Here is a 57671-nt window from a genome sequence, read left to right on the forward strand (position 1 = left end):
TGAAAAAAAGTGGTTTTGAAGGAATTTGATTAAAATTTTCAATGAGATGGATTTGTTTTTGATAAGGAGCAAGAGATTTTTTTTGTTCTTTGGCGAGCTTTTCACTTATTTCAATAAGAAAAATTTCGGCAGAATTAAACGCGGTTGAAGATAATTTTTGCATGGTTCGCAAAATATCACTCATTAAAGTTCCACGTCCTGGACCTATTTCTGCAATAATAAAAGGGTGAGGGTGACCATGAGCTTTCCAGCTTGCGAGAAGCCAAATACCAATCATTTCTCCAAATAATTGGCTTATTTCAGGAGCTGTTATGAAATCACCGGCGCTTCCAAAGGGTGTTTGTGTTCGATAATAGCCAAATTGAGGGTCTGTGAGTGCTAGCGTCATATATTGACTGACAGAGATTGGGCCATGAAGCGCAATGATTTTCTTAATTTTTTCTTTCAGGGTCGCCATTTTTGCTAGATTTTTCTTTGAAAGCTTGAAGGAGGAGATATCCTCCTAAAAGGAACATAGGAAGGGATAGAGCCATACCGTAGGTAAAACCAGTAGAATGAAAAAGGGTAGAAAACCATTCTGGATCTTCTTGGGGAGCACGGTAAACTTCTGAGATGCTGCGTGCTATTGCATAACCTATAATAAATATTCCTGATACAACGCCAGAGCGTTTGAGTGCTTTGAAAGCAAAAATAACAATGAAGAGAATGAGGAAAAGAAGGAATCCTTCCATAAATGCTTCGTAAAGTTGGCTTGGATGGCGCGGTAAATAGTCAGGATCTAAGGGAAAACAGACGGCCCAAGATTGTATTGTAACATTACCCCATAATTCTTGGTTAATGAAATTGCATATCCTTACAATACCGATACCGATAGGTGCACCAGCAGCAATGATATCAAACATTGCTCGTATCTTGATGTTATTTTTACGGGCGAACAAAATCATTGCAATGATAATGCCAATGAGACCACCATGAAAAGACATTCCTCCATCCCACACTGCGATGATAGCACTTGGATGGCTAAAATAATAAATGGGATCCCATACAAGAACTTGTCCTAAGCGTCCACCAACAACAACACTGATAGCAGACCAAACAACAAAATCTCCTATCTTTTCCTTATTCATGGGAGGATGGTTTTTATGCCATAGAGACGGTTCTTTTAATAATTTTTGTGCATACCACCAAGCAAAAAGAATACCCACAACATAACCAAGCCCATACCAATGAAGTGTTATGGGGCCTAGCTGGATAATGACAGGATCAAGAAAAGATGGAAAAGCAATGGCTGGACAGACAAGATTGTTCATGAATTAAGCACTTTAACATTATATAAGATGGATATGAAGTGACTCTGATGGTCAGGAATGACAGATGAATGCACAATGGTCAAGTCAGGAAGACGATAAGTTAGAAAGAGGAATAAATTTCTAATTATTTATCGTGGTGAAAAATTATGGTGATAAAAAGGAATATAAAAATTTTCAAACAAACTCATCATGAAAAATCTGCACAATAGGGTAAAAATAGGATAAAAGGAACAAATTACAGTATCTAAATGTTATGAGAATACGCTATAATGCGTGTGTCAATATTAAAATTTAAGGAAAAATGTTATGCGTAATGGATCAAACCGTATTCTTGATGAATTAGCAAAATTAGCAACAGATGCTGCTGATGTTGCGCAAGGTATACGACGTGAAGCTGGAACAGCTTTTCGTGTGCAGGCTGAAAAGATAGCCAACAAACTTGATCTTGTTTCACGTGAAGAATTTGAGACTTTTAAGGAGATGGTGCTGAAAATCCATGCTGATAATGCTGATTTGAAAAAGCGTCTTGATGATTTAGAAAAAAAGCAGACACGAAAAAAAGAAAAATAATTTCTCTAAAAAAAGAATCTTCAAAAAAATATCCCCAATTTTTCAATGGGATGTTTGAAACTAAAAAATGCTTAATCTTGAGTCTGTTAGAGTAGAGCGCGTATTTATTTTTAATTTTTTTGGGGGTAAAATACATTTTTTTGAATCAGGGGGGCTGGCGCTATGAAATTGTATCAATACACTGAAAAGACTTGATGATTCGTTTTATGATTATCAGGTTGACCTAAAGAGCACGATTGTGTTCTGGGGGGAGTGTTGGTGTTTTTAATGTGTATTTGTTTGGTGTAAAAGTTCTGATTGTGACAAAATATTGTTACAATTCAAGCGGTTTATATTCTGTTGACAATGTTTTAAGATGATTGAGGATTGTGATGAGGCTTGCATTTTGCGCCACAAAAAGAAAAGAGCATCCTGTTGACTTTATCGAACAGATTGCCTGTGAATATGATTGGTCGTTTGAGCGGGATGCCCAAGATGAAATTAGCGTTTGTGTGGAAGGAAAACGGGCAAATTATCGTCTTGCTTTTTCATGGATTGAAGAGCAGGAAGCATTACATTTGGCTTGTTCATTTGAGCTTTCTATTGAAAATGCTCGAACAGCTGAAATACAACGTTTATTATTAGCGATTAATGAAAAGCTGTTGTTGGGACACTTTGATTACTGGCAGAGGAATAATTCGATTATTTATCGGCAAGGTCTCCTTTTGGCTGGTGGAGTGCATCCATCTCATATACAGGTTGAAACATTGTTGATACACGCTTTGAAAGCCTGTGAAAGCCATTATGTTGCTTTTCAGATGGTGGCTTTATCGGGAGAAAGCGCTTACAAGGCACTACAATACACTTTGTTTGAAACTGTAGGGAATGCTTAAAATATCAAGTTTGTTATTGTTTATAGACGGTTTTCTGAAAGATTGCTCATAGGGGGATATCAATGATAGCACGTAAGCCCCCTAGAGGACTGTCATCTAATTGAATATTGCCTCCGTGGCTGCGCGCTATGTCTTGGGCAATAGAAAGGCCAAGCCCTGTTCCGCTTTCATCTTGATTGCGTGCTTTATCAATTCTGAAGAATGGCTTAAAAACTTCTGTACGCATATCTTTATGAATTCCAGGCCCATCATCGTCAATGATCAATATAAAGGATTCTTTTTGAGAGTTGGCTGTTAGTTTAATGGTCCTTCCATAATAAAATGCATTTGAGACAAGATTGCTGACCAAGCGCGTGAAGGCACGGGGGCGTACTTGTATTTGTGTAGGACCCTCAATGGTGTAGGAAAATTGACGTTTGTGAAGATGCGCATCGGTGGAAAATTTTTGCATGAGAGTGCTTAAATCAAAAATTTTAACGCTTTCATTTCCTTCGCCACGGGCAAAAGCAAGATAATCTTCTAACATATTTTGCATATCGCTCACATCTTGCTCAAGGGGCTTAATATCAAAATCAGTATTTGCTAAGGCGAGCTGAAGTTTAAAACGTGTGAGAATTGTTCTTAAATCATGGCTTACACCTGAAAGCATCATGGTACGTTGTTCAATTTGCCGTTCAATGCGTTCGCGCATGCGTAAAAATGCAATGCCAGCACGGCGAACTTCATCAGCCCCTTGTGGTTGAAATCCTTCAGGTAAAGGGCGCCCACGTCCAAAACTTTCTGCTGCTTCAGCCAATTGTTGGATGGGTTTAATTTGGTTACGTAGAAAATAAATCGCTATCAGCAATAAAAAAAGAGCTGTTCCGACCATCCAGCTTAAAAAAATAGCAGTATTAGAAGCATAGGCTTGGCTACGTGGTGCGAAGACGCGTAAGATAGCGTGACCAAGGTGGATGCGGATTTCAACAAGATCAGAATCGCCTACTGTATCAATCCAGAAAGGACGATTAATTTGACGAGTGATTTCTTCACTGAGGAAGTAATCAAGAATTGCAAAAAACGGCTTTGGTCCTGGAGGAGGAAGAGGCGTAGGGGGCAGGATAGCCATGTTTAATCCCATCCGTTGTTGTGCAATACGTTTGATATCTTCATAGTTATCTTGCTGCGGGTATGTTTCAATAATATCAATAATGGCTGAGATATCATGCACGACAGCCATTGAAAGACGCTCCGTTACCATTTGCCAGTGGCGTTCCATAAAAACATAAGCAATAACCGTTTGCAGAAGCACCATGGGAGCGATAATAATGATCAAAGAGCGGGCATAAAGCCGTTTTGGCATCTTCTTCGTTAGCCAGCGGACAAATTTTCTTGAAGATTTGATCATGTTATGCTTGTTCAATTGAAAGTTTATACCCTATCCCTCGTACGGTTTGCAACCATATCGGGAGTGCTGGATTATCTTCAATTTTACGGCGAAGGCGGTTGATTTGTACATCAATGGCACGTTCGCCAATATTTTTATCATCCATTGCAAATTTATGGCGCGGAATGATATCCCCTGCATTTTCGGCAAAAATAACCATTATTTTTTGTTCTTTATCAGTTAATTTAATAATTTCTCCTCCTCTTTTGAGTTCGCGCCGTGCAATAGAAAAGATATATGGTCCAAAAACAATCTGTTCGATTTTGGGCTGGTTTAGTGGCAAACCACGCCGTAAAATAGCGTGAATACGAAGGAGAAGTTCACGAGGATCAAACGGTTTTGCTAGATAATCATCTGCACCTGCTTCTAATCCACGGATACGGCTATCTATTTCTGATAAAGCTGTGAGCATAAGAATAGGAACATCTTTTGTTTGGCGCAGTGAATGGGTAAGATTAATACCGTTTTCACCAGGCATCATGACATCAACGATAAGAAGGTCAAAGTCTAAACTTTTCAATAGCCGTCTTGCTTGCGTGGCATTGGCTGAAACTGAAACACGAAATCCATTTTTAATGAGAAACTGGAATAAAAGATTACGAATACGTGTATCGTCATCAATCACAAGAAGGTGAGGAGCATCGTCACACAAAACTTGAACGTGATTGGTCATTCTTCAAAACCTTTAAACGAAGTTTTTAAAAGATTTAACTTTACATAAGTTGCATAAAGCTGTCGAGCAGGTTATCTTATAGAAGGAAGGAAATATTCCTTGTAAGCTTGAAGAAAATAAGCTTTAAAGGATTTCTTTTTAAAAAGGATTACATGAGCAGTTTTAGTACACATATTATTCCGGTGACACCTTTTCAGCAAAATTGTACTCTACTTTTCGATAAAGAACAAAAAGTAGGGGTTCTCGTGGATCCTGGTGGGGACTGGCCTCAAATTCAAGAAGTCATTAAAAAAGAGGGTATTACCGTTGAAGCAATTTGGATAACACATGGTCATTTTGATCATGTGGGGGCAGCAATGCAAGTAAAAGAAGCACTTGGTGTTAAAATTATTGGTTCACATCATGATGATAAGCCTGTGATGGATGCTGTGGTTGAGAGTGCAAGAAGTTATGGTATAGTGAATGCTTCTGTGTGTATTCCGGATCAATGGTTAGAAGATGGTGATAGCGTTCATTTTGCTGGCCATGTGTTTAATGTCTTTCATACACCGGGGCATTCTCCTGGGCATGTCATTTATTTTAATGAAAAACAACGTTTTGCTCTCTTGGGTGATGTGCTTTTTCGTGGTTCCATCGGACGTACAGACTTTCCCTTTTGTTCTCATGACGCGTTGATGAAGTCACTTCGGGAAAAAGTTTTGCCTTTAGGTGATGATGTCCGTTTTATCTGTGGGCATGGACCAGGAAGCTACTTAGGTTATGAGCGCCTGCGGAATCCTTTCCTGCAAGAGTTTAACACATAACCCAAAAAAACACTTGAGAGTGTTTTTTTGGGTTACTTAAAATTTCTTTAGTAAAGTGTAAAAGAAGTTAATTTAATGGAGCATAACAAACGTGCTCTCGACCGTCATTCCCCCGAAAAGTACCTGTTCTGGGATTGAATGAACGGTATTTTTTCTTGCAATATTGAAGCCAATCGTGAACCTGTGATTGCTGGAGAGGCTGATATGTTGCGGTTGATGGAACTTCATAAATAACCTGATTTGTTGGAACTTCCTGATAGATGACTTGAGGATCTTCTTGATAAATCACTTGGGGGTGTTGTGGATTCTGGTAGATAATTTGTGGCTGTTTTGGTTTTTTGAAAATATTACTAAGAATTGCACCGGCAGCAAGACCAAGAATTCCTATCGCTAAAGCATCACCTGCGTCATTATGACTATGTGTTGTTTTATTGCGTTCAAAATAATGATATGTTTTTTTCTCAACATGATAATGGTTTTGTTCACGCCTTCTATGTTCCATATGATGGAAGGAATTATTATAAGAAGCATGAATAGGCTTAAACTCAGAAGAGAAGCTGTTATAAGTTTCTCTCTTCATACGTTTCATTTGCTCGTCTATTCTTTTTTCCGTATCCTCCATGGTCCACGAGCTTATCTTTTCTTTATACCATGTTGTACCCGCAAGTGTTGCGCTTAGTGGCGTAAAAATAATGACATTTGACATTGCTGATACTACCGCTAATTTGATGATTTTTTTCATAGCGATGCTCCTTATTATGTAAATTTAAATTCGCATTTTTTCTTATTCTATACGTATCAAACTGAACACAATCTGAACGATTTTTGATTTACTTTGGTAAAACGAATAAAAAGACTTCTGGATAGATATCAACATAAAATCATGACAAAATTTTGTTTTTAAAATATATTCTATTTATTTTCATTTATAAGACTGTATCGATTTTTATTAACGTTGATAGTGTTAATAAAATTTGATGTAAAATGACATTTTTTATTTTTATTTTATTGTAAGAAGACTTTTAAAATAAACGATAGCAGTATGAAAAACAGATATTACTCTTTCTGTTATAGTGTTATATTATCGTCATAAATTCTTATTTACTTGCATAAGTTATAAGAATTTTTATCTTGTTTGATAGCTTTGTAAGAGCCTGAATTATAAAAGTTTAGCTTATCCTCTGCGCTAAGCTATATGGAGGAATATGAAAAAGATATTTTTGATTTAGTTGTTACGGCTTTAAAATTTAGAAATATTTTTAGGGGGAGGGTCTTCTTTTCAGAAGATTATTATGAGAGGTGTTTCTTTGTTATGTTGCTTACTCAATTAGAAAAACCTTGAATTGAGGTATTCATTTGACGGGATGCTATTGTACATTGATGATATCTTATTAAGACTTTAGAGAGCAAAGATTTATTTTAACAGTTTGATATCTTTCATTTATTGATTTGGACGAACTTTTTTTGTGTTTCTTGTCGTTTTGTTTGGAATATTTTTGTGAGGCTTTTTTTTTGCTTTTCGCTGCTCTAAAATACCAGTGTCTATTGTTGGCCCCATGTGATCAAGATCTGGCTTTGTGAAAAGATTTGATGGCGTTCCAAGTTCATGGATGGGTTGTACACTATGATCTGGTAAATGATCGTCCGCCATTTCCAGTTCAATTTTCTGTAGTTGTTTGATTTCATCACGAAGTCGTGCTGCTTCTTCAAAGTTTAGATCAGCGGCAGCTTGGCGCATTGATTTTTCGAGATTTTGAATATGGCTTGTTAAATTATTGCCAACCATATTGTTTTGCGTGATAAAATTAGTAAGTTTTGTAGGAGTATGGTGGTTTTCTCCTCCTGAATTGAGAATATCGCCGATATTTTTTTTGATACTGGTGGGGGTGATATGGTGTTCTTCATTATAGGCTATCTGTTTTTCTCGACGTCTTTCTGTTTCTTTTAAGGCTCTCTCGATAGAGCCAGTAAGAGTATCCGCATACAGAATAACGCGTCCATCTACATTGCGTGCCGCGCGTCCGATGGTTTGGATGAGCGAGGTTTCAGAGCGTAAAAAACCTTCTTTGTCGGCATCTAAAATGGCAACAAAACTACATTCTGGAATATCTAGACCTTCTCGAAGCAGGTTAATGCCGATGAGAACATCAAAGGTACCAAGTCTGAGATCGCGAATAATTTCAATACGCTCTAATGTATCAATGTCAGAATGCATATAACGTACCCGAATGCCTTGTTCATGAAGATATTCCGTTAAATCTTCAGCCATACGTTTGGTTAGTACAGTGACTAAGGTACGGTAGCCTTTCTGAATTGTTTTGCGAATTTCATTTACAACATCATCGACTTGGGTTGAGGCTTTACGTACCTCTGTTGGTGGGTCAACAAGCCCTGTTGGACGAATAATTTGTTCAGCAAAAATACCGTGAGATTGTTCTATTTCCCAGCGTCCAGGTGTGGCAGAGACAGCGATGGTTTGTGGGCGCATAGCATCCCATTCTTCAAAGCGCAAAGGGCGATTGTCCATACAAGAGGGCAGGCGGAAGCCATATTCTGCTAGAGTGGCTTTTCTGCGAAAGTCGCCTCGATACATGCCACCAATTTGAGGAATTGTTACATGGCTTTCATCAATAAAAACAAGAGCGTTGTTCGGAATATATTCGAACAAGGTTGGTGGTGGTTCGCCAGGCTGTCGTCCTGTTAAATAGCGTGAATAATTTTCAATTCCAGCGCATGAGCCAGTCGTTTCTAGCATTTCTAAATCAAACATTGTGCGTTGTTCTAAACGTTGCGCTTCTAAAAGGCGTCCTGCTGCGTTTAATTCGTCAAGACGTTGAACCAGTTCCGTTTTAATGGCTTTCATTGCTTGATTGAGTGTTGGCCGCGGTATGACGTAGTGTGAATTGGCATAAATTTTAATGGATTGAAGAGCTGCTGTTTTTTGTCCTGTAAGAGGATCAAATTCAGTAATTGTTTCTACTTCATCGCCAAACAGCGAAAGTCGCCAAGCACGATCTTCAAGATGGGCAGGAAAAATTTCAATTGTATCTCCTCGAACACGAAAAGAACCACGAACAAAGTTTATATCTTGTCGGTAATATTGTTGAGAAACTAAATCAGCGAGAAGTTTTCGCTGATTGAGTTTGTCCCCTTTTTGTATTTGTAAAGTCATGGCGGTATAGGTTTCTACCGAACCAATTCCGTAGATACAGGATACAGATGCCACAATAATGACGTCATCACGCTCTAACACAGCACGTGTTGCAGCATGACGCATACGGTCTATTTGTTCATTCGTAGAGGATTCTTTTTCAATATAAGTATCAGAGCGTGCAACATAGGCTTCTGGCTGATAATAGTCATAATAAGAAACAAAATATTCAACAGCATTGTGAGGAAAAAAACTTTTAAATTCTCCATAAAGTTGTGCTGCGAGCGTTTTGTTTGGCGCTAAAATGAGAGCTGGACGCTGGGTCTTTTCAATGACTTTTGCCATCGTATAGGTCTTTCCTGAGCCAGTAACCCCTAAAAGCACCTGTGTCCGTTCATCTTTTTCAATGCCCTCAACCAGAGCTTTAATGGCTTGGGGTTGATCTCCCGCTGCTTTAAAGGATGTTTCGAGTTGAAATGGAATCCCTCCTTCAGATTTTTCAGGACGTACAGGGCGGTGTGGTGTCCATAATGCGCCATTCTTAAAAAGAGGATTACCTGAAGCAATGAGAGCAGAAAGAGCTTCTACTGTTGCTGTGACACCATTTTTCATTGTTGTATCCTTTAATAGAAAAGTTCTGGTGATTTTAAAGGGAATACTAATTTTTATAATTTCATTACGATAGCGGCAAAACTTTATTGCACAGGTTTGTTGTGGGTTACTGGCTCTTTCATGAGTATATTAATAAAGTTTTTTTGTGAGATGAATCCTTTAAAATGTTTCTTTGGAGGCGATATCTTTGTAGTCGCTCGTAGGACACTATTGCATTCTTGCCACGATGATCTTCAAGAGGGCATGAGTTATCATGGCTGTTATGGAGAATGATCATGTGTGGCCTGTTTTGGAACTAAAGACATTGTGTAGGTGTGATAAAGGTCATTGCCATCTTTAAATGAAAGATAACGAGATGATACCCACCCTATTTGAGCGTTGTGTCGGATATGGCACCAATTTCCTTCACAGTTTTTAACAAAAACCAATTCTCCAGCAGAGATTAAGCCACAAACTGCGTACTGAGTACTGGGTCCTGTTCTAAAATTAAGATTTGTTATTACAAAGGCATCTGCTGCTTTAGATATTGTTGTGGCTAAAAAGAAAGAGCCAAACACAAAAAAAATGACGAATTTTTTCATTTTTCTGCAAAGAATTTCTTTAGAAATTATCCTTCTCTCTTCGTATCTCATAAGATTTCTTTTTCTAGACTATGATAAAATAAAGAAAATTACAATTCTTTCTTTTTTATGAGACTTTAAAGAGGAGAGCGAAGTTTAATATTTTAAGCACCAAAATGAGATGTTTTAAACACTATTAGTGCATGTTTTGTTCTCTTTATTTATTTTTATATGGAAAACAGGCATACTGTGCTATATAATGGAGAAGATCGTAGTTTTCGGATTCCAAAAGTAATTTTGGAAGCCGTTTTTTGTATTTTTATTAAACCTTCCGTGTAATAGAAAGGGACGGATTATGGAAAAAGTTCCGATGACTACAGCTGGCTTTGAAAGTCTTAAGGAAGAATTGCGTTGGCGTCAACAACAGGAACGTCCACGAATTATTGAAGCAATTTCTGAAGCGCGTGCCCATGGTGATTTGTCAGAAAACGCCGAATATCATGCTGCTAAAGAAGCACAAAGCCATAATGAGGGGCGTATCAATGAGCTTGAAGATTATATCGCAAGGGCAGAAGTTATAGACGTCTCTCGTCTTTCAGGCGATAAGATCAAATTTGGAGCGACTATTAAACTTTTAGATGAGGATACTGAAGAAAAAAAAGTGTACCAAATTGTAGGGGATCAAGAAGCTGATGTAAAGATTGGTAAAATCTCTATTTCTTCACCGATTGCACGTGCCCTTATTGGCAAGCAAGAGGGGGATGTTATTGAAGTGAATGCCCCAGGTGGTGCGCATAATTACGAAATCATTAAGGTTCAATACATCTAGATATCTCATAGTTATGCGTGTATCTTTGCAAGAAACAGAGGTTATTGCTCCTCACTTTAAAAAACGTTTGTCCGGAGTGACATCTACGGTTATTCAACTCGTTCCATTGCTGCAAGAGCAAGGGGTACGTATATCTACTTTGGGGTTTGGGCTTCCAGAGAATTTGCCAGCTCTTGGCTTTCGGGACCTTTTCGGGCTTTGGAAAAGTCCGAAAGGCAAGCCGTTTCGTATTTGGCATGCAAGGCGCAATATTGAGATGCTTTGTGGGATCTTTTTGCGCGATATTTTGAAAATGAAGTTGAAACTCGTTTTTACATCCGCTTCTCAACGTCATCATAAGTCTTTTACCAAGTGGTTGCTTCGGCGTATGGATAGGGTGATTGCTACTAGTGTACAGACAGGATCTTATCTAGAAGTGCCTTATAGAGTTATTATGCATGGGATTGATGTTAGGCGTTTTTCACCACCTAAAACTCTTGATGATCGCTTTTCTTCTTCAGGACTTCCTGGAAAATATGCCGTTGGGTGTTTTGGACGTGTGCGCTCTTCAAAAGGGACTGATTTGTTTGTCGAGGCAATGATTGCTCTATTACCACGCTATCCTGAGTGGACAGCACTTATTGCTGGTCGGACAACAGAACAATATTATAACTTTGAAAAAAAAATGCACCAGAAGATTGCAGATGCCGGTCTAGAAGAGCGCATTGTTTTTCTTGGTGAGCTGCTCAATACACCTTTGTGGTACCGCCGTTTGTCATTGTATGTCGCACCTTCTCGTACAGAAGGTTTTGGCTTAACACCCTTGGAGGCTATGGCATCACAGACAGCTGTTGTAGCGAGTGATGCGGGAGCTTATCAAGAATTGGTTGTGGAAGGAACAGGAACAGTTGTTAAAGCAGGAGATGGGGCTGCTTTAACGGCAGCAATTGAGCCTTATTTGGCTGATTTAGAAAAAACAATGGCAGCAGGGGAAAAAGCTTTAGCACATGTTCGTACCCACTTTCCTTTGGAAAAAGAAGCAAGCGAGATTGAAAGTGTTTACGAAGAACTATTTGCGGAAAAAGCACTTTAATATTATATCGAAAATCTTCTTAAGGAATGATAACAAGTGCGTTCCTTACAGGTTATTTTGCAATTATCAAGAAAATAGCTTAAAGATATAAATGTTATTTTACAAAATTTATTTTGTCTTTAGTAGAATGCTATAAGAATTTTTCAAAATTTAAATAAAAAAGTTTAAAAATGTATACGCTTGAACGCGATATGAGGATTATGTATGATAAAGCATACGAGAAAGGAGGAAAGCTATTTTTATTCTAGTAATATTTTAGAATAAGAAAACGGTGCGTCACCTACAAATCTATAGATTTATGGACTATCTTAACAGTTTTGTACTTATATTGTTTGTTTTGTAAGACTTAAATAGAGAGCAAAAAAGTGCTTTCTTCTCTTAAAAAAGATAATGATGATCTCTCCATGGATAAAATAGTCATACATAATTTCAATAAATTCATAATAAGACAAATCTAAGATCAATATATTGATTCATATAGATAATTTACCTTTGCAATTCGCATAATACCTTAAGGTTTTTACGTATCAAATTTGTTTTTATTAAATTAATGAGAGCTGTCCTCTTACACATCACAATTGGAGGATAGCATTGGTGGATAAAAATTATTAAAGAAAAGCTATAAAGAGATTTTTATACTTTTTATGAAGATTGTTGTGAAATGGGGGTGATGAGTACCATTAGGTGTTTTTTTAATACGCTAGTGAATTGATAATAAATGGTATTTTTTTATAAGGCCATGACTTATTAGAGAAAAAGCATTTTTATTATCAAATATTCATATTTTTTATATGAGCGATTATTCGTAAAAAAGGATATTCTATGGCTCCATTTTATTTGATAAAGAAGCTCAAGAATGTAATGTAAAGTGCTATACGTTATGGCTTTCAAAGCTGTTGATACTTAATTGTTTTTTCCGAAATATTTGTACATTAATCATTTATATGATATTTAAAATTTTAGAAAATCTTCCGATTGAAAGTTGAATATTATTCTGCGTATTGTTCACGCCTTTTTATCTTGTCAATTTTTTATCATAGTAGAATGAAATGCTCTATGCATTAGAATTATTCACGCCAGAAAGCGGGAATAAAAAGGACGAATATTGTTATGATTTCAAGGCGTCCAGCTAACATTAGAAAACTTAAAATCCATAAAGCATTATCGTTGATTGTAGAGAAATTCCCAACAGGACCAATAATATCTCCAAAGCCTGGACCAACATTTGAAAGTGCTGTTAAGACTCCTGTAAAGGCAGAGGTAAAATCAAGACCGGTTGTAAGCAAAAGTGCAGAGCCAATAACAAGGCAGAACATATAAAGACAGACAAAAAATAAAACGGCTTGGGCAACATCGTTTGATATATTTGAGTGATCGTAGCGCGCTTTTACAACAACATTAGGAGAAAGAAGTTTTTCTATATTTGTTTGTGTAATACGCCAAAGAATAATGAGGCGATTGATTTTCATGCCACCAGAAGTAGAACCAGCACATCCGCCTGTAAAAGAAACAATTAAGAAAATTCCAAGCGCAAAGGGCCCCCAAAGTTGATAATCTTCAGCGCTGTAACCTGTGGTGCTAATAATGGATGAAAGATGAAAAATGACATCAAGAAAAATCAAGTGGAAAGCGCGATGATCATGAAATCGTAGCCACGCTGCTAAAGCAAAGCTGAAAAGAATAACGATATGAAGAAAAACAATCACTTGTGGGTCAAGGAAACGTTTTGAGTGCCCAGGAAGGATTAATTTAACATAAAGTACGAAGGGTAAAGCAGAAAGCAACATAAAGATTGTTGAAGTAATTAAGATGGCTGGTGTATCAGAAAAATAGCCAAAAGAAGCATCATGCGTTGAAAAACCAGCAGTTGCGACTGTACTCATTGCATGGTTAATGGCATCAAATAAATTCATGCCCGCAGCAAAATAAGAAAGCATACAAGCCAATGTGAGTCCAACATAAGCGATGATAATTCCGTTAGCAATTTGATTGATGCGAGGCAATATTTTTTCAGATTTATCAGATGATTCCATATGAAAAAGTCGCACGCCACCTACACGTAGTGAAGGCAAAAGTAAGAGAGCTAAACCGATAAAACCGATTCCTCCAATCCAGCATATGAGAGAGCGCCATAACAAAATACTTCGCGATAAATGATCAAGACCAGAAAGAACTGTAGAGCCTGTTGTTGTAATTCCCGAAACAGATTCAAAAATGGCTCCTGCTAGAGAAATGGGAAGAGGAGAAAGATAAAGAGGCAAAGCACCTACAATGCTTCCTGTAAGCCAAAGACAAACAGTGAGCATAAAACCAAGCCGTGCTGAAAAACGACAAGTAGCCCCCTTCGTTGCTAAAAGAATCAGCGTTGCTAACATGGTGGTTATGGCACAAGAATAGAGAAAGATTATCCAATTATGGTTATTGTCATGCAAATCCACCAAAATTGGCAAAAGCATCGCTCCTCCCATGATCAACGCAAAACGTGCACAGACATTGATAATAAACTGAAAAATGACCGTTCCCTATCTTTGTATCTCTTTTTATTATAGTTTTGTGCTCATAAGAATTTACGTTTTTTTCTTTATAGGATAAAGATTAACCCTTAAACATTAGTATGCCTTGATGAATGATAACTAGACCTTTTCATAAAACTTGAAAAGAGGTACATATAACATAATTGAGCCTATTGAAAAATATTTTTTTAAAAGGCTTACATTCCGTTAAAGTTTATAGAATTATTAAGTTGTAAAAAATAAAGGGAATTTAATGGTACAATCGCATACTCGTCTGCTGATTATTGGTTCAGGTCCGGCTGGTTATACAGCGGCGGTTTATGCGGCAAGAGCAATGCTCCAGCCGGTTTTAGTGACAGGTTTGCAGCAAGGGGGGCAATTAACAATCACAACGGATGTAGAAAATTATCCAGGTTTTGCTACCCCCATTCAAGGACCGTGGTTGATGGAACAAATGGCAAAACAAGCTGAGAATATGGGGACAAAAATTGTCTATGATACGATTACAAAGGCAGATTTATTGAAGTATCCTTTTGTCTTATATGGGGATTCAGGAACACAATATTCTTGTGATGCACTGATTATTGCAACAGGAGCCCAAGCGCGCTGGCTTGGTTTAGAAAGTGAACAGACCTTTATGGGCGGTGGTGTTTCTGCTTGTGCTACATGTGATGGCTTTTTTTATCGGGGTAAGGATGTTATTGTTGTAGGGGGAGGAAATACGGCCGTTGAAGAGGCCCTTTATTTATCGCATATAGCAAAAAGTGTAAGCGTGGTTCATCGGCGAGAACAGTTTCGGGCAGAGAAAATTTTGCAAGATAGGTTATTTGCTTGTAATAATGTACGTGTTCTTTGGGATCATGTGGTTGAAGAAATTGTGGGGCTCCCAGCTCAGGGGGAAAAGGGCGCTGTTGTAACAGGGGCACGTTTGAAAAATGTTAAAACAGGTCATGAGATGCAAGTGGAAGCAGAAGGAATATTTATTGCCATTGGGCATGATCCTGCTGTTTCTCTATTTGAAGGGCAACTGAAACAAAAACGAGGCGGCTATTTATGGACGGAACCAGATTCAACAGCAACAAGTATTGCTGGTGTTTTTGCAGCAGGGGATGTAACAGATGAAACATTCCGCCAAGCTGTAACAGCCGCAGGAAGGGGATGTATGGCAGCATTGGAAGCTGAACGGTTTTTAGATATGCTTAAGCGTTAATAATTCATTGATAGAAAATCTAGAGGTAGGATTAATTTAGGTAGGATTAATTGTGGCGCCACCGTTGGATTGGGATAAATTAAGGGTTTTTCACGCAGCAGCAGAAGCGGGATCTTTTACGCATGCTGCTCAAAAGCTTCATTTATCTCAATCAGCAGTTTCCCGACAGGTATCGGCTTTAGAACAAGAGGTTGGGGTATCTTTATTCCTGCGTCATGCGCGTGGTTTGATTCTTACGGAACAGGGGGAAACTCTTTATCGTACAGCTCATGATGTTTTGATGAAGCTTGAAAGTGTACGTTTGCAATTAAGTGAAAGCTATGCAAAACCAACAGGGCATTTACGTGTAACCTCGACCTTTGGAATGGGGGCAGGGTGGATTGCAGAGCGTATGCCAGAATTTCTTAGTCTTTATCCTGATATGCAGGTTCAGCTTTTACTTTCTGATGAAGAGCTTGATTTGACAATGTGTCATGCTGATTGTGCTGTCCGCCTCCATCAACCCCAACAACCCGATCTTATACAAAGAAAACTCTTTACAATTCATATGCATGTTTATGCTTCGGAAAAGTATATTGCAAATTATGGAAAACCGGAAAAATTGTCTGAGCTCGATGAACATCGTATTATTTCATTTGGTGAACCTGTTCCTCCTTATTTGTCTGGTTTAAATTGGTTGGAAAAGGCCGGTAGAAGTGATGGATCATTGCGTGTTTCAGTCTTACAAATCAACAATATTATTTCAATAAAGAATGCGCTTATGCGTGATCTTGGAATTGCTGTGCTACCTGATTATATCGTCAATAATGATGAGCGCTTGGTACGCCTTTTTCCTGATATGGTTGATATTCCTTCTTTTGATACTTTTTTTTGTTATCCTTATAATTTAAAGAATTTGGCAAGGTTGAATGCTTTTCGAGATTATATTTTTTTAAAAGCACGTCAGTGGTCTTTTTAATATTCATGCCTTAATTTATAAGCAACAATGAGTTGTTTTGCACCTTAAGCTTCTTTCATTTCAAATCTATTTATATCGAATCAATCAACTTATTTACGAACATGTCACAAGCGGGTGAGACATGGGAATAAAAATTGTACAAAAAAAGCATACTTCTTTTGAACTGTTTTAAGTACCAAGGGCTGTTGAAACATTTAGGGCAGGTAAAGTGCGTGTAATATAGTGCCGTTTTACTCCTTCACAAGTGTAAAGATAGAGGGATTTAATGGCTTTATCGTTATAATATTCACATGGCGCTATCGCGAGATGGGGGATGAGGGTTTTGAAAGATGTCTCTTTAAAACAAGTGCGCCTGTTATCCCATAATGTTTTTTTCTGTTAGAGGTTGCGGTTACTTTGCTGAGAGCTGTATGTCAAATTATATGAAAAAATAAACGTGGAGCTTGTTTGCATGGGTTTCACTCTAGTTTATGGGATTAGCTTGCTGAAACAATCGACACCCCTTATAAGGTTTCTCAAACTATTTTAGGCCATACAATAGAAGACGTTTGTGTGGATAAATATTTTTACAAAAAGGGATAAAACATCTTTTTGTAAATACGTTCAAATGTGAAGGCTGTTATAACATTAAAAATTGGATAATCGTATGAGGATGACCTCTTCCTATTTAATTATAAAGAGATACGAGATTAAAAAAATAAAGCTATGTGTTTATTGCATAGCAGATACGCTTAAGTCTTTATTGTGCTTCTGCTTATAAAATGACATAGAATGTTATCTCTTGATTATGTTGCCTCCCATTGCATTTTCTTGAGTGTTCCCTTACGAAGATCTGTCAGATTGATTTTATCTCTGAGGATTTTCTAAATTTGCCGGACATTTGTCCGGCTTTTTTTTATGCTTAAAAGACTGCCTAGAAATTGCGATGCATGGGAAGATTGATAAGAGAAAATTTCAAAACTTATGTATATCCAACAAATTTTTTAAGTATATTAAAGCTCAACGAGGAATTTAAGAGAGGTTTATTCTATTGTACTATAAAAACACTGTCTTTAGGGGTGTGATATAAAGCATGTAAAACTTTATACATGAGTGTTTTTTATGAGAGTATGAGAATGAATATTAAGGGCTTGTTCATAAAACCTATAAAGTTAATTAAGTGGTTAGCAGCAAAAATTTAAGAAAAATTGAACTATTTACATAACGGAGAGGATAGACTCTTCTTTATTTTCTGGCGAAAAGAAAGCTGAGAAATAGAAAAGGTTTCATTATACAGGACGATTATGTTTAAAAGTACGAGGTCTTTTTAGTGTTATAAATTGGATAGAGAAAGCTAACCAGGTTTTTCATCTCTCATGACAATAGACTGATTTATTTATTTGATCGCTGGATTTTTTTGATTTTTATCTGCAGCTTCTATTTTTTGTTATGCTTACTCATGAATATTTTTGCTGAATCGATAGACTTTGTCCTTAATATAGCTTTCAATATTTTATTGGATAGAGTTATATTCGGCAAAAACTCTCATAAGAGATGATGTTAAAAATTTTAAATTAAACTATTACAAAAACGTTGGATACGTGTGCAAGCTTCTTCAAGTAATTTTTCTGATATTGCATAGGAAATACGAAAAGCGGGTTCAAGTCCAAAAGCAGATCCTTGGACGACAGCAACAGCTTCTGTTTCTAGAAGCGCTATAGCAAAATCTTCATCATTCTGGATATATTGACCGTTTGGTGTTTTCTTGCCAATAAGTCCTGCGCAAGAAGGATAAACATAAAAAGCACCTTCAGGTGTTGGACAATGAATACCAGGAGTTTGATTTAGCATGGAAACAACAAGATCACGGCGTGCTTGAAAAATACTTTTATTTTTAGTGATAAAGTCTTGAGGTCCATTGAGTGCTTCAACAGCAGCCCATTGTGAAATAACACTCGTACCAGATGTTTGCTGACCTTGAATGATATCCATCGCTTTAATGAGTTCTTGTGGGCCCCCTGCATAACCGATTCTCCACCCCGTCATCGCATAGGCTTTGGAAACACCATTCATTGTGAGTGTACGCTCATAAAGCGCTGGTTCTACTTGAGCGGGAGTTACAAAGGTAAAACCTTCATACGTGAGATGTTCATAGATATCATCGGAAAGGATAGAGACATGAGGATATTTTACTAAAACATCTGTGAGTTTTTTCAATTCATTATATGTATAAGCGGCCCCTGATGGATTTGAAGGAGAATTAAAGATGAACCATTTCGTTTTGGGGGTAATGGCCGCTTCGAGCTCTTGTGGTTGAAGTTTATAAGAAAATTCAGCTTTTGTTTCTAAAAAGACAGGCGTACCATCATTAAGTGCAACCATTTCTGGATAACTCACCCAATAAGGGGATGGAATGATGACTTCATCTCCTTTATTCAACGTTGCCATCAATGCATTAAAGAGAATTTGTTTTCCACCGGTCCCAACAATAATTTGCTCTGGTTGATAAAGAAGGTTATTTTCTCTTTTAAACTTTGCAGAAATAGCTTGGCGCAATTCTGGAATTCCAGATATAGGAGGGTATTTTGTTTCTCCCCTTCGAATAGCTTCAATGGCCGCGTTTTTGATGTTGTCTGGAGTATCAAAGTCTGGTTCCCCAGCACTTAAAGCAATAACATCGCGCCCTAATGTTTTTAAGTGACGCGCTTTTTGGGAAGCAGCAATTGTTGCAGAAGGTTTGATACGAGACAGCTTGTCGGCAATAAAAGCCATAATTTAAAATCCTTATATTATATCAATAAATGATCATTGCTTTAAGAATATTCTATAAGAGATTATATTGTATGCAATAAAAAACTTTTAAAATACTCTGATATGGGTTTTTATATTATTATTTTTTGAGAATTTTGACAGAAGTTCTTCTTTTAAGGATTATAAAAGTATTAGAGGAAGGATAGAAATATCTTGATAACTTGTGCAAAATAGATAAGCAGAGTTTTCTTTTATCAAGATCAATTTTGCTTTACACAAAATAAAAAAAATCTTCGTCATTATAGACGAAGATTTTTAAACGAAATATTGCAGAATTTAAATTTTAAAGAGCTGTAAGGTTACCAGCGGCAAATTTTCCTGAACGACGATCTTGAAGAACATCATAAGAAATTTTTTGCCCTTCATTAAGATTTGTTAGACCAGAACGCTCAACGGCGGAAATGTGTACAAATACATCTGCACTGCCATCACTAGGTTGAATGAATCCGAAACCTTTTGTTGTATTAAACCACTTAACTGTTCCTGTAGACATAGGAAACTCCTTGAGATATATAATTATATTGTATACTGAAGCTATAATTCTTCAATACGGTTGTAGATCGAAATTAGGTGGGAGAGGTTTCGTCAAAAGTGCAGAACGCACAGGAAAGAAAGTCACGTAACCGAAAATTCGATAAAGTTCATATAAAAGCCTTTAGCATAAAAAGCAAGCTTTAATTGCTATTTTTTATACAAAGAAAAAATCAAGAAAGAGTATCAAAAAGCGTGAGCTTTTCCACATAGCAAGAAATTCAGCTGAAATAACTTTGCAGGGAACGCACTTCAAGGCTCTTTTTTTTGAGTGCTTTGATTGCTTCTACGACAGCTTCGGCTCCTGCTATTGTTGTATAATAGGGGACATTTTGCATGAGTGCTGCGTAGCGTAATGATTTGGAATCTGAGATGGCACTGGGCGTACTTGTTGTATTAAAAATCAATTGAATTTGGCGATTACGAATAGCATCTTCAATATGCGGGTGACCTTCTAGAACTTTATTGATTTTTTTTGACTCAATATGATGTTCAGTGAGAAATTTTTGTGTTCCACTTGTGGCAACAACAGAAAAGCCAAGCTCTGTTAAACGTTTTACAGGATTTAAGATACGCTTTTTGTCTTCATCTCTTACAGAAACGAATAAAGTTCCCTCCTTAGGGAGTTTTACACCAGCTCCAAGTTGTGCTTTAGCAAAAGCAAGCGCAAACTCATAGTCAAGCCCCATAACTTCACCAGTTGAGCGCATTTCTGGACCAAGAAGTGTATCAACACCTGAAAAACGGGCAAAAGGAAACACGGCTTCCTTGACGGCAATATGTTGTTTTTTCTGTGAAGAAGGTAATCCGCCATAAGCTTGGAGAGCATTGTGTAGTGTTTCTCCTGCCATAATACGTGCAGCCATTTTAGCGATAGGGCGACCAATTGTTTTTGCAACAAATGGAACTGTTCGTGAAGCACGGGGGTTGACTTCTAAGACATAAATAGTGTCATCTTTAATGGCATATTGTACATTCATTAAGCCACGAACATGAAGTGCTTGTGCTAATGCTTTTGTTTGGCGCTCTAATTCAGTGACGATGCTCTGTGAGAGCGTATGGACTGGTAAAGAACAGGCTGAATCACCGGAATGGATTCCTGCTTCTTCAATATGTTCCATAATTCCCACGATTAGTGTTTCTTTGCCATCACACAGACAATCAACGTCTACTTCAATGGCTTCTGTTAGATAAGTGTCAAAGAGAAGCGGATTTTTACCAAGCAATATATTGATTTGTCCTGTTTTATCGTTGGGATAACGAGCTTTAATATCTTCTGGAATTAATTCAGGTACACTTTCAAGTAAATAATTTTGCAAGCTTCGCTCGTCACGGATAATTTGCATAGCACGCCCTCCCAAAACATAAGAGGGACGTACAACCAATGGGAATCCTAGTTCATGGGCAATGAGGCGCGCTTGTTCGATAGAGTGGGCAATTCCATTTTTAGGTTGTGTTAAGTTAAGCTTAAATAACAGTTTTTGAAAGCGATCTCTATCTTCTGCTAAATCGATGGCGTCAGGTGAAGTCCCTAAGATAGGAATATTGTGTTTTTCGAGAGCGCTTGCCAATTTCAATGGTGTTTGTCCGCCAAATTGAACGATGACTCCAACGAGTTCGCCCTTTTCTTGTTCTGCTTCTAAAATAGCGATAACATCTTCTGCTGTTAAAGATTCGAAGTAAAGACGATCAGAGGTATCATAGTCAGTTGAAACGGTTTCAGGATTGCAGTTAATCATAATGGCTTCAAAGCCTGCATCACGTAGGGCAAAAGCCGCGTGGCAGCAACAATAATCAAATTCAATTCCTTGTCCAATGCGGTTTGGACCACCACCTAAGATAGCAATTTTTTTGCGTTCAGAAATCTGTGCTTCTGAGTGCTTTATACCGGCAAAGGGAACTTCGTATGTTGAATACATATAGGCTGTAGGAGAAGAAAATTCAGCAGCACAAGTGTCAATACGTTTAAAGACTTGTTTAACATTTAGTGATTTTCGTAAAGCGGCGATATCATCGGGTTCTTTTCCGGTAAGGGTTGCTAATCGCGCATCTGAAAACCCCATAGCTTTTAACATACGTAAATTATCTTGATCTTGAGGGAGACCATGGATGCGGATACGCTGCTCCATTTCAATGATGGAGGCGATTTGTTCTAAAAACCATGGGTCAATTTTGCTGATTTGGTGGATTTCACTTAAGGATAAGCCCGCGCGCATAGCTTCAGCAATATAGCGTAGACGGTCAGGACTTGGTATGGCAATGGCTGAGCGTATAGAATTTTTTTCATCACCTTCAGCATGTTCTGGGATGATAATTTCATCAAAACCAGTAAGTCCTGTTTCAAGTCCACGGAGTGCTTTTTGTAATGATTCTTGAAAAGTACGTCCAATGGCCATGACCTCTCCTACAGATTTCATCGCAGTTGTGAGGACAGGTGATGACCCAGGAAATTTTTCGAAAGCAAAACGAGGAATTTTTGTCACGATATAGTCAATAGAAGGCTCAAATGATGCTGGTATCGCACCACCTGTGATATCATTTTTCAATTCATCAAGGGTATAGCCAACGGCGAGTTTTGCGGCTATCTTGGCAATGGGAAAACCCGTTGCTTTTGAAGCAAGTGCTGAAGAGCGAGAAACGCGTGGATTCATTTCAATAACAATAAGACGCCCATTTTCAGGATTAACAGCAAACTGTACATTGGATCCCCCCGTTTCAACACCAATTTCACGCAAGACTGCAATCGAAGCATTGCGCATACATTGATATTCCTTATCGGTTAAGGTGAGAGCAGGGGCTACAGTGATCGAATCACCGGTATGAATACCCATCGGATCAATGTTTTCAATAGAACAAACAATGATACAGTTGTCATTCTTATCACGAACAACTTCCATCTCATATTCTTTCCACCCTAAAACACTTTCTTCAATTAAAACCTCTGTCGTGGGAGAAGCTTCAAGCCCGCGTTCAATAATTTCATAAAATTCAGAGCGATTATACGCAATTCCACCCCCGGTTCCACCAAGGGTAAACGAAGGACGAATAATAGCTGGAAGTCCAACAACATCAAGCGCTTGAACTGCTTTTGCTGTTGCATGGGCGATATAATGCTGTTTGCGATCAGCTTCGGTATGTCGCCAGTTGCGTTCAAGTTCTTCGAGGGCTTTTTCAAGGGCTACACCAGAAAGTTTTTCTTTAAGTTCAGCACGCGTTTTTGCATGTTTCTGGCGATTTTCTTCTTTCAGTTCTGTGGCATTGGCTAACATAGACCGTGGTGTTTCCAAACCAATTTTTGCCATCGCTTGGCGGAATAAAGCACGATCCTCCGCTTTATCAATCGCTTCTGCATTAGCCCCTATCATTTCAACATGATAGCGGTCTAAAATCCCCATACGCTTTAATGATAAAGCAGTATTAAGAGCCGTTTGTCCTCCCATGGTGGGCAAAAGGGCATCGGGACGCTCACGAGCAATAATTTTAGCAACAATCTCAGGTGTAATGGGCTCTATATAAGTTGCATCAGCAAGATCTGGATCTGTCATAATCGTGGCGGGATTAGAATTGACCAAAATAATTCGGTAGCCTTCTTCTTTTAATGCTTTACAGGCTTGTGTGCCTGAATAGTCAAATTCACATGCCTGACCAATAATAATAGGTCCTGCTCCGATGATAAGAATAGATTTTATATCTGTGCGTTTGGGCATGGTTTTTTCCTATGATAAATATCCGTACACGATTGTGGTAAGAAAAATATTTAAGTTTTGAGGCTACAGTCATTTTATAAGTTAAGTGACAAAGAAAGTAAGCACTAAAATGCCTTTTCCATGCTTTTTTTCATAAAATTGAAAATAAATTCCTTTTTTTTCGTTGAATTACCTGATCAGTATATCAAAAGGATAAACTTTAATAAGACAATAAGAGTGCTTCGAAAAATGAAAATATTCAAGCATTCGTGGGGAATAAAACATAAACCATTATGTCTTGATGAAGTTTCGTAAAATGAAAGGGGAAGTTTATCTTTTTGTTTTGTAAAACACTGCTGTTTAGAGGATGATATAGAGCATGAAAATGATACATGAGGTGTTTTTTTGTTAGAGTGTGTAGCAAAATTCAATCTAGGATTTAAGGAGAATTTATGAAGTGAACTATATTGAAGTGGTTACTAGGGGGAAACTGTAAGAAAAAAAGCTAGGTTTTGGCTCTGGTTGCAGTCTTGGTTTTTTAGGGGAAAAAGAAAGACAATCTCTGTCTGTTTTCAGACCATAAAATAGTGAGGATGTATTTTAATACTATAACGAAGAAGATAATTTCAGGATAATCATGTTTGGTTTTAAAAGATGTGAATATTCTCCCTTTATTGTAGGTTATGTTCAAAGTTTTTTTAAATGGAGAGAAAGTTAAAATGCTGAATATTTCCCAAAAGAAAATATTCTGTCTGGAAGATGTATCCATAGGAAAGCTTTTGGTGGCTAAATCTCAAAAGGGGATTTGTTATACTGCATTAGGAGATACTACAGAGCAATTATTACAGGAGTTTACGGTACGCTTTGGTGATGCACAACAAGTTGTGGGTGACAAGGCATTTAAGAGAGAGGTTGCACATATTATAGCCATGATAGAAATGCCTAAGTTGGTAAAAAAATATAATTTTCCCCTAGATATAAAGGGGACCGTTTTTCAACGACAAGTATGGACACGATTATGCGATATACCGTGTGGTGAAACAATTTCATATGAGGAATTAGCATGTCGTTTGGGGATGCCAAAAGCTTTTCGTGCCGTTGCTAATGCATGTGCGCGTAATGAATTGGCCATCATTATTCCTTGTCATCGTGTTGTCCGTAAAAACGGTTTTATTTCAGGGTATCGTTGGGGCGTTAAACGGAAACAGATTTTGTTACAACGAGAACAAACAGAAGAAATTAAAAACAAACTTAATTTTGTGTGATGGGCATTATAATCGTTACCGTTGTTCCTTTCATTTCTTTTGAAGTAATTTCAAGTTTTCCTTTGTGTAGCTCTAATAAGGAGCGTGAAATGGCTAATCCAAGACCTGAGCCCGTATGGGATTTAGTCAGCTGATTTTCAACTTGTTCAAAAGGTTGCCCAAGTTTTTTGATGGCTGATTGTGGAATACCGACACCTGTATCGGTAATTTTAAAAATAAGATTATCTTTTTTCTTGAAAGCGCAGACATCAATATTTCCACCAGAAGGCGTAAATTTAACCGCATTAGAGATGAGATTAAGGAAAATCTGTTTCATGGCACGCCCATCAACTTCAGCATGAAGTTCTGGGGTGATATTTGTTGTAACAGCAATATTTTTTTCTTGAGCCTGTGGTGTAAGTGTTCGTACTGCTTCACTAATGATGGGTTCAAGATCGGTATTTTTACAATCAAGCGTAAATCTTCCAGCTTCGATTTTTGACATATCAAGGATATCATTGATAAGAGTTAGAAGATGGGTTCCTGAATTGTAAATATCATGCATATATTCCTTATAGCGCTGTGAACCAAGGGGGCCAAAAGTCGATTGTAACATGATATCTGAAAAGCCAAGAATAGCGTTCAGAGGTGTGCGCAATTCATGAGACATATTAGCTAAAAATTCTGATTTAGCTTTATTCGCACTTTCTGCGCGCTCTTTTTCTGCTTTCAAACTTTTATTCAGCTTTTCTACTTCTGTCGCACGTTGTTGAGCACTCCCTCTAGTGCGTTTGAGTTCTTGAATAAAAGAAAAAAGACGCCTTTCACTGTCTTCAAATTTTTCCTGTTGTTGTTTAAGCTCAGAAATATCCGTACCAATACAAACCAATCCTCCGTCTTGGGTTCGCCGTTCATTAATTTTAAGCCAATAACCATCTGCCGTTTGGCGAATACTGGTTAAGTTACCGGTGCCATCATCTTTGAGGGGATATTCACTGAGTGCAGGGCGAGCCATGGCTTCAACGGTTGCACGTTGGATCCCTGATTGTAGAATTTGTTTAGGAATAGCGGCATATTCGCAAAATTTGCTATTGGACATGACTAAACGTCCCTCAGCATCCCACAAGACAAAAGATTCTGAAATGTTTTCAATCGCATCACGGATACGAAGGTCAGCTTGCGCTGTTTGTTCAGCCAATTGCTGCTGTTCACTAATATCGAAGGAAATACCAACCAAATGGGGTTCTTCTTCTTCAGTAACTTCGGCGCGAAGTCGCATCCATACATAATGACCATCAGCATGCCGCATGGGAATATTGATATCGATATGCTTTTTTTTGCCTCCCATTAATTCTTGAGCAAGATCAAAAAAATTGGCATCATTGGGATTGATAATGGCACTAATTTGAGAAATGGAGAGCAATGCATCTTGAGGAACATAGCCCAGCATTTCATACATAGCCCGTGACCAATAGACACGTCCACTTGCCATATTCCAATCCCATAATCCACAACGTCCACGCATCATTGCCATATCAATACGGTTTTGAGTTTTTTCGGAAATAAGATCTATCTTACGTGCTCGTAAAAGTTGATTATAATAAGCATAAAGAAGAGCAAGAATAATACCGCTTGTTCCAATGAAGAGAGTTATATTAAGCGAAAAAAATCTGCGCCATTCCATAGTGCTATCTTGCATCTTTTCGCTAATGAATACGCCATATTGCCCGTTTTTTGTTTGATGAAATGAAGCAAGAGCAGGGGTATTCTTGCCTATTGTAATTTTCATAATTCCAGCGTGTTGTCCAAGAGATTGTAAAGCAATGCTCTCAGAGATAAAATCTTGCAAAGGTTTTCCTAAGACGATCTCTGAACTGGAGGAAGCCAAGACATTGCCTTTTTGATCAACAATGGCGATGAGAGTGCTAGGATTAATAAGCTCTTGATTGCGCAAAATGGTGAGGATATTTTGCAAATGATCATGAGAAAGGACAGAGACTTTTCCTTTCTGAGAAACAACCAATAAGTCACGATCAATTGTATTGGTGATATGAGAAGCTAAGAGAGCGAGGGTAGAACGCGTGCTTTTATCAATTGTATTGCGCCAATCATAGATTGATACAAAACGAATGGCTGCAAGAACAATAAGAAATGTGACAATAACAAATGGAAGTGAGCGTCGTAACCAAGGTTCAATAAAGAGAAGCTTTTGATAAGCAGAGCCAGAAAGCAGATGAATACGCTTCGTCTGCGCTTTATGACCTTGAGCGCTCGATTTTGAATCAGCATATATTTCCGTTGGCGCATTATATGCGTCCAATTTAGTCATCTCTTCTTCCTTTAATTGCGGAATAATGTGATTTAAAAACTGCTTCGATCTTCATGAGTAACCCCATCAAAGCGCAGTGAATCAAAACAGGAGTCTTCTGTCCAGTCTTTTTTTAAAAAAAAGTATTTTACTTTTATGAATGTGGAATATGAAAAGAAAAAGGTATTTGAAACATGACCGATAAACAGGCTTGGATTGCCTATTTATCGGTTTAATGGTGCTAGAGGTTTTTTTTAGAATTTATTTAAATCAATATTCATATCATATTGATTTTAAATATTTTTTTGTTTCAAATAAGCAGACGATTGATGATATCAGCGACATCACTTGATAACTTTGGCGCAGCAGCGATTGTTTTTAATTCAGTTTCAAGTTTTTGTTGCCGAATGGGTTCTAATTGTCGCCAAGAACGCATCATGGTTAATAATCGTGAAGCAAGCTGTGGATTTTTTTTGTCAATTTCTAGAATGATTTGGCAAAGAAAATGATAAGATGCTCCATCCATTCTGTTGAAGCCTGTGGGGTTATGAGAGGCAAAGACACCGATCAAGGACCGTACACGATTAGGATTATCTTGTGAGAACAGCGGGTGTTGCATGAGCTTTTGAACATTCTCAAGTGTTGATGCGCCAGCAACCATTGCTTGAATAGAAAACCATTTATCCATAACCAAAGGGTCATGCCGATAGCGGTTTTCAAAATCATTTAAAGCATTTTGTGTCTGCTCACTTTTATTAAAACGCTTCACGAGAACAGCGATACTTGCCATTCGATCAGTCATATTATCAGCTGTTGCATATTGTAAAGCAGCGCGATTTGGATTGGCTTCGGCGGTGGAAAGATAATCCAGTATGATATTCTTGAATGCTCGCTTTCCAGCTTGTGCAGTATTTGGTGAATAGGGCTCTTGGGTTTGCATTTGCCCATAGAACTTTGTTAGGAGCTCTTGATGGGTTTTTGCAAGTGAAGCTAAAAACTGATTGCGGACATAATGAATACGATCTGGGTCAATATTTTTACCGATTGTATGAGCAAGTTCAACCTCACTAGGTAAATTTAAACAGAAAGCACGAAATTCAGGCTCTAAGCTTTCATCTGTTATGATCGTTTCAATCAGCTTTAGCAGAGCAGGGGGGAATGTTGCTTTTGCCTGTGTTTTATCTTGAATGCTTTGAATCAAAGCTTGTGTCATTAATTGATTAAGAGACTGCCAGCGATTAATCTGATTGTCATCATGTTGAGCAAGAAAAATAAGTTCGCTTTCATTGAATGGTGTGTGTAGAATGATTGGCGCAGAAAAATCACGCAGCAGTGATAAAACAGGTTTTTCACAAAGCCCCTTTAATGTAAAGGTTTGGCTTTCCTTGGACAACAGCATAACGTCTGATTGAATATCTGTTTCCGCTTCATAAGCAAGGCGTTCTCCATTAGAGCCTAATAAGCCAAATGCAATAGGAAGAAGCATAGGCTTTTTTGTATTTTGTTGTGGGGTTGAGGGAATATGTTGCTTTGCATGAATTGTTAAAACACCATCACCATAATGACTATCGATTTCTACGTTGGGGGTTCCAGCTTGTTCATACCACAGCATGAATTGGGAGAAATCTTGGCCAGATACTTCAGCAAAACAGGTAATAAAATCTTCAATGGTACAAGCTTGTCCATCATGCCGTTGAAAATAAAGATCTGTGCCTTTACGAAACAGAGAGGGACCTAAAATCGTTCGTATCATACGGACAACTTCAGCACCTTTTTCGTAAACCGTTGTGGTGTAAAAATTATTAATTTGGCTATATTGACGAGGACGGACAGGATGAGCAAGAGGTCCTGAATCTTCGACAAATTGCGTAGCTTTTAATGCTTTTACATCTTCAATTCGTTGCAGGCTGCGTACATTTTGATCTGATGAAAATTCCTGATCACGATAAACAGTGAAGCCTTCTTTTAAACAGAGTTGAAACCAATCGCGACAGGTAACACGATTACCGCTCCAATTATGGAAATATTCATGAGCAATAACGCGTTCAACATTTCTATAATCCTGATCGGTTGCTGTTTCAGGATCAACAAGAACATATTTATCATTAAAAATGTTAAGACCTTTGTTTTCCATTGCTCCCATGTTAAAATCTGAAACAGCAACAATATTGAAAACATCAAGATCATATTCGCGCCCGAAACATTGTTCATCCCAACGCATGGAACGTTTGAGTGCATCCATGGCATAAGCAGCGCGTTTGGTTTTTCCTTTTTCTACATAAATACCAAGTTCGACACGTCGTCCAGATGCAGTTGTAAAATAGTCCTCTAACTTATCAAGATCGCCACCTACCAAAGCAAAGAGATAAGATGGTTTAGGATAAGGATCTTCCCAAACGGCAAAATGGCGATTATTCTCTAAAGTTCCTGTTTCCACCAGATTACCGTTTGAAAGCAAGATGGGGATTGTTTGGGAATCGGCTTCAATTTTCACTCTATAGGTAGAAAGAACATCTGGGCGGTCGTAAAAATAAGTCATACGGCGAAACCCTTCCGATTCACATTGTGTGCAATAAACACCATTTGAAAGATAAAGCCCCATAAGTTGGCGGTTGCTTTCAGGATTTAGTTCCGTAACCAATTCCAATGTAAAGGGAGCCGCTGGTGGCGTGGTAATTTCTAAACGTGAAGGCGTAACTTTATAAGTGTTTGGGGCTAATATTTCACCATTAATCGCAACAGAAATTAAAGTAAGATCATCGCCTGAAAGCACAAGAGGTGTTAACTCTTTTGTTTCGTGACGGGGTTCAATAGACAATATGGCTGTAACAGAGGTTTTTGTTGGTGCCAATTGGAAAGAAAGTTGTGTTTTAGGGATAGCGTAAGGAGTTGGCTGATAGTCTTCTAAACGATAAATAGATGTTGTTGGCTGTTCCATAGTTTTTCCCATTCGTGTTTTAAGAGTTAAAGAAGTTTTTTAATTTTAGTGTCAAAGAAGATTAAAGAATTACAAAAGGTTATCGAGACGATTTTTTACTTCTAAGAAGTCTATCCATGTGAGTTTCTTTTGACTAGGCGTTCGAAGAAGGTAAGCAGGATGGAAGGTTGGCATAACAGGTATCTTTATATTATCCTCACTTTCATAAACATGCCATTTTCCTCGTGTTCGGATGATGCCATTTTGAGTTCCGGTAAGAAACTGTGCTGCAACGCCTCCCAGTGCTATAAGCACACGAGGACGCGCTAAATAAATGTGGCGTTCAATAAAAGGGCGGCACAAGGCAATTTCTCTTGGTGTTGGTGTACGGTTTCCTGGAGGACGCCAAGGAATAGTATTAGCAATGTACACATTATTTCTTGTTAAGCCAATTGATGCGAGGATTTTATTCAGTAACATTCCTGCTTTTCCCACAAAAGGAATGCCTTGTAGATCCTCTTCTCGTCCTGGGGCTTCGCCTATGAGCATCAAAGGGCTTCCTGCTGTTCCATCTGAAAAACAGGTGTTTTTTGCTGTTAATTTTAATGAACAACCATTAAATGCAAGAAGAGCAGATTTTAATTCATCAAGTGTCTTTGCATTCTTGGCACTCTCTATAGCAGCAGGTTCGCTTTGCATAGCCTTCAAGTTATGGAGCGGATGATGATCTAATTTTACAGTTGGAGATGTTTTGGGGGATGTTTGTTGATTATGAGAAATGTTCACAACAGGTGCTAATTTTCTCTCTGAACAAGCAGATTGCTTAAAACGATCAATCGGTAAATCTGTCAGAACAGCATCCGCACCACTTTCTTTATAAAAGTTTAAGAGCTCTTCATAGGAAATTGAGTACGGTGTTTGATTTAACATTTTATTTTTTCTAGTGATCTAACAATTATAGATCAAACAATATTATCCTTCAAGTTTTATAAATATATTCATTCGTACCTAAAAACGCTGATAGCATTTTTTCTTTTTATAAAAAAGGCACATCGTTGCGGAAGTTTGCGATTATATATATCGTTAAATGTACAATTGGCTTAGATCCGCCATTTTAGCTTTTTGAACAAATTAATTCCTTTATAGTAAAAGAACTTTCACTTTTATGCAAGTGATTAAATAAATATAATCTTTATTATTATATTTATAATATAATTTAATTATAAAGGAATATTTTATTAAATTAATACTATAGACATAAAAAAATACATAAATATTACATTTATATAAACTGATATTATTTAAAAACTATTTTTACAATGGGTTAAAAACACTGTGTGGGTATATGCTTTTGCTTTTTTTACAGCTGAAATAAGAGATTCATTGAGTGCTAAATGAGCTGCAATAGCACTTGAGAGAATGCACCCTGTTCCACGCATTGTTCCTTTTAAACGTGGAGCAGAAATATTAATAACTTCCATTTTGTCGATGAAGCTATCAATTGCAAGAGGTCCTTCTGCATGTCCCCCTTTTACTAAAATAGAACGAGCGCCCAATGACAAAAGTTTTTTTGCTTGTTGTATTGTCTCTTCATGATGAGATGCCAGTGGGGTTTGGCTAAGAAGAGCGAGCTCATCTCTATTTGGTGTTAAAAGAGTAACATATGGGAAAAGCTGATTGATCATAATTTCTGTGATTTTTTCCGTTGTTAGTTTTCCCCCCGATGAGGCAACCAGAACAGGATCAAGAATAACGGGAATATGGGGATAATCTTCGAGTACACGACAAATTGCCGCGATAATAGCTTGATTTCCTGTCATACCAATTTTTATTGCGCTGATTGAATGAGCCTCTAGGGCACTGCGCATTTGCGCAGCAACAAGTTTTTCATTCATGGGCACAATTTCAGCAACGTGATGATCATCCTGTACATTGACACAAGTAATGGCTAAGTTGGCTTTGATATGAAAATATGCAGCTGTTTCTATATCACGAACAATACCAGCACCTCCTGTTGGATCAGTGCCTGCAACAATGAGAACAGAAGGTATTAACGCCATGGCTGGGTCACCTTGAGCCATTGATCTACCCGCTCTTCAGGTTTTTTATGGAGGATAATGTCTGTGACAACAGCAGCACTATTGGCTCCTGCTTTTAAAACATCTATTGCGCGTTCTGGGTTTAAGCCCCCAATGCCAACGAAAGGTAAAGCACCAATCCGCAATTTCCATTGTTTGATTTTTTCTAATCCTTGAGGTTGCCATTTCATTTTTTTTAAGATTGTCGGATAAATAGGACCAAGAGCAATATAGTCAGGATGAACAGAGAGAGCGATATCCAATTCATGTTCATCATGGGTGCTAAGACCAAATCTTATACCATTTTTGCGAATTGAGGCAAGATCAGCATTGCTTAGATCTTCTTGCCCAAGATGAATAAAATGGCATTTTTCATCAATGGCAATGCGCCAATAATCATTAATTATAAGTTGTGCTCCCCATTTATTACAGATATTTTTTGCGCGTTTGATATGTTGACGGATTGTTTGAAGATCTTCGTCTTTCATACGCAGTTGTATGAGCTTGACACCGAGAGGAACCAAGCGTTCAACCCAATCAGCATTATCAACGATGAGGTAAAATGGATCCAATTTCATGAAAACACTGCTTTTCCAATAACGGGGGTTGAAGGAACGGCGACATTGCGTGCTTCGAGAATGCCTGCTTGATATCCCATACGCCCCGCCTGGATAGCTTTAGAAAATGCTTCAGCCATCAAGACAGGATCACCTGCTTTAGCAACTGCGGTATTAAGAAGGACCGCATCATAACCCATTTCCATAGCAACAGCAGCATGAGATGGACGCCCAATGCCAGCATCAATCACAAGAGTGGTATCAGGAAGATAAGCACGAATAGAGCGCAGTCCATCAGTATTATGAGGACCTTTGGCAGAGCCAATAGGTGCACACCAAGGCATAATGACTTGGCAACCAACATCTAAGAGTTTTTCAGCAACAATGAGATCATCGGTTGTATAGGCAAAAACGTGAAAACCTTCACTGTTTAAAATTTGCGCTGCTTCGATGAGGGAAAAAACATTTGGTTGTAAAGTATCAGCATTCCCAATAATTTCGAGTTTAATCCAAGAGGTTTTAAAGAGATCTCGTGCTAAATGGGCTGTCGTTACAGCTTCTTTAACAGTGTAACAACCTGCGGTATTGGGAAGTATTGTTATATTGAGCTCTTGAAGGAATTGCCAGAATTGTCCCCCTTGTTTGCCACCAGCACTTTCGCGGCGTAATGAAACGGTTACAATTTCTGTATTCGATTTATAAATAGCATCACGAAGAACAGCAGGTGAGGGATATTGCGCTGTACCTAACATAAGACGAGAAGAGAATTTATGCCCATACAGATTCAACATAAATATTATCCTCCTTGCATTGGGCTTAAAACTTCAATTTTATCTCCCTCATGCAAGACAAATTGTCCACGCTCACTCACAGGAACAACTTTTGCATTAACAGCAGTTGCGAGCCAATTTCCTTCATACCCCAATTCCACAAGCAAGAGATTGAGAAAAGTGGCTTCTGTTTGAATTTGTTCACCATTAACAAAGATTTGCATGTTTTATTCCAATGCCAATTTTACCGCGCGTTTTGCCATTTCTGGAGATAAAAGAAAACCATGTCTATAAAATCCATTTATAGAAATATGATTACCATATTTGTATACAGAAGGGAAGTTATCAGGATAAGCTGGGCGGACTCCAACGCCAGATTCAACAATTTCTGCTTCAGCAAAAGCAGGATGCAAGGTATAGGCTGCGTTGAGCAATTCCATCATTGATCTCACAGAGATGGCACCGTCAAAGTCACTTTCAATCATCGTTGCGCCAATCATAAAAATATTATCTTGTCGCGGAACAATGTAAAGTGGGATGCGTGGATGAAGAAGACGAATGGGGCGGGAAAGTTTAATATCCCTACAGCGTACGAGCAGCATTTCACCACGCACCCCCCGTATATTTTTATCTTTTCCTAAACGTGCTATTCCTGTTGCATCAATGATCATATCAAAATTTATTTCAGATGTTTTGACATCAACAAAACATGCACCGTTTTTTATCAGGTTTTCTTTTAAAGCAATGAGCGCTTTACGAGGATCAAGATGGGCTTCTTTTTCATAAAAAAGCGCATGGTTAAAACGTTCTGCAAGATCGGGTTCAAGACGTGCTATTTCTTCACTATTGATAATTCTATGATGATGTGTCCGCTCTAAAAATCGTTCAAGCTCTACCTTATCTCGTGCTGGTGCAACAACTAAAGTTCCTTTTCTTATAACAAGATCTGGAAATATTTTGTGCCACCATTGTATGGCTTGTACACCAAGATCTTCAACGATCTGTTCAGTATTTTCTCTTTCACAGTAAGGCGCGAGCATTCCTCCTGCATACCAACTTGCCGTTCCTATAGGAGAAAGAGGAGGGGCCGATACAGTAATATGAGCGCCTTTTTGTTGTAACATAAAAGCAACGGTTAAACCACCGACCCCCGCACCTTTGATAAGAATATTCTTCAACTGTTGACTCTCTTTTTTTGAGGGGCTTCGACATAAAGGTCACCACTTTCTTGATATTTTTCAGCCATAGCGACCATGCCTTCACCTTTTGTCTTTTGGAGTGATGCAGCATCACGAATATCATGAGAAATACGCATAGAACAGAATTTGGGTCCACACATAGAACAAAAATGCACCAATTTATGCGCATCTTTAGGCATTGTTTCATCATGAAAGGCACAAGCCGTTTCTGGATCAAGAGAAAGGTTGAATTGATCATGCCATCTAAAGTCAAATCGTGCACGTGAGAGAGCATTATCGCGCAACTGTGCTTTGGGCAAACCTTTTGCAAGATCAGCAGCATGGGCGGCAATTTTATAAGTGATGACTCCCGTTTTGACATCATTTTTATCGGGAAGTCCTAAATGTTCTTTAGGCGTCACATAGCACAACATAGCGGTTCCAAACCATCCAATCATAGCCGCACCAATGGCGGATGTAATATGGTCATAACCAGGAGCAATATCAGTTGTAAGAGGTCCCAAAGTGTAAAAAGGGGCTTCATGACACAGATCGAGTTGCTGTTCCATATTTTCTTTAATTTTGTGCATTGGAACATGCCCTGGTCCTTCAATCATAACCTGTACATTTTTTTCCCAAGCAATTTTTGTCAATTCTCCTAAAGTCTTAAGTTCGGCAAATTGGGCTTCATCATTAGCATCAGCAATAGAGCCAGGACGTAATCCATCTCCCAAAGAAAGAGAGATATCATAGGTGCTTGCAATATCACAAATTTCATTAAAATGTTCATAAAGAAAACTTTCTTTATGATGATGAAGACACCATTTTGCCATAATAGAACCACCCCGTGAAACGATACCCGTTACACGGTCAATTGTCATTGGAATAAATGGTAATCTTAAGCCAGCATGAATCGTAAAATAATCAACCCCTTGTTCTGCTTGTTCTATAAGAGTATCGCGAAAAATATCCCATGTTAAATTTTCAGCAATACCTTGTACTTTTTCGAGTGCTTGATAAAGAGGAACAGTCCCGATGGGGACAGGAGCATTTCGAATAATCCACTCACGGATATTGTGAATATTTCGCCCCGTCGAGAGATCCATCACTGTATCTGCGCCCCAACGAATAGCCCAAACCATTTTATCAACTTCTTCTGCCATTGAAGATGTTACGGCTGAATTGCCAATATTGGCATTAATTTTAACACGAAAATTGCGCCCAATAATCATTGGTTCGCATTCTGGATGATTGATATTTTGAGGAATAATAGCACGCCCACAGGCAATTTCATTCCGAACGAATTCCGCAGTATAAATTTCTGGTATTTCTCCACCCAATGGATTGGGTTGCACTTGTTGTTGATCTTTTATTGAGAGCCCTTCATTTTCTCGTATAGCGACATATTCCATTTCTTCTGTAATAATGCCTGCACGCGCATATGCCATTTGTGTAATTTCTTTGCCATTTTTTGCGCGCAAAATAGACCGTTTTTTTTCAAAGGCGGGTATAGGAGAGCGCGTTAATCCATTATCTTCAGGTTTAATTGGACGTGCAGGATAAGGTTCAGTATCATCACGCCTAGAGAGCCAAGATGAGCCAATTGCAGGTAAACCTTTTGTAAGATCAATGATTGCATCTTCGTCGGTATAGGGGCCAGAAGTATCGTAAACATTTAAAGGTTTCTCACCACTCCCATCGGTTAATGAAATTTCACGCAAGGGGACACGCACATCAGAAAAAAGAGGACTCTGTTGATAAATTTTGCGTGAGGCGGGAAAGGGGCTACAACTGATTGATGGAATATTTTTGGGCACAAATTTTTTCCTTTTAAACACAGAGTTCAAAAACTAAGGTGGTATGGGGATATATTCAAATGATCAATTACATACTTTTGAATGAAGAAGTGCTTCTAACATTTTATAGTAAGTGATCTCCAATAAAGCTTAAGAAAATTTATTTTGAAAAGATTAATGCAATATCTAAATAATATCTGCACTCCCCCATATAAACACTTTCGTTAACACCGATATGATTGGCTTAAATACGGACATTGTCAATCACAAAGATGTATTTTAAACGATTTTGGTGTATTTTTAAGAATGAAAAGAGGCATTATGAAGTGATAAACTATAATATTAAGAAATTGTCTTTGATAACTGAGGGGAAGGGGTAGCAAATGTTAAATCGATTGAACTTTTTATCTGGATTGATGAGGCAGATGAGTTAACAAAATAGTTTACAAGAGTGCTTACTTTGATATCGTAATCAATTAAGGAGAACACCAAAAATTGCGCGATTATGTTTAGAAGGATTTATTGTTCTTGCAAAAAAAATATACCTATAATAAAATATATACATAGAGGGAGCTATTTTAAGTGAGAGCGGGTTTGGTTGTAGAGCGTTGATTTAAAAAGACGTGAGATTTGTTCGTAAAGGCTTAAGGGGTGGGGTGTTTTCTTAATATCTGGATCGGATACAACCTTCGGACTTGAGGAAGGCTTATGATCTTTCTTTAGTATTTCAGTTTACTGAAGAGAAGAAATTATCATATTAAATATATTCTTTATGATGCATTGAGGTTGAACAGAAGTCTGTTCAAAAAACATTAGTATTGATCTTGGAATACAAACTCAGAAATAAATTGAATGAAATAGAATAAAACACCCTCATATCAATAAAAACATAATGAGGTATGCAAAGAATGTGAAGCTAACTTTTAAATTTTTAAAATACAAATGATAATCAAAAGAGAGATTTGATACATTGAACAAATAAAATGTTTCATTAAAAATTTAAATGAGCGACTTTCTATACAGATGATAAGTTATTGCATTTGATAATGGTTATATGAAACCATAAGAAAAAATTTGAACGGTATTTGTAAAACTTTGCAACAAGATCCAAGATTTTAAAATACAATTATATCACGATAGCCCAAATAAGATACCCAATAACATCAGATGAGGTGCTACATTACGGATTAGAAATGGAAGCATTAAGACTGATATTATGAAAAAAATCTGATGAAATTAACTTATTAAATTGAAAGGAGTGAAGAGAGAAAAAATGCGTAAAATATGGATGGTGCAGTGGTTATGATATACCAATGCGGCGGACATATTTTAGATCACAGAACGAGAAATTATTAGAAAAACGATGAAAATAATGGGGGATTTATAATGTCGAATATTTACGATTGGTCGCTAAAAGCTGATGAAAATGCTCATTCAGATAATATTATTAATTGGTCAGAAGGTCAGCCGCCTAGTTCTGTCAATGATAGTGCGCGGGCGATGATGCAGCGCGTGCGTGAATATCTTACAGATAATGGTGGATCTATTGATTCAGGCTTTATGATCAATGCGGAAGATAAAACAACATTAATTACCTTAAAGACAGTTTCACCGATAAAGAAATATAACAATGATATCATCATACGTTTTAAGTCTCATGGCGTGAATGTTGGCAAGACGACAATAAAAGTTAATAGCATGGAAGAAAAGCCTATTTATAAAGCGACGCATACAGGTGTTATATCGTTAGAAGGGGGAGAGCTACAAACAAACGGTATTTATGAAATGGTATATAATGGCAATATTTCAACGGAAGATCGAGATGGTTGGTATTTATTAAATCCTACACCACCAAAGATAGAAATTTTTCCTACTGGATTTATTGCGACATTTGCTATGCAAGAAATACCAACCGGTTGGCTTTTATGTGATGGTAAGACCTATAAGCGTAAAGATTATCCGCAGTTATTCAAGGCAATAGGTGATCAATGGGGAAAAGACAGTGATACAACTTTTAAAGTTCCTGATTTTAGAGGCATGTTTTTACGGGGTTTTGATGATGGTCGGGGTTTAGATGATAATAGAAAATTTGCTGATAAACAACAAGATAGCATAAAATCACATACACATATTGGAACCATTGAAGAATCAGGTAAGCATACACACAATTTTCAGTATAAAGGCGTTGGATGGCCAACGGGTAATATTGGGAGATTACCGAATTATTATACCTATAATGCTACCTTGCAAGGGACAACGGATTCTGCTGGTGCACATACACACAAGGTAACGCTTGCCCATACGGGTGAGGCTGAAACGCGCCCTGTTAATACAACAGTTGTCTATGCTATAAAATCATGAGTATGATTGGGAAATACAGAATCTATATACATTTGATAATTTTGTTAACGCGGAGTAATTCCGCGTTATTTTTTATATATTTAAAGAGGAAACCTCTATACAGTTTATAGGATACTTGAGAGAGTCAAAAAACAATTTTTTAAATAGAGGAAGAAAAGTGAAAAATATGATCATATTTGATCTTCTTATTGGCTATAGAGGGGAAGTAAATGATCATTATAAATCAATGTTTATCTATCGATAAAAACAGCTAAAGTACATGCGTTATGAAAAGAATAATGCCACTAAAACCACAAATAAATTTTTTATGGATTGAGAGAAAAGAGTTCATTTAAAAATAAACAGACTCTTGGATATTTGCGTGCTTTATTTTTCTCACGGATTTTAATTTTTAGATTGAAGACGATAGCTTTGAGATCTAACTTCACAGGAGGATGCCGTTTGAGGGAGTATAAATGGGATATCTTCTTTAGGTAATTCAGAAACGTTTAAGGAACAATGATAAACATTGCGGAGATTTTGTGTTGTCAAAACAGCAGAGGCATTTCCTTCGCAATAAATTTCGCCCTCCTTGAGCAAGATCATGTTATCTGCATAATGTGCTGCGAGATTGAGATCATGAAGAACAGCAAGAACGCCACCACCAGAATGGGCAAATTGTTTTGCAATGTCCATAACGATAATTTGATGTTGAATATCGAGGCTAGCAATAGGTTCATCTAATATCATCCAACGAGGAATTCCATTATAAATGGGTTTCCATATTTGACAAAGAACACGCGCAAGTTGTACGCGCGCTTGTTCTCCACCTGATAATTGGTGGTAATACAGGTTACCGTAATCAGAAAGGTCAACGCGCTCTAAAGCTTCTTGGATCAGATTTTGCAATTCGGCTTTGGCAATGGTAATTTGGTTTACAGAAAGGCCAAGACCCACAACTTCATGAACTAAGAATGGAAATACGAGCGTTGTTGATTGTGGTAAAACGGCTCGCATTTTTGCCATTTCATAAGTCTTTGTTTGGCGTACATCATAACCATTTAAGGTTATTTTTCCACTGTAAGGAATTTCCCCACTTAATGCTTTGACAAAAGTACTTTTTCCTGATCCGTTGGGACCGATAATGATAGTAAAAGCACCACTTTTAGCTTGAAGATTAACGTGGTTAAGAATCTGTTTCTTTCCGCGCTGAACACAAATGTTTTTTGCCTCAATCATGAAAAGTCTGTTCCTCGTTTGCATATAAGGATCCACAGGAAGAAGGGAGCCCCAAAAAGTGCTGTTACAATTCCAATTGGCAATTCTGCGGGAGCAACAATTAAGCGTGCAAACGTATCAGCAAAAATAAGTAATGCTGCTCCCAAGAGAGCAGAATAAGGAATAAGATAACGGTGATCAGGACCAATAAGCTGACGTAAAATATGAGGAACAATAATCCCAATAAAACCAATACCACCACTGACAGCAACAGCACTTCCACACATAAGAGCAACAAGGGGAATCGCAATATTTTTAACACGTTGCACTGGGAAGCCAATATGACCAGCAACGGCTTCACCAAGTGCAAGAGCATTCAGTGCTCGTGATAAAAAGGGGGAAAAAAGAAGACCAGCAAAGATGAAAGGGAGAACAAGCCATACTTTCAACCATGTTGCACCCGCAAGAGAGCCAAGACTCCAAAAAGTAATATCGCGTAATTGTTGGTCATTTGCGATAAAAATCAACGTTCCAACAACGGCACTGCTTAAAGCCCCAAGGGCAATACCGGCAAGCAACATGGTTGCAATAGAGGTAAAGCTATGATGCGTAGCTATTATATAGAGGATAATCGTTGATAAAAGCCCACCTAAAAAAGCGCCTATGATAACTTTATACGGTTCTAGAAAAGGTGCAAATGAAATAGGAATGGCAAAACCTACAACAATGGCTAAAACAGCACCAAGACCGGCTCCTGCTGATACACCCACAATTCCAGGATCAGCAAGAGGATTACGGAAAAGTCCTTGCATCAGAACCCCTGAGACAGCCAAAGCTGCTCCAATCAATAGCCCTAAGATAACGCGAGGAAGCCTTATATCAATAAATATGAGATAATCACGTGTGTTACGACTGACAGAAAATTCTTGCGTAAACAGGTTATAAAGAAAATCAAAGAGTGAGGTATTTGAAGCGCCATTTAAAAGTCCGCTTAAAATGCTAAAGATGAGGAATATTATAAGAGCGAATAAGAGTATTTTTCTTAAATTTTCGCGCTTTATTCTTTTGTTTTTTTCTATTTTAGATGCATAAACCATGGATGGTTTCTCTACCAATTTTATTCGTTTTTATCGTTTTGGCCGTTTTTATCGTTTTGGTTTGCACCATAAAGCATATGAATAAGTTCTCTTGATGCATTTGCAGTGCGTGGACCAAATCCTAAAAGATACATAGCATCCATTTGTTTAATAGCATGATTTTTGGCGGCAGTTGTTGCTTGAATGGCTGGTATAGCTAAAAGTTTTTCAAGATTAATAGATTTCCCACTATGTGTTATAAGTAAAATAGCATCAGGATCTGCTTTTAGTAACGCTTCGTTATTGAGAAGTTTATACCCTTTATAATCAGTAATGGCATTGATAGCCCCTGAAAGTTTTATGATACCATCAGCTGCTGTATTTGTTCCAGATGCCATAACGCGCCCATTTTGTACGGATAAAATAAAAAGGACACGCTTTGGTTTCGTTACTCTTGCCAAAAGAGCATCGTTGTCTACAAAATCACGGCTTACCTTTTGAATTAATGCTGCGGCTTGCTCTTCACGCTGGATGGCTTTTCCAACAAGGCGAATTTTTTCTATGACACTTTCTCGAGAATAGTTTTCTGGTATGATCACGATAGGGATTGATGTCTTTTTGAGAATTTCAATTGTTGAAGGAGGCCCACTTCCTTCAACGAGCAAGATTCCTTCTGGAGCAAGAGATAGAACACCTTCAGGTGAAAGAGCGCGCATGTAGCCAAGCACAGGAAGTTTGAGGGCTTCTTTTGGATAAACACTTGTACTATCACGGGCAACAAGTCGATCTTGTGCGCCTAATGCATAAACAATTTCCGTCAGAGAACCGCCAATGGAAACAATCCGCGCATTTTCAGAAAAATGTGTGGTAGGTTCAGCAATGACCCGTTGAGAAAAAAAGTTAAAAGAAAGCAATAGAAAAAGAAGAAAAAAACTGAAATGTCTACGCAAAAGAAGTATAAGCATATTTTATCTTTCTAAGCGACGACTAATTCTTGATAGGGAGGAAGAGACTTCAATAAAGCACGCCAATCCTCACGCTCTTTTTGACCTTCTTTACGCAAGCCAAAAAATTGAACAATCATCCCATCATTTTTATCGAAAACTTCAAGTGAACTGATATAACCATCACGAGTAGGTTTGCGAACATGCCATACACGAGCAATCCCAGACGTAAGTAAATGAAGGTCAAATCCTGGATCAAGAACATTAAGCCAAGGCCCCATTTGCTTAATATTTTTTACAGTTCCACTAAAAATTTGAATACACCCTTTATTCCCAACAAAACACATAATAGGCAGTTCTTGTTCTGCGACTTGGTTCAGCATTATTTCAACAGCATCTGCCTGTAATTCATCGGCAAATTCATTGCCAGCATATTTTACAGCATGATGCCGATTAATTTTAAATTCGGAAATAATTTTATGAAGTTGGTGTACATCTGTCATTTTACGCCAACGATCCCGAAAATTCTCAATATCCAATTCTGTTATGTCACACTGAACTGGAAGAGAAACAGGAAGAATGTCAAGAACAGAAGACTGATCTTCAAGAAGGAGATTTTCAACAAGTCTATTCCACTCCTCCATGTTGGTCATATCTTTAGAATAGATTTTTAAAATAGCAACGCCATGCTCATCAAAGAATTGCAGACTTTTTGCAGGCTTTCCAAGGATAATGACATCATATTCAAAACCGAACTTCCATTGTTTTGCAAAAATACGCAAATCAATTTCACCCAGTGTAATAGGAATATGTTGATTTTGAATAATCTTTTCAAAGCATCCTGTTATTTCGTGAACGGCATATTCATTGCGTGTTAAGACCATGACTTTTCCAAGTCGCGGTGCACTTTCCAAGAGAGTAGCAACATCAGTTTGTAGCCTTTTTGCTTTTCCAATAGTACAGTAAGCCGCAATAAGTTCCGCTTCGGATATACCAATCGAAACCGCAAAATCGCGGTTTCGCATTTCTTTTTTTTCTTCACGCAAACGAAGAATCATTTCAGCTGTATACGCCATGTACTTTACCTTTATGTTATTTAACTCAAAAACTAACTTTCAAATTTTACAACTCCAAGGCGATAGACTAAATTCTTTTAGGCGTTCAATCTATCACAAAACGATGCTTTACCGCCAACAGCTGAACAATCAAAAAACGATAAAACGGAAAGAATTAGGGATTTTCTACCAAATCTTTGTAATTTTAAAGATATTAAAAATAGAAACACAATAACTAATCCTTTTATCGATACGACTTTTGATCTAATCGTTAACAGAAGTGACTAAAATTTTTGTACGAACGACACCTTAAAGTTACGACCAGGTTGGCTATAATAATCCTTCGGTGTTGAGCTTCCACTTGAAGGAATTTCTGATTCACTCCAATATTTTGTATTGAAAAGATTATAAACACCGGCTCTTAAGACAGGTCCTGTTTCACCAAATGGTTTCCACCACCCTGTCATATCAACAACATGGTATCCTGGATTTTTTTGGTAATCAGATTCTTTAGCTACTTTGTCACGTTTGGCTGCCAAAGTAAGAATAATATCGCTTCCCCAAACCTCTTTTGCATATCCTAATCCGATAACGGCTTTTAAAGGAGGGATTGAATTAAGATATTCCTTTTTATCAAGATCCTTTCCTTGTAAATAAGCAAGAGCTACATTACTATGAAAACCATTTTTAAGAACTAAATGCGCTTTTGTTTCAACACCAAAAATTTGCACGCGGGAACGATTCATGTAATGCCGACGCGCGAATCTGAATTCTTCTGATGGACCTTTATCCTCGGTATCTATGAAATTCTTATATTGGTTGATAAAGGCATTGAAGGAACCACCAAAACCTGTACTTCCATAACGTAACCCCACATCATACCCATTGCTTGTTTCTGGTTGAAGATCAGGATTTCCTTTCACGTAATAAGCACCAGGCTTGATATAAGAGACGTAAAGCTCTGAAATACGTGGTGCACGAAAAGCTTGTGCCCACTGAGCATAGAGCGTTACCTGATTACGAACATCCCACTCCATGCGTAATTTAGGAGAAAAGCGTGATCCACTTCTTTCTGGAGGAAATTTATCAGAAATCAGAGCTTTCTCATAAGAAGATGTTTTCTGAGGAACATATTTGTACCAATCATACCGCCCTCCCGGTGTTACACGAAAACGATCATCACCTAACCCAATTTCATCTTCAAAAACAAAACCTAAATTGTAACCATTTGTGTCTGGTGAATCAGAGCGATTAGCAGGAACAAAAAGACATCCTCGGGCGTATTCTTTTATATGACAATTATCTTTACCGAATAAATAGTGATGAAATTTAGATGACGAGACATTTGTTGCAAACTTTAATGTATGACTTACAGTGCTAAAATCGACTTTTTTAAGTGCATCAGCATTGAAACCATAATTGATATTACGCAAAAAATTATCTCTTAAATAATCCCCTTTGGGGGCTGAAACACGAACGCCACTCATAACGTAACGACTTGATTGTCTTTGCCAATAAAGCTTTCCACTAAACGCATCAAGAAGTGAGTCGCCACTACCATTATAATCATAAGAAAGAGAAAAACGCTCACGAAGCTTATCATCCCGCTCATAAACGGAACCTGGAGCATATCTTTTAGATGAATTTAATGCATGTGTGTTACTATTATGACCAAAACGCTCTGCAGTAAAACCAAGCCGATGGTTATCACTTAAATATTGATGAATTTTAAAAAGCAAATTATTTTTGTCAAAGTGAGAAGGATTTTTACGCGTGCGTTCTCCATATCCTTCCACTGTTCCCATATTTTTACGCTCATGACCTTCTACATAAGACCCTTGGAAAAGCAAAAATGTTTGGTAATTACGCACAGCAAACGCTTGATCGATGCGCCAGCTGTTATCAACAGAATTATAACCACCTTTTATAAGGCTTCCCCATTTTTTTCCTTCCACGATAAGATCTTCAGGATTAAGGGTACGCAATGCAATCATTCCTCCTAGAGCACCAGAACCATGAAGACTAGAATCTGATCCTTGAATAGTATCAAAGGTAGAAAGAGCATTGAAATCAAAAGTTGTATTTCCACCGCCACCACGGAATATATCATTAAACCATGGAAGAGAAATACCATCTATTGTCATAAGAACACGGTTTGCATCTAATCCGCGAACAACAAAACTATTATTTTCTGAATTATAGGAGACGGAAGGATTAAGACGACTCACGTCATACACATCAGTTATTTGTTTTTCATCAATATTCTCATTGGTGTTACGATTAGTTAGAATGGTTATTGAATTTGAAGCATCTTCTATTTTTTTTCCTTTAATAAGGATTGGTTTGAGCTCAGTCACAACATTCTTATCGCTGTTTTGTGCAAAAACACATGAAGGTATACAAACCGACAACGCACCTAAAATCACACAGCTCTTATGGATATTTTCTCGTCTTATTCGCATAACACATTATAACCTTTTTAAAAAACATCCCCTCTCTAAGCTTGAAATTTTACATAAAAACGCTTGACTTAACCCTATCAAAAGTTAGCCAACCAAGCAGGAATGATTTAACAATATAAAATCACAGAGAAACCATATTAAACATGATAAAATCAGTCAAGAAAAAAGTTGCAATTTCAAAATAGCTTGTTTTAATGAAATGAAATATCAAATATTGCACTTAGAATAGCGGCGGAAGAAACGATGAACTTTGCAAATACGAGGCAGTTATCAGCTCTTTGGATTGGTGCATTTGTTGGCGCCCTTTCTTTACATGTAGTATTGGGCGCACAGTTTTATTTTCGAAAGACTGGTGTCAGTGACGGCACGCTTTCTTCAACAGTTATGCTAACTCTTACCCAAGAGAGTATCTATCTGGATGCTGATATAGATTCGTCGAATCCAGATCATGATACAGATTTATCAAATGTGAGTGCGAAACCAGAATTATTACAACCAGATCTTGCTGAGCAAGAGCCAGAGATATCGGAGACGGTGGATGAAATTCAACCGGAAGAGCCGCAGCAGATTGTAGAAAAAGATGATTTTACAGAGAAGTCTTTGGAAGAATCTCCTCCTCACAAAGTAGAAGATAAAATATTGGAAAAAAAACCGAGACCAAAAACAGTTATCAAGCAATCCCTTATGAAGACTGCGCGTTCACTTACTGCTAGACAGAGCGGCAGTACAGCAGGGCTTGAAGATATGGTGTTAATGGAGTGGCTAGCAAAGGTACAGTCGCAATTAGAAAAGCAAAAAAATTATGTTGTAGGACAACGTACCAGTCGGGCAAAAGGAACGGTGAAGTTAGAGTTTAGAGTCCATGAGCGGGGGAGTATTTTTTCTAGCCGTATCGTCGTTTCTGCTGGAGATCCGGAACTTGATCGATTGGCTATGGCAGCCCTTCAACGTGTCGGTTCTTTTCCTCCCCCCCCACCATCAAAAGTAAATAAAACGATTAGAGTATCCTTGATATTTAGCTGATTTTTATGAAGGTTTCTGTTTAGATAATATATTGATTTAGAATGATTACCCATCATTTTATAATGTGAGTGAAATATAGTTTTTTCTAGATCTTTTTGACGTTGAATCAATCAAAATCATTCGTTTAAAAACGTCACAAAGGAGAATATGGATAAAAAGTTTTAGGAGTAAACATATTTCTTATGAATGCTCTAAATAAAAACGCTGCTGCAATATTGGGTATTAGGGGATGATAAGCCTATCGCTCTTATCTCATTAAAAGCAATATATCTAATCACTATACCATTAGAGAGAGGTTTTTCATAAGTACTTTTCATGTTTATCGTTATGAAATAAACTTAAAAGCATTAAAAGTACCTTTTTAAAATAAAAATAGGTATAAAAAATACATACTATTGGGGCTAAATACTCTGTTTTGTGCGAAGGATATGGGCTTATATATAAAGATGAGAAGAATAAAAGGCAAAGTTTTAGCTTCATTCCTAAAAGATATTAATATATTTAAAAGTTGTAAAACTGAATGAAAAGGGAAGGTGCAGGAGGATATTTTTTTATCTTTAAGGTTGTTTTACTCAATGAGTCTATCTTTTTGCTTCCAGAGATGACCCAGACAACTATAGTAATGGCGCATCCCTATGGGGTATAGAAATATTGTAATCAGAAAAAACATGTTATTGTACAAGATTTGAATGTTGATGAATAAGAAACAATAAAAGGATACACTATTCGTTTCACTCTTCTTATATTGATAATCTCTATAATATTATCGTGTATGTTTTGAGAAGAAATGAACTATTTGCACAACATGATGATTTATAATGATCATTCATTATTTTATATTGGGAATGAAAGCCCAGGATAGTATAGGATTTTCTTATTTCAGATCTATTGATACTGAATTGATTAAAATCTATTTTCTTACACGTTAAGAGTGAGTCCGTATATCGATACTCTTTTAAAAAGAAATACCCCCCTTAAGAATGCACAAGTATTTGGGAAGATTAAGGCATATTATTTCCATCGACCAGACAGCAGGTCGGTTTTTATATCTATTTTTCCAGTGAGTCTCGCTTTGTAGACGCCGTAATTTTCCATAACGCGCATCACGTAATTCCGTGTTTCTGTATAAGGAATGCGCTCAATCCAATCAACGATGTTATCAAGAGATTTTCCTCGAGGATCGCCATAACGTTTTATCCATTCATTAACTCGACGGGGGCCTGCATTATAGCCAATAAGCGTTAGGATATAGGATCCATTAAAACGTTCTAATTGCTCGTTGAGAAAATGGGATCCTAATGTCACATTATAGTGAGTATCACTGCTGAATTTTTTATGAGACCATGCGATTGAGTATTTTTTTGCGAGTTCTTTTGCTGTTGTAGGAAGCAATTGGAGTATACCTTGTGCACCTGCTTTTGATATGGCTGTTGGATTAAATTCGCTTTCTTGGCGTGCAATGGCATAAATAAGTGATTTTTCTTCTACAGAAATATGTGCAGAAGCTGGTATAGCACCCAGAGGGTGAGAAAGCGCTCCGACATTTTTCCCTTGAAAAACAGCCATTTTTCCGATTTTTAGGCTGGTATAATAGTCACCATTTTTTTCAGCCATAACAGCCAGAAGAGCCAATTCACCGGGGCTTTCTATTTTTTTTCCAAGCTCTCTATAAAAAACTTTAGCAAAATCAGCATAACCTGCTTCTTCAAGACGTTGAATTGCTTTTATGGTTTTTCGTGCACTAAAATGTTGTCGCTCAGCGGTTGTTGGTTTAGGAAAGGAAATGTGAAGCTTTTTTTGATTGAGTCGTGCAGCGGCTAATTGGCCATAATAAGTTGTGCCAAAATGAGCCGCGCGATGAAAGTAATGCTGGGCATTTTTATGTTCTCTTAGCGTTTCTGCTGTTCGTCCCATCCAGTAATATCCACGTGATGCAGAAAAAGGTAAAGAAGAAAGTTGAGGAATGCGTGAAAAGTGCTGCATTGCTAATTTAGGGTTATGAAGAAACCGTAGTGCGTACCATCCTGCATGAAACTCAGCATCGACGGCTAATGCAGATGTCAAGCCAGTGTGCATTGCAACGAGTTGATAAGCCATTTGGGGCTTGTTTAAATCGAGCATTTCGCGAGAAAGGGCGCGTTGTTCTTTCCACAATGAATGAGGGTTCATAAGATGGAAGGCATCTTTGGATGTTTTCATCATGAGTGTTGCTGCGGCATCATATTGCTCTGTTCGCCGAAGATGGCGCATTCGAGCAAACTGAAAGAGAGGATCTTTTTTCCATGTTCTCTCGACAGCGCGTAATTTTTGTGTCGCTCTAGGATCATTTTTTTCAACAGCTACAAAAGCATCAAAAAGAGATTGAGCATGGGCTAATTTTGCAACGCGTGCCGCTGAATCAAAACGATGTGCATACAGCATAAACTGCATGCGTTTTAAATGATCTATAGGTTTTAAGGCTGCAGCTGCATTTTTAAGAACAAATACTTCTTCTTTTGCATTAAGCGGTGTTTTATGCCACCATGGTGCAATAACATGTTGGGCATGGGTAATTTGTCCCATTGCGATAAGTGCTTTAGCAAAGAGAGCCATACCTTGTGCGGTAAGAGGGGGATGATGCGAAAACTTTTGGATGATAGCACGTGTGACATTTGTTTCGTTAAGAAAAGCACGTTCAGCATTGCGTTGCATCGTTTCTATACCGGGCCATCCTTTTAGCATGTTGATGGCATTATATATTTCAGAACTTGGTATATTATCTTGGTTTGATAGCCCCAGCGCCCATGTCAAAATATAACGATCAAGACTGTGTTTTTCCAGTGAATTACGAAGACTTATTGTTTTTGCAATATTATTGTTTGCAAGAGCATCTAATCCAGCTTTTAGTTGTTTGAATGTCGCAGTATTGTGCGATGTCGTGTGTCTGTGGTGAAGAAGTTCTTGAGCTTCTTGTTTAAAGGCAAGGGCGGTAGGGCGTGCTGAAGGGATTGGTGCTTTCCCATGTAAAAGAGGTGTTTGTGCATAGGCACTTGAAAATAAAATTCTTATTGCCAGTATAAGTGCAATAGAGGTTGATACGAAAAGAGAGGTAGAAAACACACGCATAGAGAAAAGACCTTGAGACCTTGCTTTTTGTAAAAACTTAAGGGTTTATAGAACACAAGCATGAAAAACGCGTTAATACGGACGGCTTATTTAAAAGAAATATTCAAAATTTAAGGAGGGACATCTTCATTTTATGGAGGCTTTTTTTGAAATTCATCTTGCTTCAATAATAGAGCAAGATTATGCTCTATTTAAAATTTATAAAGGCGATTATTAAAAAAATAAAAGCGAACATTATAGGGAGTTTATCATGCTCAAGGGAGCTATAACTGCGCTTATCACACCGTTTGATCAGAAGGGTGCAATTGATGAGAAAGCGTTTTGTGAATTTGTTGAATGGCAGATCGCACAAGGGATTAACGGTGTAAGCCCTGTTGGGACGACAGGTGAATCAGCAACTTTAAGTCATGAAGAACATAAGCGAATTATAGCATTGTGTGTTGAGCAGGTCGCAAAGCGTGTTCCTGTTGTTGCTGGAGCAGGATCAAATAGCACAAGTGAGGCTATAGAGCTTGCACAATACGCGCAAAAAGCTGGTGCAGATGCCGTTTTGGTTGTTACGCCCTATTATAATAGACCCAATCAGTCCGGTTTATATAAGCATTTTTCTTCCATTGCCAAAGCTGTTTCTATCCCAATTATAATTTATAACATTCCGGGTCGTTCTGTTATCGATATGAGTGTGGAAACAATGAGAGACCTTTATCAAGACTTTAACAATATCATTGGTGTTAAGGATGCAACGAGCAGAATTGAGCGCGTGAGTGAACAAGGTGAAAAATGTGGCAAAGATTTTGTGCAGCTTTCTGGTGATGATTGTACAGCATTAGGTTTTAATGCCCATGGAGGTATTGGATGTATTTCAGTTTCCTCCAATGTTGCTCCAAAACTTTGTGCAGAGCTTCAAGCTGCTTGCTTTCATGGTGATTATAAAACAGCAAGGGAATTAAATGATCGCCTCATGCCTCTCAATCGAGCTGTGTTTATTGAACCTAGCCCTGCAGGGATTAAATATGCTGCTGCAAAATTGGGGTTTTGTGGTGAAACTGTGCGTTCTCCGATTGTTCCATTAACAGAGAGCACCAAGAAGATTATTGATGCAGCCCTTATTCATGCGGGGCTTTTAAAAGCATAAAATGATATTGATAAAGCCATGAATAAAAAAAAGAACACGCCCGCACGGAAAATAATTGCTGATAATCGTAAAGCACGTTTTAATTTTGAAATCCTGAATAATCTTGAGGCGGGTCTTGTTCTTCAAGGAGCGGAAGTAAAGTCTTTACGTTCTAATCATGCTAATATTGCTGAAAGCTATGCCAGTTTTGAAAATGGAGAATTATGGTTAGTAAACAGCTATATTCCTGAATATACGCAAGCCAATCGTTTTAATCATGAACCGCGACGTTTGCGTAAATTATTGCTTTCAAAACGTGAAATGGCACGCTTTTTTAATGCAACATCCCGTGAGGGAATGACACTTGTTCCTCTCAAACTTTATTTTAATGAACGTGGGCGCGTTAAGTTAGAGATTGCTTTAGCCCGTGGGAAAAAACTTCATGATAAGCGTGAAACAGAAAAAAAACGTGATTGGGGACGTGAAAAAGCAAGACTTTTAAAAAGATATGGATGATTGGTTTAAATATGCTTTATTGATTTAGCATTGATCTAAGTATGTTTTTGCTGCTTGAAAAATTTGGTGAAACATAGCGTCTGTCAAGCGGCCAGTATTCGTATTATAACGAGAACAGTGATAGCTGGAAAAGATGCGTAATCTACCAATGTTATTGATTGTACCATGTCCAAAAGGATGCGCTAAAACTTTTGCATTAAGAGCACGTATGGTTGAATGGTGTGCAATGGTACCTAAGGTAATAACGGCTTTAAGTTCAGGAAGACTTGTTAAAAGAGGCGAGAAAAAAGAGCGGCACGTGTTAATTTCAGCACCGGTGGGTTTATTTTCTGGTGGAACACAACGAACAGAGTTAACAATTGCGGCATCAATTAGTTCAAGACTATCGTCTGCTCTTTCTTCAAAGGTTCCTTGGGCAAATCCGAATTTTTTTAAAGTGGAGTAAAGTAAGTGCCCAGCATAATCACCCGTAAATGGACGCCCAGTTCGATTAGCGCCGCGTAAACCGGGAGCAAGACCAACAATGAGAAGACGCGTTGTGTCTGCTCCTTTATAGGGAAAGAAAGGGCGTACTGGCGCGTTATGCCAACTTGGTTCTTTCACACGCCAGTCAGCAATAAACTGATGGAGCCTAGGGCATAAATTGCAATTTGGGGGTGGCTCTGGGTAAAGCGATGTTAATGGGTTATTCATGGCGTTAGGTATCAATTGTTTTTTATTATTTTGAGTCTTTTATGGTGTGTATGATGGATCATGTTTTGATAAAAAATTCAGAATATCAATAAACTTTTTTAGAAAAACGTTTAATATAAACTTATGGCTAATGATAATGTAACAAGAAGCAATCTTTCAGTCATTTATTCGGTGAATAAGAGTGTAATATATACGATGTTTAAAGAAAAAAATCTGTCTGTCATAAATATAGTATCATAAAAAAAATGTACATAAAGCTTTTGTTATTGGAAAGGATTTTTAAGAGTTTGTATTTCTTTTAAGAGGATAAAGATTCCAAAGAGATATTTTGTCAAGAAACACCTTATCTTTGTTCAAATCCAATCTATTGGAATTGTTTGAAGCGCAGCTTTGATAACGAGCGTGAAAAGAATATACATTTTTCTATAAAGTTACCAAGAGTTTGCTCAAATAAGTTCTTTAAGCAAAAAATATAAAAGTTTATATTGTTTTTCTTGTGTTTTATTTTGACTATTGTATATACTCCTCATATCCGCTATTAAATTTTTATTTGAGAAAGAGGCATAAATGGCCCGTGTAACGGTAGAAGATTGTATTGATAAAGTTGATAACCGCTTTGAATTGGTACTTTTAGCAGGTCATCGGGCGCGTCAGATTTCACAAGGTGCGCAGATTACAGTTGATCGGGATAATGATAAAAACCCAGTTGTTGCTTTGCGTGAAATAGCAGAAGAAACATTGTCGCCAGCTGATTTAAAAGAAGATCTTATTCATTCTCTGCAAAAGCATGTGGAAGTAGATGAACCAGAAATGGCAAGTGAGTTCATTACCCATTCAAGTGAAGCTGAAAGTGTTTTTAATACATCATCGCAAGAAGAAGGAGCTTCATTTGATCAAATGTCCGAAGAAGAGCTTTTAGCGGGGATTGAAGGTTTGGTTGTTCCAGAAAAAAGTGACGATTATTAATTACTACGGTTGATATTACAGGGGTGAAGATACCTTATCATATAAGGAGCAGTTGTTTTTTTTGTCCTTTATTGATAAGGCGTGTTCAATAAGGGGTAGAGGTGTGAAAAGATAAAGGATATGCTCGTATGATGCGTCAGCGTGAGCTTGTTGGGCGTGTTCAACGTTACAAGTCTGACGTAGATGAGGCTCTTCTAAACAGAGCCTATGATTATGCAATGAAAAAGCATGCACATCAAAAGCGTGCTTCAGGGGATCTTTATTTTTCCCATCCTTTGGAAGTTGCTGCTATTTTAACGGATATGCGGTTAGACGAGGCAACGATTGCTGTTGCTCTTTTGCATGATACAATTGAAGATACAAGCGCTACGCGGGCAGAGATTGATCAGCTTTTTGGTTCTGAAATTGGGAAGTTGGTTGAAGGGCTTACAAAGCTTAATAAGCTTGATCTTGTATCAAAGAAAGCAGTACAGGCAGAAAATCTTCGTAAACTTCTTATTGCCATTTCTGATGATGTTCGTGTTCTTTTAGTCAAACTTGCAGACCGCCTTCATAATATGCGTACCCTTGGTGTCATGCGTGATGATAAACGCCGACGAATTGCTGAGGAGACAATGGATATTTATGCGCCACTTGCGGGCCGTATGGGGATGCAGGATATGCGCGAGGAATTAGAGGACCTCTCTTTCTTTTATTTAAATCCAGAAGGTCATCGTACGATTACCAATCGACTTTCTGAATTATCAAAGCGCAATCGTGATTTGCTTTTCACAATTGAAAATGAATTGACAAAACTTTTTTTGGAAAATGGTATTAAAGCAGATGTTAAAAGCCGTCAGAAAAAATCTTATTCCGTTTTTCGTAAAATGGAAAGTAAAGCATTATCTTTTGAACAGTTATCGGATATTTTTGGATTTCGTGTGATTGTTGAAACGGTGGATGATTGTTATCGTGCTCTTGGTGTCATCCATACGACCTGGCCGATGGTTCCTGGTCGTTTTAAAGATTATATCTCTATACCAAAGCAAAATGATTATCGTTCTATTCATACAACCATTGTGGGACCTTCAAGACAACGTGTTGAATTGCAAATTAGAACGGCTGCCATGAATGAAGTTGCTGAATATGGGGTTGCAGCTCATTCCATATATAAAGAGCACGGTTCCAATTATTCGACTTCGAAATTATCAAGCGAAACGAATGCCTATGCATGGTTGCGCCAAACGATACAATCTTTATCTGATGGAGATAATCCGGAAGAATTTTTAGAACATACAAAACTTGAGCTTTTTCAAGACCAAGTTTTTTGTTTTACGCCAAAAGGTCGGTTAATTGCTTTTCCTAAAGGCGCGACACCTATCGATTTTGCTTATGCTGTCCATACAGACATCGGCGATTCTTGTGTGGGTGTAAAAATCAATGGTCGTATTATGCCTTTAATGACTAAATTAAAAAATGGTGACGAAGTTGATATTATCCGTTCACACGCTCAAATTCCGCCAGCTGCGTGGGAATTTCTTGTTGTCACAGGTAAAGCACGTTCAGCTATTCGACGCGCAAGCCGAGCAGCGGTACGTAAGCAATATTCAGGCTTAGGATATCGTATTCTTGAGCGTTCGTTTGAATATATGGGAAAACAATTTTCAAAAGATGTTTTAAAGAAAGTTTTGCCACGTTTGGCACGTAAAGATGTAGAAGATGTCTTGGCTGCTGTTGGGCGTGGAGAGTTGTTTTCCGCTGATGTGATTAAAGCGGTTTATCCTGATTATCAAGAGCGTGTAGTGCAAAAATCATCTTTTAAGCCTGGGGAAGAAGGGTGGTTTAATATTGAAAATGCTCAAGGGATGATTTTTAAGGTTCCAGAAAATGAAAAAGATGCAATGATAGAGGATCATCAATCTAAAGCCTTACCTATTCGAGGAACCAGTGGAGATATACCTGTGCGTTTTTCACCGGAAGGGGCTGTACCTGGAGATCGGATTGTTGGCATTATGCAACCAGGTGCAGGGATCGTTATTTATCCAATCCAGTCTTCGGCTTTGATGGCCTATGATGATCAGCCAGAACGATGGATTGATGTCCGCTGGGATATTGATGCCCAAATGAATGAACGTTTTCCTGCAAGGATGAATATTTTGGTTGTCAATAGTCCTGGTTCTTTAGCTGAAATTGCGCAAATAATTTCTGCTAACGATGCCAATATCCAAAATTTATCTTTTATCCGTACAGCACCAGATTTTACAGAAATGATGATTGATCTAGAAGTTTGGGATTTAAAACATTTGAATCGTATCTTTTCTCAGTTAAAAAAGGCAGATTCAGTTAGTACAGTACGACGGGTTCATGGATAATAGGGAAGATTTTGCAATGAATACACAAGATGTCATTGATATTTTTAAACAAGCAGATGCTATTCTAGAAGGGCATTTTATTTTAACATCGGGGCGCCATAGTGCAACTTATATGCAAAAGGCAAAAGTTTTTATGCATGCTGACTTGACGGAAAAGCTCTGTCGTGGATTGGCTGAAAAAATCAAAGAATCTATTGAAGAACAAATTGATTATGTTGTTGGTCCCGCAATTGGCGGTCTTATTCCTTCATATGAAACTTCACGTCACCTTGGTGTTCCTTCTCTTTGGGTAGAGCGTGTCGATGGCGTCTTTGAATTGCGTCGTTTTGAAATCAAAAAGGGTGCGCGGGTTGTTATTGTTGAAGATATTGTGACAACGGGTCTTTCGATTCGTGAGACCATTGAGGCGTTGACAGCAGCAGGAGCAGAGGTCTTGGCAAGTGCCTGTATCCTTGATCGCTCTGGCGGTAAGGTTGATGTTGGTGTTCCGTTGATTGCGCTAGCTGAATACGAGATAGCTTCTTATGCGAGTGATGCACTTCCTGCAGATCTTTCTGCTCTTCCAGCAATTAAACCAGGAAGTCGAAATATTTAGTCGAAATATTTAATTGTCTTTCTATTTTTTTTTATGCAAAAACTTAAAAAGATTAATTTGGATGATATAGATTATTTTGTCATCAAAGGATGTATATTGAGAGTCAAATGCTTTTTCGTCGTCGAGAACCAGTAGATTTTGTAACGCGTATTCGACTTTGGTTATGGCCGCGTCGTTCATTTTCCCGCTCATTTTCTTACATCTATAAACGTATTTTGCGTATATCAGCAACACCGCACGAGGTTGCATTAGGGTTTGCTATTGGCATTTTTTTAGCTTGTTCTCCTGTTTTTGGTGTGCATATTATCTTGGCAATATTTTTTTCTTGGATTTTGCGTGCAAACTTTGCAGCTGCAATTATTGGGACGGTTTTTTCTAATCCACTTACATTTTTATTGATTGTCATGGCTGATTATAAAGTAGGGTATTTTTGTTTATCGCTCTTTAGCGATGTCAATGAGATCTCTCTTTCTCAAATTCGCGCTCTGTTTAACGGTTTGACGGTGTCAAATCTCTCTCTCCTTTTTAAAGGTGCATGGAACACAATTATGAGTCCTATGATTTTAGGTGGAACTCTTTTAGGTGTTGTTTTTGGTGGTTTATCTTATATAGGTGTTTATAGAGCAACGGTTCGTTTTAAACAAAAGCGATATCAAAAGATTATAAAAAAAGGCGTTTAAAGAAGCGTTCATTGTAAGAAAGATCGGATAATATTTTATGATTGTTGGTCTTGGAAATGATTTGGTTGATATACGACGCATTGAGAGAATGTTGGTTCGTTATGGCGAGCGGTTTATCCAGCGTATTTTTACGGATATTGAAAGGAATAGGTCTGAAAATCTCAAAAAGAAATCTTCTTCTTATGCAAAAAGATTTGCGGCTAAAGAAGCATGTGCTAAAGCCTTAGGGACGGGAATCGCTTATGGTATCAATTGGAAAGACATGGGAGTGGTTAATTTATCTTCTGGAAAACCAATCATGCAATTAACAAATCGTGCGCAAGTGCAACTTCAAAAATTATTACCTCCTCATCATGATGCAGTTATTCATCTCAGCATCACAGATGATTTTCCTTGGGCGCAGGCATTTGTTATTATTGAAGCACTTCCACGTGGATAGATGGCGTGAGAGATTGTGCTTTTGTTATTTGAATATTATGATGAAAAAAAGTTATATTTGTGATGGGAAGGCAGTTGGTGATGGTCCAAAAAGATAAAGTGCATAAAAAAGAAAAAAAAGGTGGGATTTTTGAATTAATTTCTGTTTTAATACAGGCTCTGCTTTTAGCAGCGTTTATTCGAACACTTTTTTTCCAGCCTTTTAGTATTCCCTCCGGTTCCATGCGTCCTACTTTGCTTGTGGGGGATTATCTCTTTGTTTCTAAGTATGCATATGGGTATTCTCATTTTTCAATCCCCTTTTCTCCTCCTCTTTTTTCTGGACGTATTTGGGCATCCCAACCTAAACGGGGAGATGTAGTCGTTTTTCGTTTACCAAGTAATCCAAAGATCGATTATATAAAACGCGTTATTGGGCTCCCGGGTGATCGTATACAAGTTCGTCAAAGCGTCCTTTATATTAATGATAAGGCTGTTTCACGTCACTTTATGGGAGAGATTGATAATTCTGATATAACGGAAGTGAATTATCCTGTTGAGGTTTATCGTGAGACATTGCCCAATGGTGTTCGCTACGATACGCTTGATTTAGCTTTTATTCCAAAAGTTGATGATACAAAAGTTTTTGAAGTTCCTCAGGGACATTATTTTATGATGGGGGATAACCGTGACAATTCAGAT

The 57671-nt window shown here is 37.8% G+C and carries 45 protein-coding genes (1 of these 45 running past the window's edge); 18 read left to right on the forward strand and 27 right to left on the reverse strand.

The features are described from left to right. Together FS875_RS01115 and lgt are read right to left on the reverse strand one after the other, a co-directional pair. Positions 1-457: SAM-dependent methyltransferase (locus tag FS875_RS01115; RefSeq protein WP_207999930.1), on the reverse strand; the 457-nt coding region annotated here is incomplete at its 3' end. Then, positions 432-1310: a prolipoprotein diacylglyceryl transferase gene (gene lgt / locus FS875_RS01120; RefSeq protein WP_144751870.1), complete on the reverse strand. Its 879-nt coding sequence runs from the start codon at positions 1308-1310 to the stop codon at positions 432-434. The genes lgt and FS875_RS01115, both read right to left, overlap by 26 nt. A 306-nt stretch (positions 1311-1616) precedes the next feature. Between lgt and FS875_RS01125 the strand changes: the two genes are divergently transcribed. Both FS875_RS01125 and FS875_RS01130 read left to right on the forward strand, forming a co-directional pair. Continuing rightward, positions 1617-1880, forward strand: a complete 264-nt coding sequence (locus tag FS875_RS01125) for an accessory factor UbiK family protein (RefSeq protein ID WP_144751873.1) — start codon at positions 1617-1619, stop codon at positions 1878-1880. Positions 1881-2251: 371 nt separating this feature from the next. Continuing rightward, on the forward strand, positions 2252-2752 hold the full coding sequence (locus FS875_RS01130) for a type III secretion system chaperone family protein (protein WP_144751876.1): 501 nt from the start codon (positions 2252-2254) through the stop codon (positions 2750-2752). Positions 2753-2798: 46 nt separating this feature from the next. Here the strand turns inward: FS875_RS01130 and FS875_RS01135 are convergent, their stop codons facing one another. Together FS875_RS01135 and FS875_RS01140 are read right to left on the reverse strand one after the other, a co-directional pair. Beyond that, the gene (locus tag FS875_RS01135; RefSeq protein WP_144751880.1) at positions 2799-4139 is read right to left on the reverse strand and encodes an ATP-binding protein; all 1341 of its coding nucleotides are present in this window, start codon (positions 4137-4139) and stop codon (positions 2799-2801) included. Between the two features lies 1 nt (position 4140). Further along, positions 4141-4851 carry a response regulator gene (locus FS875_RS01140; RefSeq protein WP_144751883.1) on the reverse strand — a complete coding sequence of 237 codons (711 nt, stop codon included), beginning with the start codon at positions 4849-4851 and terminating at the stop codon, positions 4141-4143. A 152-nt stretch (positions 4852-5003) separates the two neighbouring features. Between FS875_RS01140 and FS875_RS01145 the strand changes: the two genes are divergently transcribed. Further along, positions 5004-5654 carry an MBL fold metallo-hydrolase gene (locus FS875_RS01145; RefSeq protein WP_144751886.1) on the forward strand — a complete coding sequence of 217 codons (651 nt, stop codon included), beginning with the start codon at positions 5004-5006 and terminating at the stop codon, positions 5652-5654. 67 nt (positions 5655-5721) lie between these two features. Here FS875_RS01145 and FS875_RS01150 read toward each other — a convergent pair whose 3' ends face one another. The 3 genes from FS875_RS01150 to FS875_RS01160 form a co-directional block, all read right to left on the reverse strand. Further along, entirely contained in the window at positions 5722-6396 is a 675-nt protein-coding gene (locus tag FS875_RS01150; protein ID WP_144751889.1) for a BA14K family protein, read from the reverse strand. Positions 6397-7095: 699 nt separating this feature from the next. Further along, the gene (uvrB, locus tag FS875_RS01155; protein WP_144751892.1) at positions 7096-9417 is read right to left on the reverse strand and encodes an excinuclease ABC subunit UvrB; all 2322 of its coding nucleotides are present in this window, start codon (positions 9415-9417) and stop codon (positions 7096-7098) included. A 260-nt stretch (positions 9418-9677) separates the two neighbouring features. Next, complete coding sequence (locus FS875_RS01160; RefSeq protein ID WP_207999941.1) at positions 9678-9998, reverse strand: SH3 domain-containing protein; 321 nt, start codon at positions 9996-9998, stop codon at positions 9678-9680. Between the two features lie 334 nt (positions 9999-10332). Here FS875_RS01160 and greA point away from each other — a divergent pair, with 334 nt between their 5' ends. After that, complete coding sequence (greA, locus tag FS875_RS01165) at positions 10333-10806, forward strand: transcription elongation factor GreA (protein WP_005773808.1); 474 nt, start codon at positions 10333-10335, stop codon at positions 10804-10806. Between the two features lie 13 nt (positions 10807-10819). Then, complete coding sequence (locus FS875_RS01170) at positions 10820-11878, forward strand: glycosyltransferase family 4 protein (protein WP_144751898.1); 1059 nt, start codon at positions 10820-10822, stop codon at positions 11876-11878. A 1067-nt stretch (positions 11879-12945) separates the two neighbouring features. Here FS875_RS01170 and FS875_RS01175 read toward each other — a convergent pair. Then, complete coding sequence (locus FS875_RS01175) at positions 12946-14334, reverse strand: TrkH family potassium uptake protein (protein ID WP_144751901.1); 1389 nt, start codon at positions 14332-14334, stop codon at positions 12946-12948. 310 nt (positions 14335-14644) lie between these two features. On the opposite strand from FS875_RS01175, the gene trxB reads away from it, so the two are divergent. Both trxB and FS875_RS01185 read left to right on the forward strand, forming a co-directional pair. Then, on the forward strand, positions 14645-15601 hold the full coding sequence (trxB, locus tag FS875_RS01180) for a thioredoxin-disulfide reductase (RefSeq protein WP_144751904.1): 957 nt from the start codon (positions 14645-14647) through the stop codon (positions 15599-15601). Positions 15602-15653: 52 nt separating this feature from the next. Then, a complete protein-coding gene (locus FS875_RS01185) occupies positions 15654-16559 on the forward strand; it encodes a LysR family transcriptional regulator (protein WP_144751908.1) in 906 nt (301 codons plus the stop codon). Positions 16560-18107: 1548 nt separating this feature from the next. On the opposite strand, the gene FS875_RS01190 is transcribed toward FS875_RS01185, so the two are convergent. The 3 genes from FS875_RS01190 to carB all read right to left on the reverse strand — a co-directional run bounded on the left by FS875_RS01190 (position 18108) and on the right by carB (position 23587). After that, positions 18108-19310 (reverse strand): pyridoxal phosphate-dependent aminotransferase, encoded by a 1203-nt coding sequence (locus FS875_RS01190; RefSeq protein WP_144751911.1) that lies wholly within the window; start codon positions 19308-19310, stop codon positions 18108-18110. Positions 19311-19632: 322 nt separating this feature from the next. Then, the gene (locus FS875_RS01195; protein WP_120121932.1) at positions 19633-19842 is read right to left on the reverse strand and encodes a cold-shock protein; all 210 of its coding nucleotides are present in this window, start codon (positions 19840-19842) and stop codon (positions 19633-19635) included. Between the two features lie 259 nt (positions 19843-20101). Beyond that, positions 20102-23587, reverse strand: coding sequence for a carbamoyl-phosphate synthase large subunit (gene carB, locus FS875_RS01200; protein WP_144751914.1), 3486 nt, complete (start codon positions 23585-23587; stop codon positions 20102-20104). Positions 23588-24285: 698 nt separating this feature from the next. On the opposite strand from carB, the gene FS875_RS01205 reads away from it, so the two are divergent. Continuing rightward, the gene (locus FS875_RS01205) at positions 24286-24831 is read left to right on the forward strand and encodes a methylated-DNA--[protein]-cysteine S-methyltransferase (protein ID WP_144751917.1); all 546 of its coding nucleotides are present in this window, start codon (positions 24286-24288) and stop codon (positions 24829-24831) included. On the opposite strand, the gene FS875_RS01210 is transcribed toward FS875_RS01205, so the two are convergent. The 9 genes from FS875_RS01210 to thiC form a co-directional block, all read right to left on the reverse strand. Further along, entirely contained in the window at positions 24818-27139 is a 2322-nt protein-coding gene (locus FS875_RS01210) for a sensor histidine kinase (RefSeq protein ID WP_144751920.1), read from the reverse strand. The two genes, FS875_RS01205 and FS875_RS01210, sit on opposite strands and share 14 nt — an antisense overlap. Positions 27140-27428: 289 nt before the next feature. Then, positions 27429-30056 (reverse strand): aminopeptidase N, encoded by a 2628-nt coding sequence (pepN, locus tag FS875_RS01215; RefSeq protein ID WP_144751923.1) that lies wholly within the window; start codon positions 30054-30056, stop codon positions 27429-27431. A gap of 69 nt (positions 30057-30125) precedes the next feature. Next, a complete protein-coding gene (locus FS875_RS01220) occupies positions 30126-30965 on the reverse strand; it encodes a uracil-DNA glycosylase (protein ID WP_144751926.1) in 840 nt (279 codons plus the stop codon). Between the two features lie 371 nt (positions 30966-31336). After that, positions 31337-32095: a hydroxymethylpyrimidine/phosphomethylpyrimidine kinase gene (locus FS875_RS01225; RefSeq protein WP_144751930.1), complete on the reverse strand. Its 759-nt coding sequence runs from the start codon at positions 32093-32095 to the stop codon at positions 31337-31339. After that, positions 32086-32691, reverse strand: a complete 606-nt coding sequence (locus FS875_RS01230; protein ID WP_144751933.1) for a thiamine phosphate synthase — start codon at positions 32689-32691, stop codon at positions 32086-32088. Before FS875_RS01230 ends, FS875_RS01225 begins: the two co-directional genes overlap by 10 nt. After that, positions 32688-33461, reverse strand: a complete 774-nt coding sequence (locus FS875_RS01235; RefSeq protein ID WP_144751936.1) for a thiazole synthase — start codon at positions 33459-33461, stop codon at positions 32688-32690. Before FS875_RS01235 ends, FS875_RS01230 begins: the two co-directional genes overlap by 4 nt. 5 nt (positions 33462-33466) lie before the next feature. Then, positions 33467-33664 carry a sulfur carrier protein ThiS gene (thiS, locus tag FS875_RS01240; RefSeq protein WP_144751939.1) on the reverse strand — a complete coding sequence of 66 codons (198 nt, stop codon included), beginning with the start codon at positions 33662-33664 and terminating at the stop codon, positions 33467-33469. Positions 33665-33667: 3 nt separating this feature from the next. Continuing rightward, positions 33668-34618 carry a glycine oxidase ThiO gene (gene thiO, locus FS875_RS01245; protein ID WP_144751942.1) on the reverse strand — a complete coding sequence of 317 codons (951 nt, stop codon included), beginning with the start codon at positions 34616-34618 and terminating at the stop codon, positions 33668-33670. Continuing rightward, complete coding sequence (thiC, locus tag FS875_RS01250) at positions 34615-36435, reverse strand: phosphomethylpyrimidine synthase ThiC (protein WP_144751945.1); 1821 nt, start codon at positions 36433-36435, stop codon at positions 34615-34617. Before thiC ends, thiO begins: the two co-directional genes overlap by 4 nt. Before the next feature lie 1365 nt (positions 36436-37800). On the opposite strand from thiC, the gene FS875_RS01255 reads away from it, so the two are divergent. Further along, a complete protein-coding gene (locus FS875_RS01255; RefSeq protein ID WP_144751948.1) occupies positions 37801-38775 on the forward strand; it encodes a tail fiber protein in 975 nt (324 codons plus the stop codon). Between the two features lie 384 nt (positions 38776-39159). Here the strand turns inward: FS875_RS01255 and FS875_RS01260 are convergent, their stop codons facing one another. From FS875_RS01260 to FS875_RS01280, 5 genes are all read right to left on the reverse strand, one after another. Beyond that, complete coding sequence (locus FS875_RS01260) at positions 39160-39993, reverse strand: heme ABC transporter ATP-binding protein (protein ID WP_144751950.1); 834 nt, start codon at positions 39991-39993, stop codon at positions 39160-39162. Further along, positions 39990-41069 (reverse strand): FecCD family ABC transporter permease, encoded by a 1080-nt coding sequence (locus FS875_RS01265; protein ID WP_144751953.1) that lies wholly within the window; start codon positions 41067-41069, stop codon positions 39990-39992. Before FS875_RS01265 ends, FS875_RS01260 begins: the two co-directional genes overlap by 4 nt. A 20-nt stretch (positions 41070-41089) precedes the next feature. Then, positions 41090-42013 carry a heme/hemin ABC transporter substrate-binding protein gene (locus FS875_RS01270; protein ID WP_144751955.1) on the reverse strand — a complete coding sequence of 308 codons (924 nt, stop codon included), beginning with the start codon at positions 42011-42013 and terminating at the stop codon, positions 41090-41092. Between the two features lie 11 nt (positions 42014-42024). Continuing rightward, on the reverse strand, positions 42025-43068 hold the full coding sequence (locus FS875_RS01275; protein WP_144751957.1) for a hemin-degrading factor: 1044 nt from the start codon (positions 43066-43068) through the stop codon (positions 42025-42027). A gap of 263 nt (positions 43069-43331) precedes the next feature. Next, positions 43332-45509 carry a TonB-dependent hemoglobin/transferrin/lactoferrin family receptor gene (locus tag FS875_RS01280; protein ID WP_144751959.1) on the reverse strand — a complete coding sequence of 726 codons (2178 nt, stop codon included), beginning with the start codon at positions 45507-45509 and terminating at the stop codon, positions 43332-43334. 243 nt (positions 45510-45752) lie between these two features. On the opposite strand from FS875_RS01280, the gene FS875_RS01285 reads away from it, so the two are divergent. Next, positions 45753-46532 carry an energy transducer TonB family protein gene (locus tag FS875_RS01285; RefSeq protein ID WP_144751962.1) on the forward strand — a complete coding sequence of 260 codons (780 nt, stop codon included), beginning with the start codon at positions 45753-45755 and terminating at the stop codon, positions 46530-46532. Between the two features lie 1011 nt (positions 46533-47543). Here FS875_RS01285 and FS875_RS01290 read toward each other — a convergent pair. Next, positions 47544-49637, reverse strand: coding sequence for a lytic transglycosylase domain-containing protein (locus FS875_RS01290; RefSeq protein WP_144751965.1), 2094 nt, complete (start codon positions 49635-49637; stop codon positions 47544-47546). A gap of 250 nt (positions 49638-49887) precedes the next feature. Here FS875_RS01290 and dapA point away from each other — a divergent pair, with 250 nt between their 5' ends. Both dapA and smpB read left to right on the forward strand, forming a co-directional pair. Beyond that, positions 49888-50772, forward strand: a complete 885-nt coding sequence (gene dapA / locus FS875_RS01295; protein WP_144751968.1) for a 4-hydroxy-tetrahydrodipicolinate synthase — start codon at positions 49888-49890, stop codon at positions 50770-50772. An 18-nt stretch (positions 50773-50790) separates the two neighbouring features. After that, the gene (smpB, locus tag FS875_RS01300) at positions 50791-51267 is read left to right on the forward strand and encodes an SsrA-binding protein SmpB (protein WP_120121951.1); all 477 of its coding nucleotides are present in this window, start codon (positions 50791-50793) and stop codon (positions 51265-51267) included. A 24-nt stretch (positions 51268-51291) separates the two neighbouring features. On the opposite strand, the gene FS875_RS01305 is transcribed toward smpB, so the two are convergent. Further along, positions 51292-51960, reverse strand: coding sequence for a uracil-DNA glycosylase (locus tag FS875_RS01305; RefSeq protein WP_144751971.1), 669 nt, complete (start codon positions 51958-51960; stop codon positions 51292-51294). A gap of 567 nt (positions 51961-52527) precedes the next feature. Here FS875_RS01305 and rpoZ point away from each other — a divergent pair. From rpoZ to lepB, 6 genes are all read left to right on the forward strand, one after another. Continuing rightward, the gene (gene rpoZ / locus FS875_RS01310; RefSeq protein ID WP_120121952.1) at positions 52528-52926 is read left to right on the forward strand and encodes a DNA-directed RNA polymerase subunit omega; all 399 of its coding nucleotides are present in this window, start codon (positions 52528-52530) and stop codon (positions 52924-52926) included. 128 nt (positions 52927-53054) lie between these two features. Next, the gene (locus FS875_RS01315; RefSeq protein ID WP_144751974.1) at positions 53055-55277 is read left to right on the forward strand and encodes a RelA/SpoT family protein; all 2223 of its coding nucleotides are present in this window, start codon (positions 53055-53057) and stop codon (positions 55275-55277) included. A 16-nt stretch (positions 55278-55293) separates the two neighbouring features. After that, on the forward strand, positions 55294-55872 hold the full coding sequence (gene pyrE / locus FS875_RS01320; protein WP_144751977.1) for an orotate phosphoribosyltransferase: 579 nt from the start codon (positions 55294-55296) through the stop codon (positions 55870-55872). Between the two features lie 107 nt (positions 55873-55979). Further along, the gene (locus FS875_RS01325) at positions 55980-56552 is read left to right on the forward strand and encodes a DUF2062 domain-containing protein (protein WP_144751980.1); all 573 of its coding nucleotides are present in this window, start codon (positions 55980-55982) and stop codon (positions 56550-56552) included. Between the two features lie 37 nt (positions 56553-56589). After that, a complete protein-coding gene (gene acpS / locus FS875_RS01330; protein WP_144751983.1) occupies positions 56590-56991 on the forward strand; it encodes a holo-ACP synthase in 402 nt (133 codons plus the stop codon). An 80-nt stretch (positions 56992-57071) separates the two neighbouring features. After that, on the forward strand, positions 57072-57671 hold the 5' portion of the coding sequence (lepB, locus tag FS875_RS01335) for a signal peptidase I (RefSeq protein ID WP_144752206.1). Its footprint extends 213 nt past the window's final position; only the first 600 of its 813 coding nucleotides appear in the window; its start codon is at positions 57072-57074; its stop codon lies off the right edge, out of view.

The organism is Bartonella saheliensis (genome assembly GCF_902162175.1).

What these genes read in the sequence shown, in the direction of transcription:
- FS875_RS01270 (WP_144751955.1), bottom strand. Translation starts at nt 42,013, where the DNA reads ATGCTTATACTTCTTTTGCGTAGACATTTCAGTTTTTTTCTTCTTTTT.
- FS875_RS01160 (WP_207999941.1), bottom strand. Translation starts at nt 9,998, where the DNA reads ATGAAAAAATTCGTCATTTTTTTTGTGTTTGGCTCTTTCTTTTTAGCC.
- FS875_RS01205 (WP_144751917.1), top strand. Translation starts at nt 24,286, where the DNA reads ATGCTGAATATTTCCCAAAAGAAAATATTCTGTCTGGAAGATGTATCC.
- FS875_RS01225 (WP_144751930.1), bottom strand. Translation starts at nt 32,095, where the DNA reads ATGGCGTTAATACCTTCTGTTCTCATTGTTGCAGGCACTGATCCAACA.
- FS875_RS01125 (WP_144751873.1), top strand. Translation starts at nt 1,617, where the DNA reads ATGCGTAATGGATCAAACCGTATTCTTGATGAATTAGCAAAATTAGCA.
- FS875_RS01260 (WP_144751950.1), bottom strand. Translation starts at nt 39,993, where the DNA reads ATGATTGAGGCAAAAAACATTTGTGTTCAGCGCGGAAAGAAACAGATT.
- greA (WP_005773808.1), top strand. Translation starts at nt 10,333, where the DNA reads ATGGAAAAAGTTCCGATGACTACAGCTGGCTTTGAAAGTCTTAAGGAA.
- dapA (WP_144751968.1), top strand. Translation starts at nt 49,888, where the DNA reads ATGCTCAAGGGAGCTATAACTGCGCTTATCACACCGTTTGATCAGAAG.
- FS875_RS01210 (WP_144751920.1), bottom strand. Translation starts at nt 27,139, where the DNA reads ATGACTAAATTGGACGCATATAATGCGCCAACGGAAATATATGCTGAT.
- pyrE (WP_144751977.1), top strand. Translation starts at nt 55,294, where the DNA reads ATGAATACACAAGATGTCATTGATATTTTTAAACAAGCAGATGCTATT.
- FS875_RS01265 (WP_144751953.1), bottom strand. Translation starts at nt 41,069, where the DNA reads ATGGTTTATGCATCTAAAATAGAAAAAAACAAAAGAATAAAGCGCGAA.
- FS875_RS01140 (WP_144751883.1), bottom strand. Translation starts at nt 4,851, where the DNA reads ATGACCAATCACGTTCAAGTTTTGTGTGACGATGCTCCTCACCTTCTT.
- FS875_RS01150 (WP_144751889.1), bottom strand. Translation starts at nt 6,396, where the DNA reads ATGAAAAAAATCATCAAATTAGCGGTAGTATCAGCAATGTCAAATGTC.
- FS875_RS01195 (WP_120121932.1), bottom strand. Translation starts at nt 19,842, where the DNA reads ATGTCTACAGGAACAGTTAAGTGGTTTAATACAACAAAAGGTTTCGGA.
- acpS (WP_144751983.1), top strand. Translation starts at nt 56,590, where the DNA reads ATGATTGTTGGTCTTGGAAATGATTTGGTTGATATACGACGCATTGAG.
- trxB (WP_144751904.1), top strand. Translation starts at nt 14,645, where the DNA reads ATGGTACAATCGCATACTCGTCTGCTGATTATTGGTTCAGGTCCGGCT.
- rpoZ (WP_120121952.1), top strand. Translation starts at nt 52,528, where the DNA reads ATGGCCCGTGTAACGGTAGAAGATTGTATTGATAAAGTTGATAACCGC.
- FS875_RS01285 (WP_144751962.1), top strand. Translation starts at nt 45,753, where the DNA reads ATGAACTTTGCAAATACGAGGCAGTTATCAGCTCTTTGGATTGGTGCA.
- FS875_RS01275 (WP_144751957.1), bottom strand. Translation starts at nt 43,068, where the DNA reads ATGGCGTATACAGCTGAAATGATTCTTCGTTTGCGTGAAGAAAAAAAA.
- FS875_RS01315 (WP_144751974.1), top strand. Translation starts at nt 53,055, where the DNA reads ATGATGCGTCAGCGTGAGCTTGTTGGGCGTGTTCAACGTTACAAGTCT.
- FS875_RS01135 (WP_144751880.1), bottom strand. Translation starts at nt 4,139, where the DNA reads ATGATCAAATCTTCAAGAAAATTTGTCCGCTGGCTAACGAAGAAGATG.
- FS875_RS01220 (WP_144751926.1), bottom strand. Translation starts at nt 30,965, where the DNA reads ATGTTAAATCAAACACCGTACTCAATTTCCTATGAAGAGCTCTTAAAC.
- FS875_RS01290 (WP_144751965.1), bottom strand. Translation starts at nt 49,637, where the DNA reads ATGCGTGTGTTTTCTACCTCTCTTTTCGTATCAACCTCTATTGCACTT.
- FS875_RS01190 (WP_144751911.1), bottom strand. Translation starts at nt 19,310, where the DNA reads ATGGCTTTTATTGCCGACAAGCTGTCTCGTATCAAACCTTCTGCAACA.
- lgt (WP_144751870.1), bottom strand. Translation starts at nt 1,310, where the DNA reads ATGAACAATCTTGTCTGTCCAGCCATTGCTTTTCCATCTTTTCTTGAT.
- FS875_RS01255 (WP_144751948.1), top strand. Translation starts at nt 37,801, where the DNA reads ATGTCGAATATTTACGATTGGTCGCTAAAAGCTGATGAAAATGCTCAT.
- FS875_RS01175 (WP_144751901.1), bottom strand. Translation starts at nt 14,334, where the DNA reads ATGCTTTTGCCAATTTTGGTGGATTTGCATGACAATAACCATAATTGG.
- FS875_RS01230 (WP_144751933.1), bottom strand. Translation starts at nt 32,691, where the DNA reads ATGAAATTGGATCCATTTTACCTCATCGTTGATAATGCTGATTGGGTT.
- smpB (WP_120121951.1), top strand. Translation starts at nt 50,791, where the DNA reads ATGAATAAAAAAAAGAACACGCCCGCACGGAAAATAATTGCTGATAAT.
- FS875_RS01325 (WP_144751980.1), top strand. Translation starts at nt 55,980, where the DNA reads ATGCTTTTTCGTCGTCGAGAACCAGTAGATTTTGTAACGCGTATTCGA.
- FS875_RS01145 (WP_144751886.1), top strand. Translation starts at nt 5,004, where the DNA reads ATGAGCAGTTTTAGTACACATATTATTCCGGTGACACCTTTTCAGCAA.
- thiS (WP_144751939.1), bottom strand. Translation starts at nt 33,664, where the DNA reads ATGCAAATCTTTGTTAATGGTGAACAAATTCAAACAGAAGCCACTTTT.
- pepN (WP_144751923.1), bottom strand. Translation starts at nt 30,056, where the DNA reads ATGGAACAGCCAACAACATCTATTTATCGTTTAGAAGACTATCAGCCA.
- carB (WP_144751914.1), bottom strand. Translation starts at nt 23,587, where the DNA reads ATGCCCAAACGCACAGATATAAAATCTATTCTTATCATCGGAGCAGGA.
- FS875_RS01130 (WP_144751876.1), top strand. Translation starts at nt 2,252, where the DNA reads ATGAGGCTTGCATTTTGCGCCACAAAAAGAAAAGAGCATCCTGTTGAC.
- FS875_RS01305 (WP_144751971.1), bottom strand. Translation starts at nt 51,960, where the DNA reads ATGAATAACCCATTAACATCGCTTTACCCAGAGCCACCCCCAAATTGC.
- uvrB (WP_144751892.1), bottom strand. Translation starts at nt 9,417, where the DNA reads ATGAAAAATGGTGTCACAGCAACAGTAGAAGCTCTTTCTGCTCTCATT.
- FS875_RS01280 (WP_144751959.1), bottom strand. Translation starts at nt 45,509, where the DNA reads ATGCGAATAAGACGAGAAAATATCCATAAGAGCTGTGTGATTTTAGGT.
- FS875_RS01170 (WP_144751898.1), top strand. Translation starts at nt 10,820, where the DNA reads ATGCGTGTATCTTTGCAAGAAACAGAGGTTATTGCTCCTCACTTTAAA.
- FS875_RS01235 (WP_144751936.1), bottom strand. Translation starts at nt 33,461, where the DNA reads ATGTTGAATCTGTATGGGCATAAATTCTCTTCTCGTCTTATGTTAGGT.